At 67.8% G+C, this 55,062-nt stretch carries 57 protein-coding genes, 1 tRNA gene and 1 pseudogene (2 of these 59 running past the window's edge); 29 read left to right on the forward strand and 30 right to left on the reverse strand.

Going from position 1 to position 55,062, the window contains the following annotated elements; genetic code table 11:
- The 7 genes and pseudogenes from LTA6_RS05840 to LTA6_RS05870 form a co-directional block, all read right to left on the reverse strand.
- A protein-coding gene (locus LTA6_RS05840; RefSeq protein WP_341976611.1) for a hypothetical protein crosses the window boundary here: on the reverse strand, positions 1–430 show its start. Its footprint begins 509 nt before the window's first position; only the first 430 of its 939 coding nucleotides appear in the window; the start codon lies at positions 428–430; the stop codon falls past the left edge of the window.
- A gap of 217 nt (positions 431–647) precedes the next feature.
- Entirely contained in the window at positions 648–1,037 is a 390-nt protein-coding gene (mnhG, locus tag LTA6_RS05845) for a monovalent cation/H(+) antiporter subunit G (protein WP_341976612.1), read from the reverse strand.
- Entirely contained in the window at positions 1,034–1,303 is a 270-nt protein-coding gene (locus LTA6_RS05850; RefSeq protein ID WP_341976613.1) for a monovalent cation/H+ antiporter complex subunit F, read from the reverse strand. The genes mnhG and LTA6_RS05850 overlap by 4 nt, the downstream gene beginning before the upstream one ends.
- Positions 1,300–1,872, reverse strand: coding sequence for a Na+/H+ antiporter subunit E (locus tag LTA6_RS05855; protein WP_341976614.1), 573 nt, complete (start codon positions 1,870–1,872; stop codon positions 1,300–1,302). The genes LTA6_RS05850 and LTA6_RS05855 overlap by 4 nt, the downstream gene beginning before the upstream one ends.
- Positions 1,869–3,422, reverse strand: a complete 1,554-nt coding sequence (locus tag LTA6_RS05860) for a Na+/H+ antiporter subunit D (protein ID WP_341976615.1) — start codon at positions 3,420–3,422, stop codon at positions 1,869–1,871. Before LTA6_RS05860 ends, LTA6_RS05855 begins: the two co-directional genes overlap by 4 nt.
- Before the next feature lie 188 nt (positions 3,423–3,610).
- A pseudogene (locus tag LTA6_RS05865) lies at positions 3,611–4,108 on the reverse strand (Na(+)/H(+) antiporter subunit C); the annotation flags it as partial.
- A complete protein-coding gene (locus LTA6_RS05870; RefSeq protein ID WP_341976616.1) occupies positions 4,108–7,041 on the reverse strand; it encodes a Na+/H+ antiporter subunit A in 2,934 nt (977 codons plus the stop codon). The gene LTA6_RS05870 and the pseudogene LTA6_RS05865, both read right to left, overlap by 1 nt.
- 242 nt (positions 7,042–7,283) lie before the next feature.
- On the opposite strand from LTA6_RS05870, the gene LTA6_RS05875 reads away from it, so the two are divergent.
- Entirely contained in the window at positions 7,284–8,810 is a 1,527-nt protein-coding gene (locus LTA6_RS05875) for a hypothetical protein (RefSeq protein WP_407358909.1), read from the forward strand.
- A 91-nt stretch (positions 8,811–8,901) separates the two neighbouring features.
- On the opposite strand, the gene LTA6_RS05880 is transcribed toward LTA6_RS05875, so the two are convergent.
- The gene (locus LTA6_RS05880) at positions 8,902–9,936 is read right to left on the reverse strand and encodes a Gfo/Idh/MocA family oxidoreductase (protein WP_363550082.1); all 1,035 of its coding nucleotides are present in this window, start codon (positions 9,934–9,936) and stop codon (positions 8,902–8,904) included.
- A 144-nt stretch (positions 9,937–10,080) separates the two neighbouring features.
- Between LTA6_RS05880 and LTA6_RS05885 the strand changes: the two genes are divergently transcribed.
- The gene (locus LTA6_RS05885) at positions 10,081–10,683 is read left to right on the forward strand and encodes a TetR family transcriptional regulator (protein WP_407358910.1); all 603 of its coding nucleotides are present in this window, start codon (positions 10,081–10,083) and stop codon (positions 10,681–10,683) included.
- A 28-nt stretch (positions 10,684–10,711) separates the two neighbouring features.
- Here LTA6_RS05885 and LTA6_RS05890 read toward each other — a convergent pair whose 3' ends face one another.
- Positions 10,712–11,782, reverse strand: a complete 1,071-nt coding sequence (locus LTA6_RS05890; RefSeq protein ID WP_407358911.1) for a LacI family DNA-binding transcriptional regulator — start codon at positions 11,780–11,782, stop codon at positions 10,712–10,714.
- Between the two features lie 56 nt (positions 11,783–11,838).
- Here LTA6_RS05890 and LTA6_RS05895 point away from each other — a divergent pair, with 56 nt between their 5' ends.
- Complete coding sequence (locus tag LTA6_RS05895; protein ID WP_407358912.1) at positions 11,839–13,062, forward strand: MFS transporter; 1,224 nt, start codon at positions 11,839–11,841, stop codon at positions 13,060–13,062.
- Between the two features lie 15 nt (positions 13,063–13,077).
- Here the strand turns inward: LTA6_RS05895 and LTA6_RS05900 are convergent, their stop codons facing one another.
- Together LTA6_RS05900 and LTA6_RS05905 are read right to left on the reverse strand one after the other, a co-directional pair.
- Positions 13,078–13,740 carry a response regulator gene (locus LTA6_RS05900; RefSeq protein ID WP_407358913.1) on the reverse strand — a complete coding sequence of 221 codons (663 nt, stop codon included), beginning with the start codon at positions 13,738–13,740 and terminating at the stop codon, positions 13,078–13,080.
- Positions 13,737–14,936: a histidine kinase gene (locus LTA6_RS05905; RefSeq protein ID WP_341976623.1), complete on the reverse strand. Its 1,200-nt coding sequence runs from the start codon at positions 14,934–14,936 to the stop codon at positions 13,737–13,739. The genes LTA6_RS05900 and LTA6_RS05905 overlap by 4 nt, the downstream gene beginning before the upstream one ends.
- Before the next feature lie 109 nt (positions 14,937–15,045).
- On the opposite strand from LTA6_RS05905, the gene LTA6_RS05910 reads away from it, so the two are divergent.
- The 3 genes from LTA6_RS05910 to LTA6_RS05920 are packed head-to-tail and all read left to right on the forward strand — an operon-like array spanning position 15,046 to position 17,289.
- Complete coding sequence (locus tag LTA6_RS05910; RefSeq protein ID WP_341976624.1) at positions 15,046–15,879, forward strand: GAP family protein; 834 nt, start codon at positions 15,046–15,048, stop codon at positions 15,877–15,879.
- Between the two features lie 18 nt (positions 15,880–15,897).
- Positions 15,898–16,593: an endonuclease NucS gene (gene nucS / locus LTA6_RS05915; RefSeq protein WP_341976625.1), complete on the forward strand. Its 696-nt coding sequence runs from the start codon at positions 15,898–15,900 to the stop codon at positions 16,591–16,593.
- 30 nt (positions 16,594–16,623) lie between these two features.
- Positions 16,624–17,289: an HAD hydrolase-like protein gene (locus LTA6_RS05920; RefSeq protein ID WP_341976626.1), complete on the forward strand. Its 666-nt coding sequence runs from the start codon at positions 16,624–16,626 to the stop codon at positions 17,287–17,289.
- 110 nt (positions 17,290–17,399) lie between these two features.
- Here the strand turns inward: LTA6_RS05920 and LTA6_RS05925 are convergent, their stop codons facing one another.
- Both LTA6_RS05925 and LTA6_RS05930 read right to left on the reverse strand, forming a co-directional pair.
- The gene (locus LTA6_RS05925) at positions 17,400–17,606 is read right to left on the reverse strand and encodes a cold-shock protein (RefSeq protein ID WP_046014597.1); all 207 of its coding nucleotides are present in this window, start codon (positions 17,604–17,606) and stop codon (positions 17,400–17,402) included.
- Between the two features lie 616 nt (positions 17,607–18,222).
- Complete coding sequence (locus LTA6_RS05930; RefSeq protein ID WP_341976627.1) at positions 18,223–19,164, reverse strand: endonuclease/exonuclease/phosphatase family protein; 942 nt, start codon at positions 19,162–19,164, stop codon at positions 18,223–18,225.
- 81 nt (positions 19,165–19,245) lie between these two features.
- Here LTA6_RS05930 and LTA6_RS05935 point away from each other — a divergent pair, with 81 nt between their 5' ends.
- Positions 19,246–20,070, forward strand: coding sequence for a shikimate 5-dehydrogenase (locus LTA6_RS05935; RefSeq protein ID WP_341976628.1), 825 nt, complete (start codon positions 19,246–19,248; stop codon positions 20,068–20,070).
- Positions 20,071–20,072: 2 nt separating this feature from the next.
- On the opposite strand, the gene LTA6_RS05940 is transcribed toward LTA6_RS05935, so the two are convergent.
- Together LTA6_RS05940 and LTA6_RS05945 are read right to left on the reverse strand one after the other, a co-directional pair.
- A complete protein-coding gene (locus tag LTA6_RS05940; protein WP_341976629.1) occupies positions 20,073–20,498 on the reverse strand; it encodes a MerR family transcriptional regulator in 426 nt (141 codons plus the stop codon).
- Positions 20,450–20,890 (reverse strand): hypothetical protein, encoded by a 441-nt coding sequence (locus tag LTA6_RS05945; RefSeq protein ID WP_341976630.1) that lies wholly within the window; start codon positions 20,888–20,890, stop codon positions 20,450–20,452. Before LTA6_RS05945 ends, LTA6_RS05940 begins: the two co-directional genes overlap by 49 nt.
- A 128-nt stretch (positions 20,891–21,018) precedes the next feature.
- Between LTA6_RS05945 and LTA6_RS05950 the strand changes: the two genes are divergently transcribed.
- Together LTA6_RS05950 and LTA6_RS05955 are read left to right on the forward strand one after the other, a co-directional pair.
- Positions 21,019–22,857, forward strand: a complete 1,839-nt coding sequence (locus LTA6_RS05950; RefSeq protein ID WP_341976631.1) for a substrate-binding and VWA domain-containing protein — start codon at positions 21,019–21,021, stop codon at positions 22,855–22,857.
- Between the two features lies 1 nt (position 22,858).
- Positions 22,859–23,866: a hypothetical protein gene (locus LTA6_RS05955; RefSeq protein ID WP_341976632.1), complete on the forward strand. Its 1,008-nt coding sequence runs from the start codon at positions 22,859–22,861 to the stop codon at positions 23,864–23,866.
- Between the two features lie 6 nt (positions 23,867–23,872).
- Here the strand turns inward: LTA6_RS05955 and LTA6_RS05960 are convergent, their stop codons facing one another.
- Positions 23,873–24,835: a LacI family DNA-binding transcriptional regulator gene (locus LTA6_RS05960; RefSeq protein WP_341976633.1), complete on the reverse strand. Its 963-nt coding sequence runs from the start codon at positions 24,833–24,835 to the stop codon at positions 23,873–23,875.
- Between the two features lie 152 nt (positions 24,836–24,987).
- On the opposite strand from LTA6_RS05960, the gene LTA6_RS05965 reads away from it, so the two are divergent.
- The 6 genes from LTA6_RS05965 (at position 24,988) to LTA6_RS05990 (ending at position 31,853) form a co-directional block, all read left to right on the forward strand.
- The gene (locus LTA6_RS05965; RefSeq protein ID WP_341976634.1) at positions 24,988–26,502 is read left to right on the forward strand and encodes a mannitol dehydrogenase family protein; all 1,515 of its coding nucleotides are present in this window, start codon (positions 24,988–24,990) and stop codon (positions 26,500–26,502) included.
- Positions 26,499–27,503 (forward strand): L-idonate 5-dehydrogenase, encoded by a 1,005-nt coding sequence (locus LTA6_RS05970; RefSeq protein ID WP_341976635.1) that lies wholly within the window; start codon positions 26,499–26,501, stop codon positions 27,501–27,503. Before LTA6_RS05965 ends, LTA6_RS05970 begins: the two co-directional genes overlap by 4 nt.
- Before the next feature lie 56 nt (positions 27,504–27,559).
- On the forward strand, positions 27,560–28,960 hold the full coding sequence (locus LTA6_RS05975) for an MFS transporter (protein ID WP_407358914.1): 1,401 nt from the start codon (positions 27,560–27,562) through the stop codon (positions 28,958–28,960).
- A gap of 73 nt (positions 28,961–29,033) precedes the next feature.
- Entirely contained in the window at positions 29,034–30,260 is a 1,227-nt protein-coding gene (gene manD / locus LTA6_RS05980; RefSeq protein WP_407358915.1) for a D-mannonate dehydratase ManD, read from the forward strand.
- The gene (locus LTA6_RS05985; RefSeq protein ID WP_407358916.1) at positions 30,250–30,903 is read left to right on the forward strand and encodes a bifunctional 4-hydroxy-2-oxoglutarate aldolase/2-dehydro-3-deoxy-phosphogluconate aldolase; all 654 of its coding nucleotides are present in this window, start codon (positions 30,250–30,252) and stop codon (positions 30,901–30,903) included. Before manD ends, LTA6_RS05985 begins: the two co-directional genes overlap by 11 nt.
- Positions 30,900–31,853, forward strand: a complete 954-nt coding sequence (locus tag LTA6_RS05990) for a sugar kinase (RefSeq protein ID WP_407358917.1) — start codon at positions 30,900–30,902, stop codon at positions 31,851–31,853. The genes LTA6_RS05985 and LTA6_RS05990 overlap by 4 nt, the downstream gene beginning before the upstream one ends.
- Before the next feature lie 21 nt (positions 31,854–31,874).
- On the opposite strand, the gene arr is transcribed toward LTA6_RS05990, so the two are convergent.
- The 3 genes from arr to LTA6_RS06005 all read right to left on the reverse strand — a co-directional run bounded on the left by arr (position 31,875) and on the right by LTA6_RS06005 (position 33,248).
- The gene (gene arr / locus LTA6_RS05995) at positions 31,875–32,285 is read right to left on the reverse strand and encodes an NAD(+)--rifampin ADP-ribosyltransferase (protein WP_407358918.1); all 411 of its coding nucleotides are present in this window, start codon (positions 32,283–32,285) and stop codon (positions 31,875–31,877) included.
- A gap of 45 nt (positions 32,286–32,330) precedes the next feature.
- Positions 32,331–32,564, reverse strand: a complete 234-nt coding sequence (locus tag LTA6_RS06000) for a hypothetical protein (protein WP_407358919.1) — start codon at positions 32,562–32,564, stop codon at positions 32,331–32,333.
- 81 nt (positions 32,565–32,645) lie between these two features.
- Positions 32,646–33,248, reverse strand: coding sequence for a TetR/AcrR family transcriptional regulator (locus tag LTA6_RS06005; protein ID WP_407358920.1), 603 nt, complete (start codon positions 33,246–33,248; stop codon positions 32,646–32,648).
- 98 nt (positions 33,249–33,346) lie between these two features.
- Between LTA6_RS06005 and LTA6_RS06010 the strand changes: the two genes are divergently transcribed.
- A complete protein-coding gene (locus tag LTA6_RS06010) occupies positions 33,347–34,171 on the forward strand; it encodes an SDR family NAD(P)-dependent oxidoreductase (protein WP_407358921.1) in 825 nt (274 codons plus the stop codon).
- 33 nt (positions 34,172–34,204) lie between these two features.
- On the opposite strand, the gene LTA6_RS06015 is transcribed toward LTA6_RS06010, so the two are convergent.
- Both LTA6_RS06015 and LTA6_RS06020 read right to left on the reverse strand, forming a co-directional pair.
- Positions 34,205–34,708: a VanZ family protein gene (locus tag LTA6_RS06015; RefSeq protein WP_407358922.1), complete on the reverse strand. Its 504-nt coding sequence runs from the start codon at positions 34,706–34,708 to the stop codon at positions 34,205–34,207.
- Between the two features lie 175 nt (positions 34,709–34,883).
- Positions 34,884–34,966: transfer RNA gene (locus LTA6_RS06020), tRNA-Leu, on the reverse strand.
- A gap of 197 nt (positions 34,967–35,163) precedes the next feature.
- Here LTA6_RS06020 and LTA6_RS06025 point away from each other — a divergent pair.
- From LTA6_RS06025 to LTA6_RS06060, 8 genes are all read left to right on the forward strand, one after another.
- Complete coding sequence (locus tag LTA6_RS06025; protein WP_407358923.1) at positions 35,164–35,880, forward strand: FhaA domain-containing protein; 717 nt, start codon at positions 35,164–35,166, stop codon at positions 35,878–35,880.
- Positions 35,877–36,410 carry an FHA domain-containing protein gene (locus LTA6_RS06030; protein ID WP_407358924.1) on the forward strand — a complete coding sequence of 178 codons (534 nt, stop codon included), beginning with the start codon at positions 35,877–35,879 and terminating at the stop codon, positions 36,408–36,410. The genes LTA6_RS06025 and LTA6_RS06030 overlap by 4 nt, the downstream gene beginning before the upstream one ends.
- Positions 36,411–36,417: 7 nt before the next feature.
- Positions 36,418–37,716: a protein phosphatase 2C domain-containing protein gene (locus LTA6_RS06035; RefSeq protein ID WP_363550003.1), complete on the forward strand. Its 1,299-nt coding sequence runs from the start codon at positions 36,418–36,420 to the stop codon at positions 37,714–37,716.
- On the forward strand, positions 37,713–39,098 hold the full coding sequence (locus LTA6_RS06040; RefSeq protein WP_407358925.1) for an FtsW/RodA/SpoVE family cell cycle protein: 1,386 nt from the start codon (positions 37,713–37,715) through the stop codon (positions 39,096–39,098). The genes LTA6_RS06035 and LTA6_RS06040 overlap by 4 nt, the downstream gene beginning before the upstream one ends.
- Entirely contained in the window at positions 39,095–40,549 is a 1,455-nt protein-coding gene (locus LTA6_RS06045; protein WP_407358926.1) for a peptidoglycan D,D-transpeptidase FtsI family protein, read from the forward strand. Before LTA6_RS06040 ends, LTA6_RS06045 begins: the two co-directional genes overlap by 4 nt.
- Positions 40,546–42,270, forward strand: coding sequence for a serine/threonine-protein kinase (locus tag LTA6_RS06050; protein ID WP_341976650.1), 1,725 nt, complete (start codon positions 40,546–40,548; stop codon positions 42,268–42,270). The genes LTA6_RS06045 and LTA6_RS06050 overlap by 4 nt, the downstream gene beginning before the upstream one ends.
- Before the next feature lie 123 nt (positions 42,271–42,393).
- Positions 42,394–44,025, forward strand: coding sequence for a Stk1 family PASTA domain-containing Ser/Thr kinase (pknB, locus tag LTA6_RS06055; RefSeq protein WP_407359247.1), 1,632 nt, complete (start codon positions 42,394–42,396; stop codon positions 44,023–44,025).
- A complete protein-coding gene (locus LTA6_RS06060) occupies positions 44,022–44,351 on the forward strand; it encodes a DHCW motif cupin fold protein (protein WP_407358927.1) in 330 nt (109 codons plus the stop codon). Before pknB ends, LTA6_RS06060 begins: the two co-directional genes overlap by 4 nt.
- Before the next feature lie 28 nt (positions 44,352–44,379).
- Here the strand turns inward: LTA6_RS06060 and LTA6_RS06065 are convergent, their stop codons facing one another.
- From LTA6_RS06065 to LTA6_RS06080, 4 genes are read right to left on the reverse strand one after another with little or no spacing between them, the layout of a single operon-like run.
- Positions 44,380–45,237 (reverse strand): PhzF family phenazine biosynthesis protein, encoded by an 858-nt coding sequence (locus LTA6_RS06065; protein WP_407358928.1) that lies wholly within the window; start codon positions 45,235–45,237, stop codon positions 44,380–44,382.
- A 14-nt stretch (positions 45,238–45,251) separates the two neighbouring features.
- Complete coding sequence (locus tag LTA6_RS06070) at positions 45,252–45,887, reverse strand: anthranilate synthase component II (RefSeq protein WP_407358929.1); 636 nt, start codon at positions 45,885–45,887, stop codon at positions 45,252–45,254.
- Positions 45,884–46,039: a hypothetical protein gene (locus tag LTA6_RS06075; protein WP_341976654.1), complete on the reverse strand. Its 156-nt coding sequence runs from the start codon at positions 46,037–46,039 to the stop codon at positions 45,884–45,886. The genes LTA6_RS06070 and LTA6_RS06075 overlap by 4 nt, the downstream gene beginning before the upstream one ends.
- A gap of 34 nt (positions 46,040–46,073) precedes the next feature.
- On the reverse strand, positions 46,074–46,868 hold the full coding sequence (locus LTA6_RS06080) for a class E sortase (RefSeq protein ID WP_407358930.1): 795 nt from the start codon (positions 46,866–46,868) through the stop codon (positions 46,074–46,076).
- Positions 46,869–46,987: 119 nt separating this feature from the next.
- On the opposite strand from LTA6_RS06080, the gene LTA6_RS06085 reads away from it, so the two are divergent.
- Positions 46,988–47,227, forward strand: a complete 240-nt coding sequence (locus tag LTA6_RS06085; protein WP_341976656.1) for a cell division protein CrgA — start codon at positions 46,988–46,990, stop codon at positions 47,225–47,227.
- Positions 47,228–47,509: 282 nt separating this feature from the next.
- Here the strand turns inward: LTA6_RS06085 and LTA6_RS06090 are convergent, their stop codons facing one another.
- Together LTA6_RS06090 and LTA6_RS06095 are read right to left on the reverse strand one after the other, a co-directional pair.
- Complete coding sequence (locus LTA6_RS06090; RefSeq protein ID WP_407358931.1) at positions 47,510–48,397, reverse strand: rhomboid family intramembrane serine protease; 888 nt, start codon at positions 48,395–48,397, stop codon at positions 47,510–47,512.
- A gap of 18 nt (positions 48,398–48,415) precedes the next feature.
- On the reverse strand, positions 48,416–48,973 hold the full coding sequence (locus tag LTA6_RS06095; RefSeq protein ID WP_341976658.1) for a peptidylprolyl isomerase: 558 nt from the start codon (positions 48,971–48,973) through the stop codon (positions 48,416–48,418).
- Positions 48,974–49,140: 167 nt separating this feature from the next.
- Here LTA6_RS06095 and LTA6_RS06100 point away from each other — a divergent pair, with 167 nt between their 5' ends.
- Together LTA6_RS06100 and LTA6_RS06105 are read left to right on the forward strand one after the other, a co-directional pair.
- The gene (locus LTA6_RS06100) at positions 49,141–49,647 is read left to right on the forward strand and encodes a DNA helicase (RefSeq protein WP_341976659.1); all 507 of its coding nucleotides are present in this window, start codon (positions 49,141–49,143) and stop codon (positions 49,645–49,647) included.
- A gap of 62 nt (positions 49,648–49,709) precedes the next feature.
- Positions 49,710–50,171, forward strand: coding sequence for an aminoacyl-tRNA deacylase (locus LTA6_RS06105; RefSeq protein WP_407359248.1), 462 nt, complete (start codon positions 49,710–49,712; stop codon positions 50,169–50,171).
- Between the two features lie 9 nt (positions 50,172–50,180).
- Here LTA6_RS06105 and LTA6_RS06110 read toward each other — a convergent pair whose 3' ends face one another.
- Both LTA6_RS06110 and LTA6_RS06115 read right to left on the reverse strand, forming a co-directional pair.
- Entirely contained in the window at positions 50,181–50,618 is a 438-nt protein-coding gene (locus LTA6_RS06110; RefSeq protein ID WP_407358932.1) for an NUDIX hydrolase, read from the reverse strand.
- 27 nt (positions 50,619–50,645) lie between these two features.
- On the reverse strand, positions 50,646–52,241 hold the full coding sequence (locus tag LTA6_RS06115) for an amidohydrolase (RefSeq protein WP_407358933.1): 1,596 nt from the start codon (positions 52,239–52,241) through the stop codon (positions 50,646–50,648).
- Between the two features lie 143 nt (positions 52,242–52,384).
- Here LTA6_RS06115 and LTA6_RS06120 point away from each other — a divergent pair, with 143 nt between their 5' ends.
- Together LTA6_RS06120 and LTA6_RS06125 are read left to right on the forward strand one after the other, a co-directional pair.
- Positions 52,385–52,834 carry a hypothetical protein gene (locus LTA6_RS06120; RefSeq protein WP_407358934.1) on the forward strand — a complete coding sequence of 150 codons (450 nt, stop codon included), beginning with the start codon at positions 52,385–52,387 and terminating at the stop codon, positions 52,832–52,834.
- A gap of 27 nt (positions 52,835–52,861) precedes the next feature.
- On the forward strand, positions 52,862–53,980 hold the full coding sequence (locus LTA6_RS06125; protein WP_407358935.1) for a M24 family metallopeptidase: 1,119 nt from the start codon (positions 52,862–52,864) through the stop codon (positions 53,978–53,980).
- A 64-nt stretch (positions 53,981–54,044) separates the two neighbouring features.
- Here LTA6_RS06125 and LTA6_RS06130 read toward each other — a convergent pair whose 3' ends face one another.
- Positions 54,045–55,062 carry the final stretch of a hypothetical protein gene (locus LTA6_RS06130; RefSeq protein WP_407358936.1) on the reverse strand. The gene runs 1,292 nt beyond the window's last position, so only the last 1,018 of its 2,310 coding nucleotides appear in the window; the start codon falls outside the window, past its right edge; it ends in the stop codon at positions 54,045–54,047.

A 55,062-nucleotide genomic window follows, 5' to 3' on the forward strand; every position in this document is an offset into this window, starting at 1 on the left:
TCGCCAACGACGCTCTGGAGGTCTGGCAGCGCAGCGAATGTCGGATGGCGTCGTTCAGCGGCGTAACGTGCCGAGGTTCCGCAGACGAGGTGAGCCCCCAATGCAGCCTGCAGGTGCCTCCAGTGGGCGCCGTCAGTCGCGAGCTGTTGCGCGGGACGTGCACGTGCGCTTTCGTGACATCCAGGACGAATATCCCGAGAAGTTTGAGCAAAGAAAGGCAAGTGAGACGTCCGCCGATTCTCACTGCTTCGGCGATCTCGAGCGGCACTTCTGGGCGGGCGTAGCGATCCCGGCGGAGCCGCTTCAGCCGACCGCTGCGCACTGCGGTGGTGAGCTGCCGTGGCGAGAATCCGCGGGAGAGAAGATCGTCCCGGCTGAAGACCGTGGGGGCGAACAGCGTTCTGGCAATCTGCTTCGGCGTCAGTTCCATGCCGGACAGGATCTCGCCCACGACGCTGGCGCGGTGTGTGAATCCTCCCGATGTGGACAAGTATCCGGGCTGACACAGATGTGGAGGAAGAGTCGAGACGCACGCACCCGTTCACAACTCAGGAAGTTTGGTCCAACACACGTCGTTGCGGGTCTTCGCGCGCGCGAATGGCCACGTTCTTCCTGAATTGTGAACGCTGAGAGAGACCGACCCCTGCCTACCCCGCGGCGGGCGGGGTGCGCTTCGACTCGGCGAGCTCGTCGACCACGAGGTTTCGCTGCTCGATGGTGCCGTTGCGATAGGCCTGCCGACCGACCATATGGGCGGAGAGCGGGGCGGTGGCGAACTGCATGAGCACAATGGGGGCGACGAGCACGAGCCCGATCAGGATGCCGCCGATGCTGCGCTGCGACAGCGCGACCGCCGCGCAGATCAGCACGAGCCCGAGCACCTGCGGTTTGGTCGCGGCGTGCAGGCGCGACGGCACGTCGCGGAAATGCAGCAGACCCACAGCGGCAGACAGGCAGAGCAGTGCTCCGATGAGGATGAGGACGAGCACCGTCACGTCGACGATGGCGTCGGGGATCTCGAGACCGAAGACGTTCATGAGGTCGTGTTATCCCTTCTCGCCACGAACCGGGCGACCGCGATCGACCCGAAGACGCCGACGGCGGCGATGGTGAGGAGCACCGGGATGGAGCGCGTGTGGCCGTTGATCGCCATCTCGGCACCGAGCACGCACATCACTTCGGTGAGCAGCACGTCGGATGCCACGGCACGGTCGAGAATCGACGGGCCGCGCACGATCCGGATCACGGTGAGGATCGCCGCAAGCCCGAACACGACCATGATCGCCGTCAGCACGATGTTCATCGGACGCCTCCCGTTCGCTCGTCGGCTTTGAGTGCACGGTACTGCGCCGGGTCGCCGAGCGCCCGGACGATCCGCTGCTCCCAGCGCAGCACGCCGGCGCGCTGCTTCTCCACGTCATCGTGACTGCGGACACCGATCACATGCAGGTACAGGATGCGGCGATCGCGATCGGCCTCCACCACGAGCGACCCGGGGATCAGCGACGAGACGACCGCGACGTGCGCCATCATCAGGTCGTCGGCGTATCGCAGCGGGACGGCGATGATCGCGGCCCCCGGCTGACGGCGGAAGTCGAACACCTGCACCGTGACGCTGAGTGCGCCCTGCACGACGGCGAACAGGAACTGGACGACGAACAGTGCGGCGTACCAGAAGTTGATCCGCCCTGACAGCTCGACGGTCGGCAGCCGGAAGACTCGGGTGACGAAGATCGCGACGACCAGCCCGCTGACGAAGGAGAGCACGGTGAACTGCGCCCACAGGAGCATCCAGAGCACGACCAGCCAGGCCAGGAACGGAAGCTGCGCACGGATGCCGTGCAGAACGCTGCGACGGTTGTCCGGAGTCATGACCCCACCTCGTCTTCGAGCTGCACGAGGCTGATCGGTTCGAGAAGCGCGGCGCCGATCCGGTCGCAGAGCGCATAGAGAGGCCCGGCGAAGATCGACAGCGATACGGTGACGGCGACCATGCCGGCCGTCGCGACGGTCATGATCGCGGGGATGCGGCGCCGCTCCTGCTGCTCGTCGGCCGCCGGTGCATTGCCGAGGTGCGAGATGCGTCCCTCGGTCTCGGTGGAGTCCTCTTCCTCGCGCCAGAACGCCAGGTTCCACGCGCGCATCAGCGCGTACAGCGTCAGCAGGGAGGTGAGGATGCCGCCGAAGATGAGCACGATCATCAGGGGGGTGCCGACGGATGCCGCTGCCTCGAACAGCGCGAACTTGCCGATGAAACCGGAGAACGGCGGGAGGCCCCCGAGGTTGATGGCCGGAACGAAGTAGAGCAGGGCGATGACCGGTGCGACCTTCAGCAGGCCTTTCACCCGCAGGATCGAGGTACTGCCCGCCCGACGCTCGATGAGTCCGACGGCGAGGAACAGGGTCGTCTGCACCACGATGTGGTGGACGATGTAGTACACCGTCGCGCCGATGGCCGCGGGGGTCGCGATCGCCAGACCGAAGATCATGTAGCCGACGTGGCTGACGAGCGTGAACGAGAGGATCCTCTTCAGCTCGGCCTGCGCGACAGCGCCGAGCACCCCGACGATCATCGTCGCCAGAGCCACGATGAGCAGGACGGTATCGATGCTGTTCTCGGCGAACAGCTGGGTCTCGGTGCGGATCAGCGCATAGACGCCGACCTTCGTCAGCAATCCGGCGAAGACCGCGGTGACCGGGGCGGGAGCGGTCGGGTAGGAGTCCGGCAACCAGAACGACACCGGGAAGACGGCCGCCTTGATGCCGAACGCGATCACGAGGATGACGTGCAGCACGAGCTGGGTCTCCTGCGGCAGCTCGGCCATCCGTTCGGCGATCTGCGCCATGTTCACGGTGCCGAGCGCGCCGTAGATCATCGCGATCGCGGCGAGGAAGAGGATCGACGACACCAGGGAGACGACGATGTAGACGGCGCCGGCGCGGATGCGGGATTCGGTGCTGCCGAGAGTGATCAGCACGTACGAGGCGACGAGCAGGATCTCGAATCCGACGTAGAGATTGAAGAGGTCACCGGCGATGAAGGCGTCGAACACTCCGGCCGCGAGGATGAGGTACGACGGGTTGAAGATCGAGATCGGCGTCTCGTCTGCGCCGTCCGCGACGCCCTGGCCGATCGAGAACAGCAGCACCGCGAGCAGCACGATGCTGGAGACCAGAACCAGCAGGGCCGAGAGCCGGTCGACGTAGAGCACGATGCCGAACGGCACCGGCCAGCCGCCGACCGAGACGGCCAGTGCCGAGCCGCCGTCGACGGCGATCAGCAGGATCGTGGCGATCACCGAGACGGCGGCGAGGGTGGCCACCGTGACGATGACCTGCAGGCGTGCGTTCCGCCCGAACACGAGGGTGATCGCGGCGCCGAGCAGGGGAAGGGCGACGAGAAGAGGGACGAGCGCGCTCATGGGCGGTCCTCCTCTTCGTCGGTGGATGCCGGGGACTGGACGTCCGGGGTTGGATCGATGCGTTTCGTCTCGCTTCGCTCGCTCGACGACCGGGAAGAAGCGTCCGGCTCGCTCGACGACCGAGAGGGTGCCTCCGACTCGCTCGACGACCGAGAGGACGCGGGCTTCGACCGCTCGACCCGGTCCATGGGTCGGTCCATCGGCGCATCATCGTGGATGGCCGGATGGTCGCGCATGTGCAGGACGGTGATCGGCGATGTCTGCACTCCGACGAAGTCGGTCGTGGCATCCTCGTCGCTCTCGTCGCCCTCGTCCTCCATGACGTCCTCGTCGGCATCGGTACGGGCGCGAAGAGCGATGTCGACCTCGTCGTCCTCGACGGTGTCGGCCTGACCCAGCTGCCAGGAACGATAGATGAGCGCGAGCAGGAATGCCGAGACGGCGAACGTGATCACGATGGCGGTGAGAGTGAGCGCCTGGGGCAGCGGGTCGCTCACACGTCCGTCGGCGCCGTGGAACGGCGCTTCGCCCGGTACGCCCATCACGATCAGCAGCAGCAGATTCGTCGCGTTGCCCAGCAGCAGGAATCCGATCAGCACCCGGGTGAGGCTGCGTTCCAACATCGCGTAGACACCGCAGGCGAAGAGCACCGCCATGATCACGATCAGGGTGAGCGAGACATCCATCAGATGTTCACCCCCCGCGCACGCATGTCCTGCGCCTGCCGGTCGACCTCGGCGCCAAGGCTGCGGAGTACGTCGAGGACCAGTCCGATCACGACGAGATAGACGCCGATGTCGAAGATCGTCGAGGTGACGAACTCCATATGGCCCAGCACCGGGATCTCCCACTCCCAGAACGAACTCGTGAGCGGCGACAGGCCGAAGAAGAGCGGCACGACCGCGGCGCCGACGGCGAGAATGAGGCCGGCTCCGAGGAGGCGACCGGCGTCAGTGGGAGCAGCCGCACCCAACTCCCAGCGGCCACCCGCGATGTAGCGCATCACGAGCGCCATCCCGGCGACGAGCCCGCCGGCGAAGCCGCCGCCCGGCAGATTGTGGCCGGCGAAGAGCAGGAAGATCGACACCACGATGATGGTGTGGAAGAGGATGCGGACGATCACCTCGAGCAGGATCGACCGGTTCTCCGGCTTCATGTTCGGCCCGCCGACAAGCCACGCCCTGGGGCTGCTGCGGTTCTCCGACGTCTGGATGCGAATGCCCCTGGTCGTCTCGACCAGTGGCCGATGGCGTGCTCCTCGGCGACTGCTCTTGGGCAGCGTCTTGGTCGCCGCGAGCAGATCGGCCCGGTGCGTGACGAACACGAGAGAGGCAACACCGGTCGCCGCCAGCACGAGCACCGACAGCTCGCCCATGGTGTCCCAGCCGCGCAGGTCGACGAGCGCGACGTTGACCACGTTCTTGCCATGGCCGAGGTCGTAGGCGAGTTCGGGGAAGGCGAGCGAGATCGGGTCGGCGATGCGGGACTGGGTGGCGACGACCGCGACCAGCGCCATCGTCACTCCGACGCCGACGCCGAGGAGGGCGCGCGGGATGCGCCCGACGGACGCATTGTGCTCGCCCATCCGAGCGGGCAGCCGCCGCAGAACCAGGGCGAACGTCACCATGGTGACCGTCTCGACGAGGATCTGAGTGAGGGCGAGATCGGGGGCACCACTCGTCGCGAACAGCGCGACCATGCCGAGTCCGGTCACCGAGACGAGCACCACGCCGGTGTAGCGCTTCTGTGCGCGCACGGCGAAGACGCCGGCGACGGCCATGATCGGCGCGACGACCAGTTGCGCCGGAGTGTGCCACGCCGACAGCTGGAAGCGATCGACGTCGCTGGCGATGAGCGCTGTCGCCTCCGCCGCGACGAAGACCACGAAGATCGTTCCGACGTACACCGGCAGTGAACCGCGCTGCGTGAACGTGGTGCTGAGCACCGAGAGTCGATCCACCCCGCGCATGACGAGGTAGTAGGCGTCGGCGGCGGTGAAAGGCAGCACTCGAGCCTTGCGATCCCAGCCGCTGCGCCGCGTGAACACGAAGACGCCGATGCCGAGCAGGATGGAGAGGATCGAGATGCCCAGCGCCGGTTCGAACCCGTGCCAGAGCGCGAGATGACCCGGGTCGGATTCCCGGGAGAGCGGGGCTTCGGCGGTGATCGCGTAGCCACGGAGGGCGACGTCGAGCACGGGGGCGCCGATCCCCGCGGCGATCGTCGCTGCGGCCAGCACGATCGGGGCGGAGAGGAAGCCGACCGGCGGATCGGGCCAGGCTGTCTCCGGCACCCGGTCGCCGCGCTCGTCGCGCTTGGTCCAGAAAGCGCCCCACAGGAACCTGGCGCCATATGCCGCAGTGAGCATGGATCCGAGAACGACGCCGATGATGGCGACCAGGCCCCACGGTTCGCCGGCGACAGCGGCATCGAGCAGGGCGGTGAGCGTGGACTCCTTGGCCACGAAACCCACGGTCGGGGCGATTCCGACCATCGAGGCGATGGAGATGAATGCCGCCGTCGCCATGACCGGTGCCTGCCGCCCGACTCCGGAGAGTTCGTCGATGTCGCGCGTCGACAGCTGACGGTCGATGACTCCGACGATGAGGAACAACGCCGACTTGAACAACGCGTGCCCGATCACGAGTGCGAGGCCGGCGAGGGCCGTGGCCTTGCTGCCGTAGCCGACCACGATCGCCAGCAGACCGAGCTGACTGACGGTCCCGAAGGCGAGGATGCGTTTGAGGTCGGTCTCGCGGAGCGCCTGGATGCCGCCGAGCAGCATCGTCAGCACGCCGAGGGAGATGACGATCGGTCGCCAGGGACCGGTGAAGGCGAAGATCGGCGCGAATCGGGCGATGAGGTAGATGCCGGCCTTGACCATCGCGGCCGCGTGCAGATACGCGCTCACCGGGGTGGGCGCTGCCATGGCCCCCGGCAGCCAGAAGTGGAACGGGAACAGCGCCGACTTGCTGATCGCTCCGATGAGAAGCATCACGATCGCGGCATCCACCACCGGGCCGGTCGGCGCGAGCGCGAGGATCTCGGTGATGCTCGTCGTTCCGGCATCCACCACCAGCAGAACCACGCCGACGAACATGATGAGCCCGCCGAGCGTCGTCACCAGCAGCGCCTGTAGGGCGGCACGACGGCTGGCTGCACGTCGCCGATAGTGGCCGATGAGCAGGTAGGAGAGGATGCTCGTGACCTCCCAGAACATCACGAGCATGACCAGGTCGTCGGTGAGCACGAGACCGTACATCGCCCCGGCGAAGCCGAGGAGCACGCCGGCGAACTGACCGAGGCCGGTGGCGTCGTCGTGGAAGTACCAGCGGCAGTAGAGCAGTACGAGGGCGCCGACGCCGGTGACGATCAGGGTGAGCACCCAACCCAGAACGTCCATGTGCATCGAGAGCTCGAGTCCCAGCTGGGGGATCCACGGCACTGTCTCGAACGGCGTGGCCTGCGGATCGAGCACCTGCGGGGTGACCACGAGGGCCTGAACGAAGGCTGCGGCAGGCACGAGTGCGGCGATCGCGAACGCGCGGGCGCCGAGCCAGCGGACGAGAACGGGCATGAGCAGCGATCCGAGGAGGAACGCGGCGAGGAGCATCAGCATCGTGCGACTCCTCGGGGCTCGTCGGCCATACGGCACAGGCGGGCGGATCTGCTTCCAGTTTACGGGGCGCATGTTGCCTCTGGGTTTCGGAGCACTCACCGGAGCGTGCTACGGGCACGGCACAGTTGCAGGGCGGATGCACGGATGCAGGACCACACACGTCTGATTCACCCGGCATCCGTGGTGCGGTCATGCAGGTGGACTGAAACGAACCGGTTGCCGTCCCGTGCGAGAGTTGACGCATGCGCGGGGGATGGATGCGGGAAGCGGCCGGCTGGCTCGGCGCGGTCGCGGTCTCCCTGCTCGTGTCGGCGCAGGTGGCGGCATCCGCCCGTTCGGAGCTGCTGTTCCGCGACGGGGACTCGCTCGTGGTGGCGATGATCGCGCGCGCTCTCGTGGACGGGCAGCCTCTCGACTGGGCGATGTCGAGCGTGTTGTTCCTGCCGGAGACCGCCGTCTTCGCGGCGCTCTCGGTCGTGCTGCCCTTCGACGTGAACGGGGTGCTGGCGGCGAACGGCGTTCTCAACCTCGTCGCTCTCTACGGTGCGCTGCGGCTCGTCGCCGGCCGTCGGCGAGAGGGCGCAGCACCGGCGGCTTGGTCGTTGCTCGCGCTCCTCGTCTTCGGCGTCGTCGCCATGACGGAGGCGTCCGCGTCGCGGGATGCGCTCGAGCTCGCCTCGCTGCAGCTCACGACGACCTATTACTCTGCGACCGTGGTCGCGGTGGTGGCGACGGTCGGCATGCTGCGCCGCGCCCTCGACCGTGAGCGCCTGCACCCGTGGCTGCTGTTCGCGCTGTTCGCGACTGCTGTCGTCTCGACGATCTCGAATCCGCTCTACGCGGTCTGGGCGACGGTGCCGCTCACCCTGGTGCTCGCGATCTTCGCGCTCCGACGACCTGGTCGCGGTCTCATTCTGGTGCTCTCGGCGACATTGATCGTCGGAACGGCCGTGGGCTTCCTCGGCCGTATTCCATTCTCAGCATGGATCGCGAACACCGGTGCTTCGTACGCACAGCCCGCGGAGTGGATGCAGTCGCTGGGATACTACACAGGCCTCGTCGGTGAGCGGCTGACCACACCCGGAGGGTGGCTCGCGGCCCTGGTGCTCCTGGCGCTGATCGCCCTGGCGGCGGGGCTGAGCGCCCGCTCCGTCGCGGAACCCTTCGGCGAGCGCGGTGCACATCTCGTCGCCTTGATCGCCTGGGTGACACCGGTTCTGGTGATCGTGGGCGCGATCGCGCTCGGCACGCACGCGGCCCGGTACCTGCAGCCGCTCGCCTTCGCGCCGGTACTGGCTCTGGTCGCGGCCCCGCGTGCCCTTCGCATCCCGTTCGCGCGCCCTCTGCTCATGCCGCAGGCCGTTCTCGGTTCCGCCGTCGTGCTCCTCCTGATCGGCGGGATGCTCGGGATCCCCCGACTCGCCTCGGCCGCCGCGCGTCCGGACGCGGATCTCGTCTGCGTGACGGACTGGGTGAACGAGGCGGATCGCCCCGGTGCCGGACAGTTCTGGACCGTGCGACTGCCGAAACTGCATCTGGAAGATCCCACGCAGCTCGTGCAGGTCGATCATCGGCTGAACGGGTACGCCTGGTTGGTGAATCGCACCGACTTCGCCGTCTCCGGGGTCTCGTTCCTCATCGAGGACTCGCGCACCGTGCAGTGGGAACTGCCGGTGGCCGCGATCCCCGGCGAGGTCGTGCAGTGCGGGCGCTATTCGATCCTCGACTTCGGTGAGACGAGCCTTCCTCTCGGGACCCCGCACAGCTAGGTTCCGCCCGATCAGGCAACACCTTCCTCGCGCTCGGGACCGAGTGCGGTTCCGCGCGCGAGGAAGGCAGGTAGTGCGAGGAAGGCAGGTATCAGCCGGCCGCGTCGAGTTGCCGGCGCGCTTCGTCGAGCGTCTCGAGGATCGAGATCGTCTCGTCGAGGGTGTGCACCGGCGATTCGGTTCGCCCCTCACCCACGAAGCGGGCGAGTGCCGACGCCTCCCACGACAACCCGGCCATCGATGTCACTCCGGTCGGATCGTTCCACACGAGGGATCCTTGCTCATCGTTGCCCACGACCCGGAAACTCGTCGGCATGTAGAAGGATCCGTCCATCTCGATCCTCGCCTCGGTTCCTGCGATCACCGCGGTTGACGGAGTGCGTACCAGCAGAGTGGTCGTGAGAGTCGACTGCACCATTCCTCCGTGTCCGAGGACGAGTGTCGAGTACGCGTCGACTCCGGTGTCCAGGAGTCCACCGATCGCTGTGACCGAGGTGGGCGCTCCCAGCACCATCGAATCCAGTTGGACCGGGTATATGCCCAGATCGAGGAGTGCTCCGCCGCCGAGATCGCGCCGATGAAGCCGATGCCGCGGGTAGTCGGGAATCGCCTGACCGTGATCGGCGGCCACCCCGCGGATCTCCCCGAGGACGCCGTCATCGAGGAGCGCGCGAACCACAGCGGCCTGCGGGAGGTACCGGCTCCACAGTGCCTCCATCAGCAGAACACCGGCGCTGCGTGCAGCTGCGACGAGAATTCGAGCCTCATCGGGGGTGGTCGCGATCGGCTTCTCGATCAGGGTGTGCTTGCCCGCGGCGATCGCCAGCTGTCCCAGGGCGAGATGCTCGCTCTGCGGGGCGGCGATGTACACGACGTCGACATCGGGATCATCGACGAGTTGCTCGTATGAATCGTAGGAGCGCGCTATCCCGTGCTTGCTGGCGAAAGCGCTGGCACGCTCGGCCGAACGGGATGCCACTGCGACGAATCGCTGGTCGGTGTGCGCATGGGCGGCAGACACGAACAGATCCGCAATCCATCCCGGAGCCAGAAGGCCCCAGCGCAGGCCCGGCGTGTCTACGCCCGGGCTGAACAGGCGGGGCTCGGGGAATGTCGTCGGAAACATCAGAGAGACTCCTTCATCAATGCCGTGACGGCGGGTGAATTCGATGGGGCGGGCGTCGGACGGCGGCCGACGCCCGTGACGCCACATCGACTATACCCAAAACCAGTGCAGGTGCATTGTTTTTATTTCGGATACGCTGTTTCCATGGCGGAGCAGTCCCAGCCCGCACGGCGCGGCCCCTACGCGAAGACCACTCCGCGCAAGGCGGAGATCGTCGCCGCCGCCACCGCGACATTCGCTGCCCACGGGTATCAGAGCGGATCTCTCCGACAGATCGCCAAGCAGCTCGAGCTGAGTCTGGGCGCAGTGATGCACCACTTTCCGACCAAGGTGTCCCTCCTGGCCGCCGTCCTCGAGCAGGAGGACGCGTCCGACCCCGACGTGGCCAAGCGGTCGCGAGCGGACGGTTTCATCCCGACGATTCTCGAGATGGTCGCGCGCAACAAGCGCCGACAGGAGTTGGTCCGGATGTTCTCGATCGTCAGCTCGGAGGCCACCAACTCCGATCATGAGGCGCACGCGTGGCTGGTGCGCCGGTACACGCGCGTCACCGCGATGTACGCCGATCTCATCGACTACGACCGCGAGCTCGGACGCCTCGCGGACGGTCGCGATTCCGAGGTGCTCGCCGCTGTCGTGATCGGCGGATGGGAAGGCATTCAGGTTCGATGGCTGGCCGACAGCAGCGATCCCGTCGAGATGATGCGCGTGTTCCTGGTTGACCTGCTGCACCCCCTCTCCCCCTGACGGGACGAGGGAAACGCCGCGGCACGCGTCAACGAACGGCGGAAGGCGGCGCTGTGGTGGTGCCTGCGCGGAAGCGGCAGGTGAGATTCTGCGTGACCGCAGGCTCGCCGCGCAGCATCCGTGCCACCTGCTCCCCCGCGGCCCGCCCCTTCTCGACGGCCGGCTGCACGCTCGTGGTGAGCGTGTGCGCCCCGAGCCCGTCGACGCTGATGCCGTCGAAACCGGCGACGCTGACATCGCCGGGCACGCTCAGCCCGAGTTCCTCGGCGGCGCGGATGACACCGGCGGCGAGCAGGTCGCTCTGTGCGATCACCGCGGTCGGGCGGCGCAGCGGATCGGCAAGAAGCATGCGGCCGACGAGAAGCCCCTCGTCGATGAAGCTCCCGGCTGCTGAGAAGGCCGGAGCGTTCGGGAACACCTCGCGCGTGCCGAGGAGTCGGTGGATCGTGACGTCGACGGTGGCAGTGGCCAGCCGTTCGGCCGTGACCTGTCCGCGCTCGCGGGCGCTGTCGAGGGGCAGGGTGACCAGGGCGACATTCTCGTGACCGAGCTCGCGCACGTGCCGGGCGACATCGGCGGCCGCGGTGGTGTTGTCCAGGGTGATGCGCGGGATGCCCTCACCGGCATCCCCCTCGATGACGACCACCGGCAACCCACGGCTGCGGACGACCTCCAGCGAATCCCGAGTGCGGCCGGAGCATCCGATCAGCACGACGGCGTCGACGGGGGCGCTCGACAGCGCCGAGCTGCCGCCCTCACCCGGCTCGTCGCGCATCAGCAGGATGCCCGCGCTGAGTTCGGCGAGGCCGTCGGTGAGGCCGTCCATCATCGCCGTGGTGACCGGATCGAGAAAGGCCGTGCGCAGGTGCCCCTCGAGGACGACGCCGACGATTCCGCTGCGCCCGCGCCGCAGTGAGGCCGCGCGGGGATCGGGGCCGGCATAGCCGAGTTCCGCGGCAGCGGCGAGCACGCGCTCCTTCGTGGATGGGGCGACCTTGGCCTTGCCGCTGAAGACGACCGATGCCGTCGAAGTCGCCACTCCCGCTTTACGCGCGACATCGGCGATCGTTGCGCGGCGCGGGCTCTCCAAGCTGCTCATACTCCGAGGATACCCCCGGTTTCGCTGAGGTCGAATCGATTCGATAAGCTTCCGGGATGGATACCGTTCTCACTCGTTCGCAGTTCGTGCGCTGGCGCGCCGCCATCTTCGCCATCTTCCTCGCCAGCGGACTGTCGATCGCGACGTGGGCGTCGCGGGTACCCAGCATCAAGATGGATCTCGGGCTCGACAACGCGCAGGTCGGCATGATCCTCCTCGGCATGGGCATCGCGTCGATCATCGGCATCTCGACGAGCCCCGCCGTGATGGCGCGCACCGGCGCGCGGCGCGGAATGCTCATGGCGATGCTCACCTTCGCCGCGGGCATCGCCCTCATCGGCCTGGGCGCGACGGTCTTCACCTCGGTCCCCATCGTCCTCCTCGGCATGGCACTGTTCGGATTCGGCAACGGCTGCGTCGACGTGATGATGAACGTCGAGGCCACGGCGATCGAGCAGCAGATGGGCAAGACGATCCTGCCGGTGTTCCACGCCTTCTTCAGCTTCGGCACGGTTCTCGGCGCCGGGGCTGGCGCTCTCGCCGCCGGATCGGGCGTCGATGTCGCGACCCACGCGTCGATCATGGCTGCGGCCATCGCCGTCATTGCCGTCGTCTGCTTCTTCCAGGTCCCGGCGCGCGAAGCCGCTCTCGATCCCGAGGGTCACGAAAAGCCGGCGTGGCGCCAGCGGATGCACGTCGCTCTCGAGGCGTGGCGCGAGCCGCGCACCTACCTGCTCGGCATGGTCATGCTCGGCATGTCGTTCGCCGAGGGCGGTGCCAACGACTGGATCGCGCTCGGCGCCGAACAGGGCCACGGCTTCGACGAGGGCACCGGCGCGATCGCGCTGGCGGTGTTCTCGGTCGGTATGACGGTGCTGCGCCTGTTCGGCGGACCGCTCGTCGATCGCTTCGGCCGCGTCGCTGTGCTGCGCGTGCTCGCGGTGGCAGCGGCGTCCGGCATCCTGCTGTTCATCCTCGGCTCCTCCCTGCCGATCGTCCTCGTCGGCGCAGCGCTCTGGGGTGTCGGGGCCTCGCTCGGCTTCCCCCTCGGCATGTCGGCGGCAGCGGATGACCCGGCGAAGGCGGCCGCGCGGGTGAGCGCGGCCGCGACCATCGGCTATGTCGCCTTCCTCGGCGGCCCTCCGGTGCTCGGCGTGATCAGCGAGCACATCGGCCTGCTGAACACCCTGTTCATCCTGGTCGCGCTCGTCGTGGCATCCGGATTGTTCTCCGGAGCCGCACGCCCGCTCCGCGACGACGAGAAGACCTCAGCGAACTGATCGGCGGGACGCTCGTCAGCGATCGCGCTGACGAGCCAGGGCCGCCGCATGCGAGCGACTCCTGGCACCGAGCTTGGCGAGCACGTTCGACACGTGCGTCTTGACCGTCGGCACCGAGATGCCCAGGCGATGCGAGAGCTGGGCGTTCGACCAGCCCCGCAGGATCCCGTCGAGAACCTCCTGCTCCCTGGCCGTGAGGTCGGCGCGGGTCACGCCTTCGCCCGTCGCGTCGACGTCGGTCGCGGAGGGCGGGTTCGATATGGCGGCGAGCGCACGCCGGGTCACCCGCGAGTCGAGCACTCCCTCACCTGCGGCGACGGTCCGCACCGCCTGAACGAGGGTCTGGGCATCCGCCGTCTTGAGCAGGAATCCCGCGGCGCCGGCCCGGATCGCGCCGAACACGAGCTCGTCCTCATCGAAGCTGGTGAGCACGAGCACCTCGCCGAGGCCGCGCTCGACGATCTCCCTGGTTGCAGAGACACCATCGCGCCCCGGCATCCGCAGGTCCATCAGCACGACGTCCGGGCGCAGCGCGGCGGCATTGCGCACGGCGACATCGCCGTCGGCCGCTTCGCCGACCACGGTCAGTCCGTGCGCTTCGAGCATGATGCGCAACGCCTCCCGGATGGCGCCGTGGTCGTCGGCGAGAAGCACGCGCGGCGATGCGGCGGATGTCATGCCCTCACCTCGATGGGGAGCACGGCGCGCACCGACCAGCCGCTGTCCGTGGGTCCGGCACTGAACGTTCCTCCGAGCGCCCGGACCCGCTCGGTGAGCAGGCTCAGACCCCAGCCGCTGCCCGAGTAGTCGTGCTGCGACACCGGCGCCCCTCCTCGCGATGCCACCTCGACCCGCATGGTTTCTCCGCCGTTCGCGACCACCCGCACCTCCACGTCTGCGCCCGACGCATGTCGCACGCAGTTCGCCAAGGCCTCCCGCACGACGCGGACGATCGCCTGTTCGGCCGCGGCCCCGACCGCTCCGTCGCCCTCACGCGCGAGCCGGATGCTCAAGCCGGCACGCCGAGACGCTTCGACGATTCCCTCGAGGTCGTCGAGCCGCAGCATGGGTCGCAGCTCGTCACCGCCCTGCCGGAGCACGGCGATCATCGAGCGGAGCTCGGCGTGGGCGGCGAGCCCGGCATCGCGGACCGCACGGAGAGCAGACCGATCGGCGGCTTCGTCCGGTGGAGTCGAGAGCGCCGCCTCCGAACGGATCGCCATCGCCATCACGTGCCCGGCGACGGCGTCGTGCAGCTCGCGAGCCATCTGCTCGCGTTCGCGTCGCACGGCTTCGGCGCGGTCGCGATCGGCGGCGAGCACCGCATCCTCCGCACGCTGTCGGTGCAGCTCGGTGAGTTCATTCGCCTGCGACACCGCGACCGCCCACCAATAGTCGGTTCCGAGCAACGCACCCATCTGCACCGCCAGCAGGAAGGCGATGGCCGGCGTCGCGACCGTGAAGAGAAGCGCGGCGGCGAAGGTCAGCACCACGGAGACGGCGAGCGCGATCAGCAGCATGCTCCGGGCGCGGGGAGTCGCGAGGAACACTGCCGTCCAGAGCACGTCGAGCAGCACGACCAGCGGGCCGAGCCCGCCGACCGTCATCACGTCGATGAGGAACAGGGCGGATGCGGCGAGCAGTGTGAGCATCGGCGCCCGCCGCTTCACCAGGATCAGCGCCGTGCCGGGAAGGGCCGTCGCCAGCGTCCACCACGAAGACACGTTTTCCGGCATCACCGAGAACACGTCCCACACGCCGTCGAATCCGAACGCCGCGGCAAGAACGCAGAACACCGCGATGCCGGTGGCGGTGAGGCCGTCGCCGTGCCGTCGGCACCACGCGCCCAGACGTGCAGCCGTGTGGTCGTCCATGTCTTCATGCAACCACGCGGATCCCACCGCTGCATCCGACGAAGGGATGAGAGCGGGATCGCGACCTTCGCCCGATCCGGTTCGGAGCGCTGCGCCACACAGTGGAGGAATGGAACTCTTCGCCGGGGCGCCGCTCGCCCTCTCCCTCGTCGTGCTCGCGCTGCTCGACGGACTGAGCGTGGGCACGCTGCTGATCCCCGTCTTCCTCCTGCTGAGCCCCGGGCGGGTCCGAGGAGGGCGGATCGTGCTCTACCTGGCGACGATCGCCGGGTTCTATCTCGTCATCGGCTTGCTGTTCCTCTGGGGACTCGTGAACGTCGTCGATGTCGCGAACGAGTTCCTCAGCTCCCCCACCGGTCTCATCTGCCGGCTCGTCGTCGGCGTCGGTCTGGTGATCGCCGCGTTCGCGGTGCCTTCGTCGAAGCCGAAGGAGCGGGTGGATGCTGCGCCCATGGCACAGCACGGACTCGTGGAGGCATCCGCCGAGTCCCCGACCTCCGCGCGTTCCGCGTCGGCAGCCACGGATACCCCTCCCCGCCCCGGTCGGATCGTTCGGTGGCGGGATCGGATGCTCGATCCGAAGACGTCGCGGGGAATGGTGATGGGCGTCGCGATCGCTGCGGGCGTCGTCGAGGTCGCGACGATGCTCCCCTACATCCTGGCGATGACGATGCTCGCCGACGCCGGCGTCGAGGTGAGCGTGCGGATCCTGGCTCTGGCCGGCTACTGCCTGCTGATGATCCTGCCCGCGCTCGTACTGCTCGTGCTGCGGATCGTCGCCGCTCCCCTCGTGGCCCGCCCGCTGCAGCGATTCGCCGCCTGGATGGAACGCACCGGCGCCGAGAACACGGCCTGGATCATCGGGATCATCGGCTTCCTCGTCGCGCGCACGGCGGCGAGCGAACTCGGCATCTTCGATGCACTGGCGAAGCTCGGCGGCTGAGACGGTTAGGCTCGACGGGTGCGTCTTGTCATCGCCCGCTGCTCCGTCGACTACACAGGTCGACTCAACGCCCATCTGCCGCTCGCCACGCGCCTGCTCGTGCACAAGGGCGACGGGAGTCTGCTCGTGCACTCCGACGGCGGCAGCTACAAGCCGCTGAACTGGATGAGCCCGCCCTGCTCCCTCTCGACCGAGGAACCAGGTGAGGAAGAGGCCATCGCCGGAGTGACCGAGGTGTGGCGCGTCACCCACAAGAAGACCGGCGACGCGCTGCGCGTGCAGATCTACGAGGTCATCCATGACTCCTCGCACGAACTGGGCATCGACCCCGGCCTGCAGAAGGACGGCGTCGAAGCCGACCTGCAGCGGCTCCTCGCCGAACAGGTCGACCTCATCAGCGAGGGCGCGACGCTGGTGCGCCGCGAGTTCCCGACGGCGATCGGTCCGGTCGATCTCATGGTGCGGGATGCCGACGGCATGGCGATCGCCGTTGAGGTGAAGCGCCGCGGCGACATCGACGGGGTCGAACAGCTCACGCGTTACCTCGAACTGCTCGGGCGTGACCCTCACCTCTCTCCCGTGCAGGGCGTGTTCGCCGCGCAGGAGATCAAGCCGCAGGCGCGCGTGCTCGCCGAGGACCGCGGCATCCGCTGCCTGGTCCTCGACTATGACGACATGAAGGGCATCGAGTCCGGAGTACCCCGGCTGTTCTGAGGCTCTGCCTCGCCGCCATAGGCTGGATCCATGCCTCACTCCCCCTATTCCTGCGTGCTGTGGGATGTCGACGGCACGATCGTCGACGCCTCCGTCGGCATCCTCCGTCGGCTGAATATCGCCCTCACCCACTTCGGCCACCCGGCACCGACGCGGGAGGATCTCGTGCACTGGATCGGTCCGCCGATGTTCCAGTCCTTCCAGGACCAGGTGGGAATGACGCCGGCCGAGGCGGCCGAGGGTGTCAAGTTCTACCGCACGCTCGGCAAGGCCGACGGCTACACGACTGACGTCGCCACCTACCCTGGCGTGACCGATCTCATCCACGACCTGCTCGCGGCGGGCGTGCCGCAGGCGACGGCGAGCTCGAAGCCCGAACTGCAGGTCGATGCGCTGGTCGACCACTTCGGGTTGCGGCCGGCGTTCCTGGCGACCGTCGGCTCGACACCCGACGAGGCGACGCTCGCGTCGAAGACCGATATCGTCGCCGAGGCGCTGCGCCGGCTTCGCGAGCGCGGGGCAGACACCTCGCGGCCCGTGTTGATCGGCGATCGGCACCACGACGCCGAGGGCGGCAATGCGAACGGCGTGCCGGTGATCTTCGTCGAGTGGGGGTTCAGCGATCTGCACGAGGGCGATGAGGCGGCGTTCCGCGCGGCCACCGTCGAGGAGCTTCGCGCGCTGCTGTTGACCTGATCCCGATCACCTGTTCGAGGCCGTGACACACCACTGATCCCCGAAAAGCACAGAACTCCCTGCCGGAAGACGCAAGCGTCTCCGGTCAGGGAGTTCTGTATTGCCCGCCCTTAGAGGGGGCGGATGTTCTCTGCCTGCAGGCCCTTGGGGCCCTGCGCGACATCGAACTCGACTCGCTGGTTCTCATCGAGAGACCGGTAGCCGGATGATTCGATGGCGGAGTAGTGCGCGAAAACGTCAGCGCCGCCGTCGTCGGGGGAGATGAAGCCGAAGCCCTTCTCCGAGTTGAACCACTTGACCGTGCCTTGGGTGCTCATGTACTGCCTGTTCTGCTGATGAAGAAGCCGACGCAGGTATGCCCCGACATCGCTAACGGTAGTGGAGCGAGGGCCGAGGGCAATAGCCGCTGCCAGAAGGTGATCCAAATGTTGCAAGAGCGGTGTGGCTCCGGCGCGGAGCCGCGTGGAGGATCGGGCGTTTCTCGCCCGGAAAATTGTGTGGCCCTCACCGCGGGGGGAGCGATGAGGGCCGAAGACGACCGGAGGGTGCGTCAGAATCAGCATATCGCACGTTCTGGAGATTTGTCCCCCATATGGGGGACAAAATCGAAAATTCGTGGGAGGATGAACTGGAGCGGCCCCCTCGAATAGTCCATTGGGGATTGAACTACTCGAGTGGGCCCGATCGCATGCACGGATCGTCGGCCATCTGGGGAAGGCCACCCGCCATCTGGGGAACGACGGAGACGATCGAGTCCCCTCGTGCATGCGCCTTCACCATAGGTGCGAAGGATGATCAGGTCCTCGGGGGTTGACAACGCGCAGCGATCGCCAACCCCCAGGGACATGGTCAGCACGACCGCAGGTTTCGGGGATGACGGACGCACAGCACGGGTGATTCACCCGGCGCCCGATGCCCCCGAGACCGCGGTGGTCACCGTCGCGACAGCGTCGTGAGCGTGGCGAGATGGTCGCTTTCGCCGGCGCGCATCGTCGTGGCCGACCCGACGTCGAAGCCGCGCTGGAACACGTGGTCGATCTTGACGAGCGGAAGCGCAGCCGGCCAGCTGAAGCCGGTGGTCCCGATGTTCGGTCGCACGAGATCCAGTTCGGCGCCCAGGAACCGGAGCGCGGGATCAGTGGTCGCCGCGTTGAAGTCTCCCAGAGCGATGACCTGGGGAGACGGATCGTCGCGCACGGTCGCGGCCAGTGCGGCGAGCATGTCATCCCGGGCCGTCTGCGCTCCCGGCCGCAGCGACGCGGCATGGATGAGGTACACGCTCGTGTCCCCGCCAGGGGTCTGCACCGTCACGTGAAGCGCGCGCTTCCATCCGAGCCCGAGGTCCAGCGGCTCCTCCGCCACCAGGGGGTTCATGCTCCAGATGCCGACAGTGCCGACGCCATAGGAGTAGGGATACTTCGCCGCGAAGACGCGATTCGCCGCTTCCCGGCTGGAGTCGTCCAGCTCGGTGAGCGTGATGAGATCCGGGTGGTGGGACAGGATGTCCGTCGCCGATCCCTCGCCGCCGCCGGACTGCGCGCGCACGTTCTGACTCGCGATCGTCAGGGGGGTCGCCGTCGGTGCCCCAGGGAGGGCCGGAAGAGCGGGCGCTATCGCGACGAGCCAGAGGATCACCGCTGCCGAAGCAGGAATGGCCGCGCGACGAAAGATGACGAAGACGGCGAGTGCGACGGCGATCGAGACCACGCCGAGCAGCGGCAGGATGACCGACACCGCCGTGCCGATCGGCCCGGGGATCCATCCGCAGGCGATGATGACGGCGATGACGACGTTGACCCCGACCAGCCTGCGCGCGGTGCGACGACGAGCGGCCTGGCCTGTTCGCCGCATCGTGGTCTTTTCGTCGTTTCGCATGCACCACCATCATGTCCGTATCCTCCTGTGACGTCTCTGGACGGGGCGACTCGCGGTGCCTCAGATCGGTAATCTGGGGAGATGCCGATGCTGAACAAGGACATGACGCTGTGCATCTCGCTGTCAGCTCGGCCGAGCAACAACGGGACGCGCTTCCATAACTTCCTCTACGAAGCGCTCGACCTCAACTGGATCTACAAGGCCTTCGCGCCCACCGACCTCGGTCAGGCCATCGCCGGTGTGCGGGGTCTCGGCATCCGGGGCTGCGCCGTCTCGATGCCGTACAAGGAAGACGTGATCGCCCTCGTCGACCGGATGGATCCCTCCGCGACGGCGATCGAGTCCGTGAACACGATCGTGAACGACGACGGCGTACTCACGGCCTACAACACCGACTACTCGGCGATCGCGCAGCTGATCGAACGAAACCGACTCGACTCCACAGCATCGGTGCTGCTTCGCGGTTCCGGCGGCATGGCGAAGGCGACCGCCGCCGCGTTCCGCGACGCGGGCTTCACGAACGTGACGATCATCGCGCGGAACGAGGGCGCTGGGCGCGCGCTGGCAGATCTGTACGGCTTCGGATGGATGCCGGATGCCGGCGACTCCACCGCCGACATCGTGGTGAACATCACCCCCATCGGCATGGCCGGCGGCCCGGACGAGCACGCCCTGTCGTTCACCGAAGAGGCGATCGCCGCCGCATCCGTGGTGTTCGACGTGGTCGCACTGCCGGCCGAGACCCCGCTGGTCATCGCGGGGCGCGCAGCGGGGAAGACGGTGATCAGCGGCGCCGAGGTCGCCACCCTGCAGGCGCTCGAGCAGTTCGTGCTGTACACCGGCATCCGCCCCAGTACCGAGCAGGTGCGCGCGGCCGAGGAGTTCATGCGGGCGTCCTCGGTCTGACCTCAGGTGATCGCCGCGATCACCGGGCATCGCGGGTGCGTGGGCCCGGTCTCGATCAGCAGGGCAAGAGCGTCTCGCACGCGCTGCAGGTCGACGATCTTCTGATCGAGTTCGACGAGCTTCTCGGCGACCTGGTCGCCGACGTCGCCGAAGGTGATGAGCTCAGGGCTATCGGAGAGGCGGAGCACATCACCCACCTCGCGCAGGGTGAACCCGAGGCGCTGGGCACGGCGGATGAACCGCACGCGCTGCACCGCGTCGGCCGTGTACGAGCGGTAGCCCGCGGCGGATCGTTCGTCGGGCTCGACGAGCCCCTGCCGCTCGTAGAAGCGGACGGTGCTCACCGCCACGCCGGCGGAGCCGGCGAGGCGTCCGATGCTCAGCGCCGGCGCAGGCGCAGCAATCCGCTCAGCTGCAGAACCAGCCACAGGACCTCCCCGATCAGGAACACGACGACGGTCGTGCTCTGCCCATTCAACAGCGCCCAGATCATCCACAGCGAGAATGCCGCCCTGCCGGCGGTGTCGATCGCGATGAACCGCGGCTCAGGGCGGAGCACTCGAGCCAGAGCCCACATCGTCACGGCCGTGCCGAACATGCTCACGAACATGAGCCCAGCGGCGTCGAAGGCCGGGAGCTGAGCGCCCGGGAGGTCGAACGCATCATGGATCCAGCGTGTGGCGTCGAAGAGGAGCGAGGCCGTGAAGGGTGTGGCGAATCCGACGGTCACGATGAGGTCGTAGATCGCTCCGGCGCGGCCCCAGCGCGGTCGGTCGAAGTCGGCGGTCAGGGGGCGTGTGATGGTGCTGGATTGGGTCATGTCGCCATCGTCGACCCTGAACCATGGTGCAGGGTCAAATCCGCGTCGTCGCCGGGCTCGACCTCGGGTAGATCGCAGTCCCCTCACGATCGTGAGCTCACAGCTCGATACCTGGGTACCCTAGGCCCATGACCGCGCCTCGCTCCGCTCGACCGTCCATCGCCCGGCGGATGTCCGGGGTGATCGCCCTGGCGACCGTGGTCGCTCTCTCGCTCGCCGCCTGCACCGGTGGCGATGACCCCGGCGTCACCGAGGGCGGCCAGGGCTTCCCCGACGACGGATGCACACACATCACCGTCGCGACCTCCTCGGAGAAGGTCAACATGCTCGACGAGCTGGCGAAGGCCTTCAAGGACTCGCCGGAGCACAAGGGCCTCGACACCTGCGCGACGGTGCGCCCGACCAACGTGTCGTCCGGCAACGCCACGCGCTTCCTGACCTCCGGCGAGGACTGGCCGAGCGACGACCAGACGCTGTGGCCCACGCTGTGGTCTCCGGCATCCACCGTCTGGACCGATCGCGTCGCCGCCGCGGCATCCCAGAACCTCGTGGGAGACCCGAAGTCGTTCACCCGCACCCCGATCGTCTTCGGGATGCCGGAGCCGATGGCCGAGGCGCTGGGCTGGCCCGGCAAGCCGATCAGCATCACCGACCTCTCCCGCCTGTGCCAGGATCCCGCCGGCTGGGGCGCGGTGGGCAAGGACATCTGGGGCGCCTTCAAGATCTCGAAGACCAACCCCAACACCTCCACCACCGGGCTCTCGACGATCTTGATGCAGTCCTATGAGGCATCGGGCAAGGCCGAGGGACTCACCGCTGCCGACGTCGATGCCTCCGCCGACTTCTCCCGCGTGTTCGAGGAGTGCGTGATCCACTACGGAGACACCACCGGCAACGTGCTCACGACGCTGTACGACGAGACGCAGAACGGCGCGAACGGGTCTGCGTACGTGTCGGCCGTCGCCCTGGAGGAGACGTCGCTGATCAACTACAACACCGGAAACCCCGACTCGCACACGGTGCAGCCGGGCGAGACGCTCACGCCGCCGAAGACGAAGCTGGTCGCGGTGTACCCGGCGGGCGGTTCGTTGTGGTCGGACAACCCGATCACGGTGCTCGGCGCGGACTGGGTGACGGCCGAGCAGCGCACGGCGGGCGAGGCCTTCGCCGCGTTCGTGCAGACCGCGGCGGCGCAGAAGGTGCTGCCGGAGTACGGCTTCCGCCCGCTCGACGAGTCGGTTCCGCTCGGTGACCTGTTCACCGCCGAGTACGGCATCGACCCCGCGCAGCCCGCAGTGACGCTGCCGAAGCCGGATGTCGACGTGATCTCGTCGGCGATCGATCAGTGGACCCAGGTGCGCAAGCCTTCGTCTGTGCTGGAACTGATCGACATCTCGGGGTCGATGGATGACCCGATCGGCGACGGCCGCTCCCGTCTGGATGGCGCGATCCAGGGTGCGCAGAAGACCCTCGACCACTTCCGCCCCACCGATGAGATCGGCGTGTGGGCGTTCACCACGGGCATCACCTCCGACGAGGGCGACGGCATCCAGGTGCTGCGCGACGTCTCGGCGCTCGGCTCCGACGGCGAGAAGCTCGACTCGTCCCTCGAGGACCTGCACTATGCGCAGCGCAACGGCACACCCCTCTACGATTCGGTGCTCCTGGCGTATGAGGACATGCGCGAGCGCGCGGAGCCGGGGCGCATCAACGCGATCGTGGTGCTCTCGGATGGTGAGGACACCGATTCCTCGATCTCACTCGATTCGCTGATCGCGAAGATCGGCAAGAGCACGAAGGAGGGCGGCGACGACGCTCCGGTGCGCATCTTCACGATCGTGTACGGCGAGGGCGCGGACCCCACCGCGCTGCAGCGGATCGCGGATGCCACGGGCGGACAGCTCTTCGATGCGTCGGATGCCGCGCGGATCGACCTCGTGTTCGCCTCCGTGATCAACAACTTCTGAGATGGCAATGTTCATCGCCACGCCTTCGTCGGGATGGGTCGACGACGCCATCGCCGGAATCCAGGCCGGTGACGTGTACGTCGATCCTGCCGTTTCGGGGGCTTCCGATCTGCAGTCCGCGCTGACGGAGGTGATCCCGGGCGACGGCTCGATAGCCGTCGTGGTGCTGCCAGCGGCTGCCGCGATCGAGAACCAGCAATACGACACCTACATCCTCGATCAGCTCACGAAGGCTGCAGATCAGCAGACGGTGATCCTGGCGATCGGTGACGATCTGATGGCAGATTCCGTCGCGATCGACGGGGTCGACGCGCTGCGGATCGCCAACGAGAATCAGACGTCGGCCGCAAGCACCCAGGCGGCGCTCGTCGAAACCGTGCAGGAGATCTCGGCCGAGACACCGACCTCACCCGGTGGCGGCGGAGGCGGAGGCGTCGACCTGTTGCTGCCGGTGGTGATCGGCGGAGTCGTGCTCGTCGCCGCCGCCGGCACCGCGATCGCGCTGATCGCTCGCCGCCGTCGCAAGCCCGCCGTCTCGACAGACCCGGTGCCGGCCGGCATCCGTCTTCGGATGAACCGCCTGCGCGAATTGCGCGCCGACTACGCGGCTCTTCCCGGCAACCCGGTCGCCACCGAGACCGCAGCGGGCATCGACGCCCTCGCCTCGCACGTCGAGCAGCTCTTCGCTCGACTCGACGCCAAGGCGGGCGAGGATCAGACCACCATCGCCGAGGCGGAGTACTCCGACAAACTCGCCAGGCTCGTCGCCGCGCTCGACCGCGACTACCTGCTCGACCTTTTGACGCGCCCTGACCTGTGGGATGACCCCGACGAGCGGGTCGGCGAGGTCCGCGAGGCCCTCTCCGCCGTCTCGACGCAGATCGTCGACAACATCAAGCAGGTGAACGCCCGCAAGGGACTGCTGTTCCAGGTCTCGCTCGACTCGTTGATCGGCCGGTCGGAGCTGCGCGACTGGGAGCGTCAGTTCAAGAAGAACTCGGGGGAATGACCGAGGTCAGACCGCCGGTGCCGCGGTCGAAGCGCGAACGATCAGTTGCGAACCCAGCGTCGCGATGTCGCCGATGACAGCGCCCGACATCGCCTGAAGGAGCAGATCGACCCCGAGTGCGCCGCTGCGCTCGATCGGCATCCGGACGGTCGTGAGCGCTGGGGTCACCGCGCCGGCGAGATCGATGTCGTCGATGCCGACGATGCTGACGTCGGCGGGGCAGCGTCGCCCGAGTTCCAGCATCCCGGCCTCGAGTCCGAGCGCGACGAGGTCGTTGTAGGCGACGACGGCCGTGGCGCCGCTCGCCACGGCCGGAGCAGCGGCAGCGCGCCCGCCCTGGATGGATGCGGCGTGGTGGCTCAGCTGCGTGAGACGGATGCCGTGACGCTCACAGGCCCGGGCAATCGTGTCTGCCCGCCGCACATCGGCCCACGAACCGCGGGGCCCTGCGGCGTACGCGATGTGGGTGTGCCCGAGGGCTGCGAGGTGTTCGATCGCCTGGCCGGGGCCGTGCTCGGTGTCCATCAGCACGCACGGCGCACCGTCGATCTGACGGTTGATCACCACATAGGGAGTGTCACCGACCAGTTCGAGGAGCTCGTCGTCCGGGAGGCGCGGGGAGCACAGCAGCATCCCGTCTAGCTTGCGTGCCTGCTCGATCTGCTCGCGCTCTCGGCGAAGATCTTCATCGGCGTCGAACAGCACGATGCGGTGACGGCCATGCCAGGCCTGCCCCTGAATCGCCTTGAGGAGAGTCGCATACACCGGGTTCGCGACGTCCGGCACGACGACTCCGAACGTGCGGGTGACGGTGGCGGATTGCGGCGTGGCGTAGCCGAGCTCCCCTGCGGCCTCGAGCACGCGCCCGAGAGTGTTCGGCGCGAGACGATCCGGTTCTCCGAAGGCCCGGGAAGCGGTCGCGATCGACACACCTGCACGCCGCGCCACGTCTGTCAGCGTCGCTGCCATGTGCACCTCCCACCCTCGCAGCAATCCTACGATCCTTCCCCTCGATGTAAAACGGGTTGACAATGTTTGTACAACTGATACACACTTGTTTGCATGACGATCATCGCCGATCACCCTGAGTGGTACCCGGCCCACAGCGAAGGAGCTGCCGCGTGAGCAACGAAGCGCAGTCTCTGCACCGCTCCGCCTCCACGACAGTCGCTCCGCTGGTCGCCCCCGCCGAGGCCGGCATCCTGCACCTCGGGCTCGGGAGCTTCCACCGTGCGCACCAGGCGGTCTACACGGCCGCCGCCCTGCAGTCCGCCGGCGGCGACTGGGGCATCATCGGCGTCGCCTCGCGCTCCCGCTCGATCGTCGACGCCCTGCACGCCCAGGACTTCCTCTACTCGGTCGCGACGATCGCTCCCGGCAGCACATCCCTCACCATCCCCGGCGTGCACACTGACGCCTTCGTGGGCGCTGAGCAGCCCGAGCGCGTCGTCGCCCAGATCGCCGACCCCCGCATCCGCATCGTGACCCTCACCGTCACCGAGAACGGCTACAGCTACTCCCCTGCCACGCAGCACCTGGACCTCGACGACGACACGGTGCGCGCCGACCTGCGCGGCGGTGCCGCGCGCTCGACGATCGGGCAGCTCGCCCGCGGACTCCAGGCCCGCGCGGCCGCCGGCGGCGCGCCGATCTCGATCCTCAGCTGCGACAACCTCGCTGCCAACGGTGCCCACACCGAAGGACTCGTCCGCGAGTTCCTCCACGAGCTCCCCGGATCCGAGGGCCTCGACGCCCTCGCGTTCCTCGATCGCGCCGTCTCGTTCCCGTCGAGCATGGTCGACCGCATCGTGCCGTCGACGACCGCCGAACTGCGCGTGCGCGTCAGCGCCCTGCTCGGCGCCCGCGACGAGGTTCCAGTGCCCGCCGAGCCGTTCACCATGTGGGCGATCGAAGATCGTTTCGCCGGCGGTCGCCCCGCCTGGGAAGCGGGCGGCGCGGTCTTCACCGACGAGGTCGGACGCTATGAGCAGATGAAGGTGCGGCTGCTCAACGGCACGCACTCCCTCATCGCCTACCTCGGCGCCCTGAGCGGAGTCGGCACGATCCCCGAGGCGATCGGGCTCGACGGCATCGAGAGCGCCGCCCGCGCGGTTCTGCGTGACGAGTACGAACCGTCCATCGCCGTGCCCACCGGTGTCGACATCCGCGCGTACGAGAGCGAGCTGTTCGAGCGCTGGGCCAACAGCGCCCTCGGTCACCGCACCAGCCAGGTCGGCACCGACGGCTCGGTCAAGCTCCGCCAGCGCATCCCGGAGCCGGCACTTCTCAGCCTCCGCGGCGGCGAGATGCCGCACCTGATCGCCCTGACCGTCGCCGGGTACCTCTCCTGCATCGCTCCACTTCCGGGCTTCGACCCCGGCCCGCACGCCGCGGCGATGACCGATGGCGCACGGGAGCGTCTCGCCGGATACGCAGCGTCGGCGCGCAACGGCCGCGAGCTGGCGCAGCGCGTCATCGGCGAACTCCACCTGTTCGGCGAGGATCTCGGGGCACAGGATGCCTTCATCGCCCGCGTCGGCGAGCTGATCGACACCATCCAGAGGCGGGGCGTCGATCACGCGATCGCCGATGCCGTCTCGGCATCCCGAACCACCACGAAGGAGATGCAGCCATGAAGGCACTCGCCATCCACGGCAAGGAAGACATCCGCTGGGAGGATCGCGATGCTCCGACCCCCGGCGACGGAGAGGTCCGCCTCCGCGTGCACTACGTGGGCATCTGCGGGTCAGACCTGCACTACTACTTCCACGGCGCCAACGGCGAGTACACGATCCGCGAGCCGCTGACCCCCGGCCACGAACTCTCCGGTGTCGTCGACCTCGACCCGTCCGGCCGCCTGGCCCCGGGTACGCCCGTCACCGTGCACCCCGCGCGCTACGGCCCCGTCGTGCCGGGCCTCGAAGATCGCCCGCACCTGCGCCCCGGTGGCGACTACTTCGGCAGCGCGGCGGCGAACCCGCACCGTCAGGGCGGAGCATCCGAGCTGCTGATCGTCGAGGACCACATGGTCCGCGTGCTCCCCGCCTCGCTGCCCCTCGAGCGCGCGGCCCTGGCCGAGCCGCTGGCCGTCGCGATCCACGCCGTCAACCTCGCCGGTGACGTCGCCGGCCGTCGCGTGCTCGTGATCGGCGCCGGCCCGATCGGTCTGCTCGTCGTGGCTGCGGCAGTCAACGCCGGGGCCGCCGTCGTCGGCGCGAGCGACGTGCGCGCCGAACCGCTCGAGCGTGCGCAGTCCCTCGGCGCGACCGAACTGTCGCTCGTCGGCCGCGACACGATCGAGAACGAGTCATACGACATCGTCTTCGAGTGCTCCGGCGTCGGGGTCGCCCTCACGCAGGCCGTGCGCGCTGCGCGCCGGGCCGGAACCATCGTGCAGGTCGGGATGCTCCCCAACACCGACATCGGAGTGAATCTCGCTCCGATGCTCGCGAAGGAGCTGACCATCCGCGGCGCGTTCCGCTTCTCCACCGAGATCGACGACGCGGTCGCGCTGCTGGCCGAGTCCGACGCCCTCGACTCCGTCATCTCCCACGTTCTCCCGGCATCCGACGCCGTCCAGGCGTTCGAGCTCGCTCGCGACTCGTCCGCTTCGGCCAAGGTCCTGCTTTCCCTCTAGCGACACCTCGCTGCCCCGCGCCCCCCCCGCGCACATCACTACAAAGGAGTATTCCGATGAGCAGTTCCTTCGTCCCCGGTGTGGAGGCCCCCGCGGCGCCGCCCACCGCCAAGCGCTCGATGGGCGACCTCGTTCGCGCCGCCGTCTCCGGCTGGCTCGGCACCGCCCTGGAGTTCATGGACTTCCAGCTGTACTCGCTCGCTGCAGCCCTCGTGTTCAGCCAGCTGTTCTTCGCGGGTGAAGACCCCGGCATGGCGGTCGTGCTCGCGATGGCCACGTACGGCGTCGGCTACGTCGCCCGCCCGATCGGCGCATTCGTGTTCGCTCGCATCGGTGATCGCGTCGGCCGCCGCAAGGTGCTTTTCTACACGATCCTCCTCATGGGCGCGGCGACCACCCTGATCGGCTTCCTGCCCACGTACGAGCAGGTCGGCATCCTCGCTCCGATCCTCCTCGTGATCCTGCGTCTCGCTCAGGGCTTCGGCGCCGGTGCCGAGATCTCGGGCGCCGGAGTCATGCTGTCGGAGTACGCGCCGAGCAACCGCCGCGGCGTCATCGCCTCGCTGGTCGCCCTCGGCACCAACTGCGGCACGCTGTTCGCCTCGGCGATCTGGGCGATCCTGCTCGCCGTCATGCTCGAGAGCGATGTCATCGCCTGGGGCTGGCGCATCCCGTTCATCGGCAGCGCCGTCATCATGCTCTTCGCGCTGTGGGTGCGGTTCAACCTCAAGGAGAGCCCGGTCTTCGAGGAGCGCAGCGACGTCGTCGACGGCAAGGCGCTCTCGCGCGACGAGGTCGTCAAGCTCGCCACCGAGACCAACGACATCCGCACGCTGGAGTCGCTCGAACGCAAGCCGCTCAAGGCGATCATCGTCTCGTTCTTCCTGCGCTTCGGCCAGGCCGGCAACTCGGGCATGGTGCAGACGTACCTCATCTCGTTCATCACGATCACCCTCGCGATGTCGAAGGAGGTCGGCCCCGAGGTCGTCATCGTCTCGTCGCTGATCGGCTTCCTCACGATCCCGCTCATGGGCCTTCTCGGCGACAAGTTCGGCCGTCGCCGGATGTACATCATCATGACGTCGCTGTCTCTCGTACTGATCGTGCCCACGCTCCTCATGATCAACACCGCCGAGCTCGTCTGGGTCTTCGTCGGCTACGCGCTGATCCACAACATCTCGGTCCTCGGTCTCGCGTCGATGGAGAACATCTCGATCCCCGAGATCTTCGGCGCCCGCAACCGCTACACGCTCACCGCCATGGTGCGCGAGATCGCGGCCATCATCGCCACCGGCGTCGGCCCGATCGTCGTCGCGGCATGGGTCTCGGCGACCACGGGCAGCATCGTCCCGGTCATGGTCCTGATGGGGGTCTTCACGGCATCCGCTCTTGTGGCCGCCATCTGGGCTCCCGAGTGGACGGGGCGCGATCTCACCGATCCGCGCGCCGCCATGTGACCCACCGCCCCATCTGAGAACCCGGGGTGCGGCCGCCCGAACGGCCGCACCCCCACACCACGAGGAAAACGACATGACCATCGAGCTCGTCGACGTCAACATCACCAGCCCAGGACGCAACTTCGTCACGCTCAAGATCACGACCTCCGACGGGACCGTCGGCTGGGGTGACGCCACACTCAACGGTCGCGAGCTCGCCGTCGCCTCCTACCTCTCCGACCATGTCGCCTCGATGCTCATCGGCCGCGATGAGGACCGGATCGAGGACACCTGGCAGTACCTCTACCGCGGGCCGTACTGGCGTCGCGGCCCGGTCACGATGGCGGCGATCGCCGCGGTCGACATGGCCCTGTGGGACATCAAGGCCAAGAAGGCCGGAATGCCGCTGTACCAGCTGCTGGGCGGGGCCAGCCGCGAGGGCGTCCGCGTCTACGCGCACGCCTCCGGAACCGACTACGCGGCCCTGAAGAACGCGATCACCGGCTACGAGGAGCTCGGCTTCACCGCGGTGCGCGTGCAGACCGGTGTTCCCGGCCTCGGCCAGATCTACGGTGTCTCGGCCGCCGGCCCCGGCGTGCGCTACGACTATGAGCCCGCGAAGCGCTCCGGCGACCGCCCGAGCGAGGAGACGTGGGACACCCGCAATTACCTGACCCACATGCCGGGGGTCTTCGCCAGCATCCGCGAGGACTTCGGCACCGACCTGCGCATCCTGCACGACGGACACCACCGGATGTCGCCGATCGAGGCCGCACGCTTCGCGAAGGACATCGAGCCGTACGACCTGTTCTGGCTCGAGGACTGCACCCCGGGCGAGGATCAGACCGCCCTGCGCCTCGTGCGCCAGCACTCGACGACGCCCCTCGCGATCGGCGAGGTCTTCAACTCGGTCTTCGACTACCAGACCCTCATCACCGAGCGCCTGATCGACTACGTGCGCTCCGCTGTCACCCACACCGGTGGCATCACGGCGATGAAGAAGCTGCTCGACTTCGCAGCGATCTACGGCATCAAGTCCGGCATCCACGGTCCGACCGACATCTCGCCGGTCGGCATGGCCGCGGCGCTGCATCTCGATCTCGCGATCCACAACTTCGGCATCCAGGAGTACATGCCGCACAACGAGAAGACGCTCGAGGTGTTCCAGACCTCGTTCACCTTCGACAAGGGCTTCCTGCACCCCGGTGACCAGCCCGGTCTCGGCGTGGAGCTCGACGAAGAAGCCGCGGCCGGACACGAGTACACGAAGGCCTACCTGCCGGTGAACCGTCTGCTCGACGGGACCGTGCATGACTGGTGAGCGCGGTCGGGTCGCGCTGCCCGATCGCACGGTCACCTCCCGCCTGATCGTCGTGGCGCGCGCACAGCGGGCGACGGACTACGACGCCGTCCTCGATGTGCTCGTCGACGCCGGCATCCGCAGCGTCGAGCTCACGCTCACGACGCCTGGCACATTCGGGCATCTCCCCCGGCTGCTCGAACGATTCGGCGACGCGATCGATCTCGGCGTCGGTACCGTCACGAACTCGGACGACCTGGCGCGCGCGATCGACGCCGGGGCCGATTACATCGTGACGCCGATCACTTCGACCGCGTTCGTCACGCAAGCGAAGGATGCCGGGGTGCCGATCGTGCCGGGCGGGCTGACGCCGACCGAACTGTTCGCCTCGTGGTCCGCCGGGGCGTCTGCGGTCAAAATCTTCCCGGCCGGACAGGTCGGACCCTCTTATCTCAAGGATCTGCGCGGGCCCTTCCCCGACCTCGTCGCCGTGCCTTCCGGAGGCGTCGGCCTTGCCGGCGCCGAGGCCTGGCTTCGCTCCGGCGCGGTCGCGGTGAGCGTCGGCGGCCCGCTGCTCGGCGATGCCTTCAACGGCGGCGATCTGCAGGCTCTGCGCGAGCGTGCCGCCGCGTTCGTCGAGGTCTGCGCTCGGAGCGCGGAGTGATCTCTGCGTCCGTCGTCACCCTCGGCGAGACCATGGCGCTCGTGCGCACGACCGAGATCGGCTCGCTGCGTCACGCGAACTCCCTGGCCTTCGGCATCGGTGGTGCAGAGAGCAACGTCGCGATCGGTCTCGCCCGCCTCGGCGTCGCCACGTCGTGGCTCGGCCGCGTCGGAGACGACTCCCCCGGCGAACGGGTGGCACGGGAGATCCGCGGCGAAGGCGTCGACGTACGAATGATCGTCGATCCGGATGCCGCGACCGGCCTGATGGTGAAGGAGCGCCCCTCGGCCGCATCCACCGCCGTGCACTATTACCGTGCGGGGTCGGCGGGGTCGCGACTGCATCCGGATGATCTTCCGGAGGGGTGGATCGAAGAGGCGTCGCTGCTGCACGTCACCGGCATCACTCCCCTGCTCTCCGACACGGCGCTGGCGACGTTGCACACGGCGATCGACCGCGCGCGAGCCGCCGGCGCGATCGTGAGCTTCGACATCAACTACCGTTCGTCCCTGGCGAGCGCCGACGTCGCCGGACCCCTCCTGCGCGAGCTCGCCGAGCGGGCCGACATCGTCTTCGGCGGCGCCGAGGAGTTCGCGATCCTGTACCCGGGGTCGTCAGCGGCAGATGCCGCTGCAAGGTTGCGGGATGCCGGATGCGCGACGACCGTGCTCAAGCAGGGCGCGGACGGCGCGACGGCGTTCTCGGGTGAGGCCGTCGTCGTGTCACCAGGATCCACGATCGACGTCGTCGACACCGTGGGTGCGGGCGATGCGTTCGTCGCCGGCTACCTGAGCGCGCTGCTCGACGGCCTCGATCTCGATGCGACGCTGCGGCGCGCGAACGCGTGCGGCGCGATGGCCTGCCTGGTGCCCGGTGACTGGGAGGCCGCGCCGACGCTGCGCGAGCTCGAACGATTCCTCGACGGGGTCGGCGACCCCGTCCGGCGCTGATGACGTCGGGGCGGCCCGGCGTCAGTTGATGATCTCGGCGCGATCGTCGGCGTGCAGGGCGGCGAGTCGCTCTCTCCACGCGGCGAGTGCGTCGGGAGTGAGCCGCGTCCAGTCCGTGACCTCGCGCACGACGCGTAACGGCGCGCTGCTGCGGTACGACCGCGTCGGATTTCCGGGGAACTTCTTGTCGGTCACGTTCGGGTCGTTCTCGAACTCGCCGGTCGGCTCGACCTGGTAGACTCGCGGTTCACGGTCGCCGGGTGCGAGTTCGGCCGCGAGCCCCGCTCCATCGGGCAGAGCCGTGAAGTAGATGTGGTTCATCACGATCTCGGGCCGGTAGTTCGACCGGAAGCCGGCCGTCAACAGATCGCCGCGGCCGAGATCCGCCTTCGTGCCGTGAAAGAACGGACCGTCATCCCGTGCATCGCTCACCGGAACAGCCTATGACGATGACGGGCTGAGCCGAAGGGCTGTCCGTCACCGGGTTTCGTCTCTGAGGTCTCGCGGCTCGTCGTCGCTGGTACCCTCCGGTTCGTCGCCCGGAGCGAGATCGCCCTGTCCGTCCTCGCCCAGCTCGGCGTCGAGCGGATCGTCGTCCTGCGTCTCTGGCTGCTGATCGGTCGGGAACGAGTCATCCGTGACGTCGTCGACCGGGGGAATACCCGGCATCTCCGGCGGCAGGCTGTTCGCGAATGCGTCGATGTTCGACATGGTGCGCTCCTTGGGTCGTGATCGAGCGTCCATCGTGCGTCCGATCCGCGGCGAGCGCAGGACGGTTGACAAGGGGGCGATTCATCCCCGTTGCAGACCTCGCCAGAAGATATCGCCCGCGGTGTCGACGAGCACGTCGACCGGCACCCCGTCCAGCAGACCCCCGGATGCGAGCGAGGCGATGCCGTGGAACGCCGAGAACGCGGCGAGCGCGATCCGGTGCGGATCCCCTGGCCCGATCGCTCCCACCTCCTGGGCTGCGACGACCACCCGAATGGTGAGTTCCATCGACGCCTGGCCCGCGGCGAGGAGCTCCGCGCGAGCGTCAGGAGCGTGCTTCATCCCGAACATCAAGGAGAGAAGAGTGGGCTGGGCCAACGCGAAGGCGACATACGCGCGGGCGAGGTCGTCGAACCTGCTGCGAGCTGCGGTCGGGTTCGTCTCATCATTGCGAGTGGCCTCTTCGAGTGCCGCCGCCAGACGGTGGAAGCCGTCTTCGGCGAGCGCGTCGAGCAGCGCCTGCTTGTCGCGGAAGTGCCGGCTCGGCGCGGCATGGCTGACGCCGGCTTCGCGGGCCAGCTGACGCAACGACAGCGCGTCGACACCGTCGTTCTCGATGCTGGATGCAGCGGCCTCAAGAAGGGTCCGGCGCAGATCGCCGTGATGGTAGGGCTGCGGGGGCACCCGACGAGTCTATCTCGATGTTGTCATTGACAACAAGAGTGGATGCCGACACAATGATGTCACTGTCTACATTGCTGAATCGACCGAAGGACTGCACCATGACGCTTGACCTCCGCGGGGGAACCGCACTCATCACCGGCGCGAGCTCAGGGCTCGGCGTCGAGTTCGCTCGACGGTTCGCCGCCCGCGGGTCTGATCTGGTGCTCGTCGCCCGTCGGGTCGACCGCCTCGAGAAGCTCGCCGCCGAACTGCGGGCCGCCGCGCGCGTGAGGGTCGAGGTCGTTCCCGCCGACCTCGGCGTCACCGGTGCCGCCAGCGCCCTGCACGAAGAGCTCGACCGCCGCGGCATCCGCGTCACCTCGCTGGTCAACAACGCGGGGTTCGGCACCCACGGCGCGTTCGATGAGGCCGATCCGGAGCGGATGCTGAGCGAGATCCAGCTGAACGTGGCGACGCTCGTCGAACTGTCGCGTGCATTCATGCCGCAGCTGCTCGAAGGGCACGGGGCGCTCGTCACGGTCGCGAGCACCGCGGCGTACCAGCCGACACCCGGCATGGCCGTGTACGGCGCGACCAAGGCGTTCGTGCTGAGCTTCACCGAGGCGCTGTGGGCCGAGGCGCGAGGAACCGGGCTGCGCGTGCTCGCGGTGAGTCCTGGATCGACGAAGACGGAGTTCTTCGACGTCGTCGGCACCGACGATGCCTCCGTCGGCCGTCAGCAGACTGCGAGTCAGGTCATCGATGCGACATTCCACGAGCTCGACCGCGCGAACGGCGGGCCCAGCGTCATCTCCGGCCGCGTCAACCACCTCACGGCCCTGGGCACGCGGTTGCTCTCGCGTCGCGCGCTGACGCAGACGAGTGCCCGCGTCCTGGGCGAGATCCGGATGTCGAAAAGGTCGCGGCGCGCGGACGCCAAGTAGCCTCGTCGGCGCTGCGCGACGGGGAGCGTCAGTTCAGGAAGAGCTCGGGGGAACGGGGCGCGACTCGTAACTGTTGCGCGCGGCGATGACGATCAGACTGCCAAGCGCCATGCCCACGGTGTTCGCGATGAGGTCGCTCACGTCGGTGACGCGACCGGGCAGGAAGAGCTGAGTCGCCTCGACAGCGACCGACATGGCGAAGCCGATCATGGCGAGCACGAGCCAGCTGGCGTGCCGGAACCAGAGGGCGGCCAGCATCCCGAAGGGCACGAACATCAGCAGGTTGGCGGCGACCTCGAAGTCGAGACTCGGGACGCTCAATGACAGAGAGAGGAAGGGGGAGATGGGCAGGACCGGAAAGGGCACGTTGCCGACGACGCGCTCGATGATCTCCCGGAAGGACCCGACCGCACCCTGCGGGCCGAGGGTGATTGTCGCGACGAGCGCTGTGTAGGCGATGGTCGCGGCCACGAGCGGCACGCGCGAGCGGGGCGGGGCGGTTTCCTGCTCGGTTCTTTCGATCGTGAGAATGCTCATCGTCTCTCCTGGGCTGGTTGAGGTGATTCCTTCCATCTGACCGGGACGCATGTTGCCCTGGCGTCTGCGTTTTTCCATACGTTCCGCATATGTCGATGCCCGCCTTGGCGGCCTTCCCGCACACAGAAAGAGCCCCTGACCGGGAAACCCAGGTCAGGGGCTCTTCTTCTCGCTGTGCGCGAGGGGGGACTTGAACCCCCACGTCCATAAGGACACTGGCACCTGAAGCCAGCGCGTCTACCATTCCGCCACTCGCGCGAGTGTCTCGCTCCGAAGAACTCAACTTCACGACAATATCACGCGATTCCGCGCTCGCCCAACGCGCGCGGACCCCTGACGCGGCGGCGAGACGCACCGTGAATGCTGTTCTCACGGTGTTCACGCCGTCACGAGAGGCGTTCACCCAGGACACCTGGCTACGATGTCCCTACCGGTCGGCATGCCAGAGGAGCCCAGTGGGACTACTTGACAGCTTTGAGAAGGGTCTCGAGCGCGCTGTGAACAGCGCGTTCGCGAAGACCTTCCGCAGCGGCATCCAGCCAGTGGAGATCGCTTCGGCCCTTCGGCGAGAGGCCGACACCAAGGCAGCGGTCGTCAGCCGCGACCGCATCATCGCGCCGAACAACTATGTGGTGCGCCTGAGCAGCGACGACGCCGAACGGATGCGGGGACTCGGCCGCGCCCTGACCGACGAACTGCACGCGCTGCTGAGCACGCACGCCACCTCCCAGGGATACAGTTTCGCCGGCGCTCTCTCGATCAATCTCGAATCCGATGAGAAGGTCGCGACCGGCACCGTCCGCGTGACCTCCGGCACCGTCGAGGGCCGGGTCAGCTGGCAGGCGGTCATCGACGTCGACGGACGCCGCCACTCCCTCAACAAGGCGCGCACCGTGATCGGCCGCGGCACCGACGCGGAGATCACCATCGCCGACGCCGGATCCAGCCGCAAGCACGCCGAAGTCCTCTGGGACGGCGAGCGCGCCATGATGCGCGACCTCGGATCCACCAACGGCACGAAGGTGAACGGACAGAAGGTGCGCGAGGCCGCACTCCCCACCGACACCACCATCACCATCGGCCGCACCGACCTCGTCTTCCGCATCGTCCCGATCGCGTCGCCCTCCCGCCCGATGGATGACTCGACCCGCGCGTTCGGGGTGATGCCGTGAGTACTCCGAGTGAACTGGTCCTCCTCCTGCTGCGCGTGGGTTTCCTCGTGCTCCTCTGGTTCTTCGTGTTCGGCGTCGTCTATTCGCTGCGGGCCGATCTGTTCGGCGTGCGTGTGCGCAAGCTGCCCGCCGACGGCGCCGCGGCTGCACCATCCGCCGCGGCGGCACCCATCTCGAAGCCCGCCGCGACGAAACCGGCATCCGCGAAGCCCAGCACGGGGCCTGCGACCATCGCGACCGCCAAGAGGCTCGTGATCACCTCCGGACCCAAGGCGGGTCTCGAACTCCCCCTCGGTACCGAGGCCATGACGATCGGCCGCTCGAGCGAGTCGGCCCTCGTCATCCGCGACGACTACACCTCGAGCCATCATGCGCGTCTGATGCTGCGCGGCGACGCCTGGGTCATCCAGGACCTCGACTCCACCAACGGCACCTTCTTCGCCGGCAACCGGGTCACCGGTTCGCCCGTCGCGCTCACCCTCGGCACGCCCGTCAAGGTGGGCGCCACGACTTTCGAGCTGCGAGCCTGACGCCGGCATGGTCTTCGAGGGCTCGAGCGCCGCGATCTCCCATACCGGGAAGATCCGCTCCAACAACCAGGACTCCGGTTACGCCGGCGCGAACCTGTTCGTCGTCGCCGACGGCATGGGCGGCCACGCCGGCGGCGATGTCGCCTCGAGCATCGCGATCCACCGCATGGAGCCCCTCGACCAGGGCTACGCGACCACCGACGATGCCCAGGCCTCCCTGCAGGCCGCCGCGACCACCGCTGCCGGGGACCTCATCCGCGCCGCCAGGGAGCGCCCGGAGCTCGCCGGGCTCGGCACCACCCTCAGCGCGATCATCATGGTCGACGAGTACGCGGTCATCGGCCACATCGGCGACTCCCGCATCTATCTCTACCGCGACGACGCGCTGACGCAGATCACCGCCGACCACACCTTCGTGCAGCGCCTCGTCGACTCGGGACGCATCACGCCGGAGGAGGCCAGGTACCACCCGCGCCGCTCGGTGCTGATGCGGGTGCTCAGCGACATGGACTCCGACCCCGAGCTCGACATGTTCGTCATGCCGACGCTGCCGGGCGACCGCTGGCTGCTCTGCTCGGACGGCCTCTCCGGGGTCGTCGACGAGGCCCACATGCTCAAGGCGATGCGCCTCGGGATGGCACCGGGTCGCACGGCCGACAACCTGCTGAAGCAGGCACTCGACGGCGGCGCCCCGGATAACGTCACGATCGTGCTGGTCGACGTCGGCGGGCACCACCCCCTGTCGTCCGGCACACCGACGATCGTCGGCTCGGCGGCGAACCCCTCCGGCCTCATCGCGCCGTCCGCACGGCCGGCGCGCACGAACTGGCTGCATCCGGTGCGCCAGGCCGCCAACGAGCCGAGCCACTTCGAGCCCGCGGCCGAGTACCTCGAGGAGCTCATCGAGGAAGATCGGCGTCGCGCGCGGCGCCGTCGCGTCGGGTGGATCGCCGGACTCCTCGTCGTGCTGGTGATGCTCGGCGTCGCGGCCTTCGCCGCGTACAGCTGGACGCAGACCCGCTACTTCATCGGCGCCGATGACGACAGTGTCGTCATCTTCCAGGGCGTGCAGCAGAACCTCGGCCCGATCGTGCTCTCCACGCCGCTCGACGACACCGACATCCTGCTCGCAGACCTTCCCGAGTATCAGCGCGCCCGGGTGGAGAGCACGATCACGGCGCGCTCGCTCGCCGACGCGATGGCGATCGTCGACCGGCTCCGGGCCGGCGCCGAGGCCAACGTCATCGAAGAGACCCCGCTGCCGACGCCGATGCCGACGACGAGCCCGACCGCAGGCACCCCATGAGCGTCGACGTCACGGCCGACACCAGCGTCATCAAGGCCCTCAAGCGGATTCGGATGCCGCAGACGCAGCGCAACCGGGAGTTCTGGCTGCTGCTGTTCGCCTGCGCCCTCAGCGGTGCCGCGCTCACCCTCGTGCAGCTGGGTGCTCTCGGCCTGATCGACCCGATGATCCTCTTCATAGGCGGCGGGCTCGCGGTGCTGGCGTTCGCGCTGCACGTGGTCCTTCGGCTCGTGGCCCGCGACGCCGATCCGTTCGTGCTGCCGATCGCGACTCTGCTCACCGGCCTCGGTATCGCGATGATCTACCGGATCGACCTGGCGAAGGACCTCACCGGCTGGGACGCGTACTCCGCGAAGCAGCTCGCGTGGACGGCCATCTCGCTCATCGGCGCCATCGTGTTGGTGATCCTGCTCCGCAATTACCGCATCCTCTTCAACTACACCTACATCTTCGGCCTGTCCGGCATCGTGCTGCTGCTCCTGCCGTTCGTCCCCGGACTGCGCATCCCGGACGCGAATGCCGCCGTCTGGGTGTCGCTCGGCGGCATGTTCGCGTTCCAGCCCGGCGAGCTGGCGAAGATCTGCCTGGCGATCTTCTTCGCCGGCTACCTCGTACGCACCCGGGAGAGTCTCACCTCTGTCGGCACGCGCTTCCTCGGAATCACCTGGCCGCGCATGCGCGAACTGGGCCCGGTGATCGTGGTGTGGCTGATCTCGCTGGGGATCATCGTCTTCCAGCGCGACCTCGGCACCGGAACGCTGATCTTCGGCATGTTCGTCGCGATGCTCTACATCGCGACCGGCAAGACCAGCTGGGTGCTCATCGGCCTGACGCTCGTCCTCGCCGGCGTCGCCCTCGCGACACAGATCCTCTCGTACGTGCGCGGCCGTTTCATCAACTGGCTGTTCCTGTTCGATCCCACCCAGGTCGACCCGGACGGAGCCGGCTACCAGCCGATGCAGGGCCTGTTCGGGCTCGCGCAGGGCGGACTCATCGGCACCGGCTGGGGCCAGGGACGGCCCCAGGAAACGCCCCTCGCCCACAGCGACTACATCATCACCAGCCTCGGCGAGGAGCTCGGGCTGATCGGCCTGTTCGCGATCCTCGTGCTGTACATGGTGTTCGTGAGCCGCGGGATGCGGATCGGCCTCGCCGGTCAGGATGACTTCGGCAAGCTGCTCGCGACCGGCCTGTCGTTCACCATCGCCTTGCAGGTCTTCATCATGGTCGGCGGCGTGACGCGCGTCATCCCCCTCACCGGCCTCACCACTCCGTTCCTCGCCGCCGGCGGGTCATCGCTGATCGCGAACTGGCTCATCGTCGCGATTCTGCTGCGGATCTCCGACGCCGTCCGCTCTCAGCCCCGGGTGGTGATCGGATGACGAAAGAAATCCGCCGTCTCAGCATCGTGATGCTGTTCATGTTCCTGTCGCTGTTCGCAGCAACGAGCTGGATCCAGGTCGTCGACGCCGAGACCCTCGCACAGAACAGCCACAACCGCCGCACGCAGCTCGACAGCTACGAGATTCAGCGCGGATCGATCATCGTCGACGGCGTCAACATCGCCACCTCGGTGCCCAGCGACGACAAGTACCAGTTCCAGCGGGTGTACACGGATGCCGCGATGTGGGCCCCGGTGACCGGTTACTACAACCCCGCTCTCGGCTCGGCGACGGGTATCGAGCGCGCGATGAACGCGGATCTCTCCGGTACCGGATCGAACGCGTTCTTCGCCGAGATCGAGCGCCTCCTCTCCGGCCAACCGCAGACCGGTTTCAGCGTCGAACTTTCGTTGAACACGGCGGCCCAGCGTGCGGCCTATGAGGCGCTGCAGGGGCTGCAGGGCGCGGTCATCGCGATCGAACCCAAGACGGGTCGCATCCTCGCCATGGCCTCGACTCCCGGCTTCGACACGAACCAGCTGGCCACGCACGACGCGACGGCCGCGAACACGATCTACGAATCCCTGGACGATGACCCGGCGAACCCGCTGTACAACCGCGCGATCGCCGGCGGGCTCAACCCCCCAGGATCGACCTTCAAGATCCTCCTCGCGGCCGCGGCATACGCGAGCGGCGACTGGACTCCGGAGTCGACGCTTCCGAACCCGGCGCGCTACCAGCTGCCCGGATCGTCGAACACCGTGTCGAACGCCTGGGGCGGCGCCTGCGGCGCCGGCGAGACCGTCACCATCGCCGAGGCGCTCCGGCTGAGCTGCAACATCCCGATGGCGGAACTCGCCGTCGAACTCGGCGACAAGAAGATCTTCGAGATGGCCGAGAAGTTCGGGTTCAACCGCAGCTTCGAGACGCCGCTCTCCTCGACGCCGTCCAGCTACCCGCGCACCCTCGACGACGCACAGACGGCCCTCACCGGATTCGGGCAGGGACAGGTCACTGCGACTCCGCTGCAGATCGCGATGGTCGCCGCAGGTATTGCGAATGACGGCGTCGTGATGAACCCGCACATGGTGGATGCCGTGATCGGCAACGACCTGTCGGTGCTGCGCGCCTTCGAGAACACCGAGTTCGGCCGCGCGATCGATGCTGACATCGCCGATGAGGTGACGGCAGCGATGGTCGCGGGCGTCTCAACCGGAGCGGCGCAGGGTGCAAGAATAGACGGGATCGACGTAGCCGGGAAGACCGGAACGGCCGAGAACGGCAACAAGCCGCACACGTTGTGGTTCACCGGTTTCGCACCGGCGGACGACCCCGCGGTCGCAGTAGCGGTCGTCGTCGAAGACGGCGGCGGACAGGGACAATCAGGATCCGGCGACTCCATCGCCGCTCCGATTGCTAAGAAGGTCATAGAGGCGGTGCTGGGCAGATGAGGCCGACGCAAGGTGTGTCGTTCGGTGGTCGCTACGAGCTGCAATCGCGGATCGCGATCGGCGGCATGGGCGAGGTATGGGAGGCGACGGATCACGTCATCGGACGTACCGTCGCGATCAAGATCCTCAAGGACGAGTACATGGGGGACCCCGGGTTCCTCGAGCGATTCCGCGCTGAGGCGCGGCACGCGGCACTCGTCAACCACGAGGGCATCGCCAGCGTCTTCGACTACGGCGAGGAGAACGGCAGCGCCTACCTGGTGATGGAACTCGTGCCCGGTGAGGCACTCTCCACGATCCTCGAGCGCGACGGGGCGATGAGCGCCGACAAGACGCTCGACATCGTCGCCCAGACGGCATCCGCACTGCAGGCGGCGCACGCCGCCGGTCTCGTGCACCGCGACATCAAGCCGGGCAACCTGCTGATCACACCCGACGGCCGTGTGAAGATCACCGACTTCGGCATCGCGCGCATCGCCGACCAGGTTCCACTGACCGCGACCGGTCAGGTGATGGGCACGGTGCAGTACCTGTCGCCCGAGCAGGCATCCGGCCACCCCGCTTCGCCCGCCACCGACACCTACTCGCTCGGCATCGTCGCGTACGAATGCCTGGCCGGCAGACGCCCCTTCACCGGCGAGTCGCAGGTCGCCATCGCGATGGCCCAGATCAACGAGCAGGCTCCGCCGCTGCCGCCGACGGTGCCGATCCCGGTGCAGAACCTCGTGATGGCGATGATCGCGAAGAAGCCCAGCGATCGACCGTCGTCGTCTGCCACCGTCGCCCGCGCCGCTCAGGCGCTGCGTCGCGGTGACCTGAACTCCGCGGCGATCGCCGTTCCCGCCATCGCCGGCGGCGCCGCCGGTGACGACGACGCCACCCGCATGTTGACCGGCGTCGCGGGCGCAGATTCCACCCGCCTCCTTCCGACCACGGCATCCCTGCCCGTCGAGGGTGCCGAGGCCGAGAAGGAGAAGAAGAAGCGCAGCCCGTGGACGTGGCCGCTCATTGCTCTGATCGTCCTTCTTCTCGTCGTGCTCGGCGGAACAGTCTGGATGCTGATGAATCCCGCGAAGGACGGCGCAGACCCGACGACGCCTCCGCCGACGTCCGCAAGCTCCACGCCGACGCCGAAACCCACGCAGACCCAAGCACCAGAGGTGCCTCCGGTCAACGTCGACGGGCTCAACCTCGTCGGGATGACCTGTGATGAGGCCCTGGCGGCGGCGACGGCCGCCGGACTCGTACCGACCTGCCAGGACGGCGGCACGCCCGCACCGTCCGACGATCTCGTCGGCACCGTCGAGGCCGTGAGCCCTCGCGGCTCGGTCAAGACCGGCACGCCGATCACCCTCACGCTCTACATCGGCGCCGTGCAGGTGGGCGGACCGACTTCGGCCCCCACCCTCAGCGGCCCGGCGATGGCAGGCCAGAAGATCACCCTGAACTGGACAAACTTCGAGTGCCCCTCCGGCCTGCCGGTGCGCAGCGCCTACGAGGTCACCCTGACGAACGCCACGTTCGACGGGACCGCGACAACGCAGAGCTTCGCCGCCAGTGTCCGCAACGCGCAGATCACGATCAACCCGGACACCGCCGGCCAGAACGTGACCGCGACGTACCGCGCCTTCTGCGGCGAGAGTCGTCCGTCCGACAACTCTCCGCAGATGGAGGAGCCGATCCTTCCCGGCCTTCCGGACGGCGAGGAATCAGGCAATTAACGTAGTCCGCGCCGTAGTCTGAGAACAGCTTCACCAGTCGTACCAGGGGGTCAATCCGTGTCCATAGAGCAACGCGTTCTCGCGGGTCGATACCGCGTCGACGAGCTCATCGGGTACGGCGGCATGGCGAAGGTCTATCGCGGTCAGGATCTGACGCTCGGCCGCGAGGTGGCGATCAAGATCCTCGACCCCGATCTCGCCCGTGACACGGCCTTCCGCACCCGGTTCCGCCTCGAGGCGCAGGCGGCGTCGCGGATGTCGCATCCCTCGATCGTGCGCGTCTACGACGCCGGCGACTCGACGACGACCTCGGGGGCAGCCGGGTCCGAGGACCCCCCGTACATCGTGATGGAGTTGGTCAAGGGCACGCTGCTGAAGGACATCATCGCGGGGGGACCGGTACCGGTCGCCGATGCCGTGCGCTACGTCGACGGCATCCTCGAAGCACTGGACTACTCGCATCGCGCCGGAGTCATCCACCGCGACATCAAGCCGGGCAACGTGATGGTGACCGACAAGGGCCAGGTCAAGGTCATGGACTTCGGCATCGCCCGCGCGGTGTCCGACTCCTCGTCGACCGTCGCCGAGACCACGCAGATCATCGGGACCGCTGCGTACTTCTCGCCGGAGCAGGCGAAGGGCGAGCCGGTCGACGCCCGCGCCGACCTGTACTCCACCGGCGTCGTGCTCTACGAACTGCTCACCGGACGGCAACCGTTCCGTGGCGAATCACCGGTCGCCGTCGCTTACCAGCACGTCAGCGAGACGCCGGTGCCGCCGACCGAGGTCAACGACGAGTCTCCGGGCGCCCTCGACCCGATCGTGCTGCGAGCACTCGCGAAAGACCCGTACCAGCGCTTCCCGGATGCCTCGAACTTCCGTGCCGCTCTCGACGCCGCCACCACGGGACATGCGCCGAGCCGCAAACAGCTCGGCGCGCTGACCAGCGAACTGTACGGCCCGAGTCCGCGCCACGCGCAGGAGACGGCACGTTCCCTCCGGCAGCTCAGCACGGACACGACGATGGCCCGCACCCAGTCGGGGCCGCCGGTGGCGTGGATCTGGGCCGGGGTCGCACTGCTCGCGGTGCTGCTCGTCTCCGTGCTCTTCTGGGTTCTCACCATCAGCATGCGCCCGCCGGAGGTGCCGAGTTCGGCGGTCACCGTTCCCGATCTCGTGAACGTCTCCGCCGAGCGTGCGCAGGAAGACCTGGGCAAACTCGACCTCACCGCCAAACTCGTGCTCGAGTCGAGTACCGACATCGTCGAAGGCAACGTGATCCGCACGGATCCCGAACCGGGCGTCACGGTGGCCGAGGGCGATTCGATCACCGTCTATGTCTCGACGGGAGTCAAGACATCCGTCGTGCCATCGCTGGAGGGCTTGTCCCGGGCGGCCGCCGAGGCGGCGCTCACCGCCGCCGGTCTCGAGATCGGCTCCGTGATCCAGCGCAACGACAAGAGCCTCGCGGCCGACACCGTGATCGAGGCGAGCGAGGCGGCAGATTCCGAGGTCGCCCCTGGTACCGCAGTGAATCTCGTCGTCGCCAGCGGAAAGGTCACGCTCGATGACGTCACGGGCTGGACGCTGACCTCTGCAACGACTGCTCTCGAAGATCTCGGCCTGGTCGCGACGCACGTACCGCTCACGGACTGCGCGGCGACGAACCCGAACACCGTGGCCTCGATGTCGGTGGCTCCGGGCGACGTGGCCGTCGGATCGCCGATCGAGCTGCGCTACTGCACGGGCAAATGAACATCTCCGACGTGCCATTCGGCACCATCGACTGGGCGTCGATCGAGCCCACCGTCCACCCGGGAACCAGCGGAGAGGCGCACTGGCGCACGCAGGAGTTCGGGGGAATCCGTGTCCGGATGGTCGACTACACCCCCGGCTACGTCGCTGATCATTGGTGCACCAAGGGACACGTGCTGCTGTGCCTCGAGGGAACCCTCGAGACCGAACTCGACGACGGCCGCAAGCTGACCCTGTCGCCGGGGATCTCGTACCAGGTCGCCGACATGGCAGAAGCGCACCGTTCCTCCACTGCCACGGGTGCGAAACTCTTCATCGTCGACTAGGCAGTCCGGGAAGCGGCCTCGCCGACGACTAGTGCTCCGACGCGTTCGTGATCTCGACGGCGGTCCCGGAAACCGTGATCCCGCCCGACTCGGGAATCTCGACGGTGAGGAGACTGGGCCGTCCGACGTGCTCGCCCTGGTGGATGACGAAGGACGCGGGTGGAGACACCAAGCCGTGCGCGCGCACGTAGGCGCCGATCGCGGCGGCGGCTGACCCGGTCGCCGGGTCTTCGGTGATCCGCCCGACAGGGAAGATGTTCCTGGCGGTGATGCCACCATCGACCGTGCCATGAATGATCACGATCGTCGCCGGCCAGCCATTGCGATCCATCAGCGATCGCGCCGCAACCGGGTCGAAGGCAAACGAGTCGAACACCGTCCGATCGGAGAGCGCGAGCAGCGGATGAATGTTGCCGGCGAACACGAGGGCAGGCGGCATCACCTGGCTCACGTCACCCGCGCTCACACCGATCAGGTCCGTCAGCTGCGCGAGCGTCTCGTCGCCCATCGGCTCGACAACGGGTTCGACGCTCGTGAACGAGGCGCTCACTGCTCCGTCTGAGCGCGCGGTGCGGATGACGATCGGTCCCACAGGGGTGCGGAACGTGAGTTCCCCCACCTGCACGTGATCGTGCTCGATCAGGGCCACCGCGGTGGCTATCGTCGCGTGCCCGCAGAACGGGACTTCAGCGATGGGCGAGAAGTACCGAATCGACGGGTTCGATTCACCAACTCCCGTGACGAAGGCCGTCTCTGCGTAGTCCACTTCGGCCGCGATACGTTGCATGGCAGCGTCATCGAGCCCTTCGGCGTGCAGGACGACACCCGCCGGGTTCCCCCCTGCCGGGTCCGAGGTGAACGCCGCCGACCTGATAACAGTGACCATCAGCCCACGCTAACTCACTCCGCGGAGAGGGGGTGCAGAGAGGCCGACCGCCGCACGGCATTCCGATCGCCGCAGAGCTCGAGCCAGTTCGCGAGCAGCCGGTAGCCGCCTTCGGTGAGCACGCTCTCGGGGTGGAACTGCACTCCGAGAATCGGCAGGTCGGCGTGTGCGATCGCCATGACGGTTCCGCTATCGGTTCGCGCGGTCACGACGAGCTCCGGCGGCAGGTCGGATTCCGCCAGGGCGAGGGAGTGGTAGCGCCCGACCTCGAATCGCGAGGGGATGCCGGTGAACAGCGTCGAGCCGTCATGGACGACCGTCGACACCATGCCGTGCATCAGCTCGGGCGCCTCCGTCACCGCGGCGCCGAACGCCTCGCCGATCGCCTGATGGCCGAGGCAGACGCCGAGCAGCGGCATCCGCATCCGCGCAGCGACGCGCACCGCCTCGAGCGAGGCTCCGGCGTCGGACGGAGTCCCCGGTCCGGGGGAGAGCATGACCGCGTCATACTGCGGGAGCAACTGATCGAGACCGTCGGCATCGATCGCATCCGCTTCGATCATCGCGACGTCAGCACCCAGCTCACGCAGGTAACCGACCAGGGTGTGCACGAAGCTGTCGTGGTTGTCGACCACGAGCACGCTGGTCATTCGAGGTCGACCTCGCCGGGGGTCACGAACGGACTCACCCAGGGGAAGACGTAGAAGAACAGCCCGTACAGGACCGCGGCGATCACGACGAGCAGGATGAGCAACCGCAACCACCATGGACCGGGCAGCAGGCGCCAGAGTGCGGCGTACATCAGTCGTCTCCTTCGTCCGTGTCCATACTCACCCTCACACCGACGGCGCGGCCGGTGCCGGCGGCGGATCGGTCAGTGCTTTGGGCGGTCCCTCGGCCCGGGGCTGGAAGCTCTCGAAGACACCGTAGGCGACGATCCGCTCGGCGAGCGAGTAGAGCGGTGAACAGGCGGTGAGGGTGATGTACCGCTCCCCGGTCTGCGCGCCCGGCATCTGCGGAACGTCGAGCAGCACATCGACAGCGCTCGGCTGCACATACTCCAGCGTGCGGAATCGGTAGGTGTACCAGCCGTCGGGCGTCTCGACGACGATCGCGTCGTTCAACTGCAGCTTGTCGATCTGATTGAACGGCTTGCCCCAGGTGGTGCGGTGGCCCGCCATCGAGAAGTTCCCGACCTCGCCGGGCATCTTCGAGTCCTTGTAGACGCCGATGCCGAGGTCGTCGAGGGTGCGCGCGCGCGAGGTTCCGCCGTAGATCCCGAAGTTGTAGTCGGCCCCGAACCGCGGAATGATCATCTGCCCGAACCACTCGGCGTCCGCAGGCGCCGCCGGGATCACCGGCTCGTAGAAGGTGGTGCCGTCTTCGGCCTTGACGAGCGGCGGCGGGGGCGGAGCCGGATCCTCGGCCAGCTGCTGCGAGATGGCCGCGCCTTCGTCGTTCTTCTGCGCCGCGATGATGATGTCGCCGATCCACATCTGCCAGGCGACGAACAGCATCACCAGCACGCCGGCCGTGAGCAGCAGCTCGCCGAGAACACTCGTGAACGTCGCACGGCGGCGGGCCGCACTGCGACGCGTTCGTCGTGTCCCGGACACGGCGGATGCAGTCATGGCGCGATCCTATCCCGCGGCGATGAACAGAACCCCGAGAGGGCACAGGGACGCAGTGACGCTCGAATCGGCTGCAGGGCTCTTCGGTGGATACGCGGACACATGGGTAGAATGTCGGCATGGCACGAGACCGCAATTCCGAAGAACCCGTTGTCGAGCGCGCCGAGGGCGATGCCGCTCCCAACGCGGTGTGGTTCAAGCCGGTGATGATCGGCTTCATGCTGCTCGGACTCGCCTGGATCCTCGTCTTCTACATCTCCGGTACGACGCTGCCGATCCCCGGCATCGGCAACTGGAACCTCGGCATCGGCCTCGGCATCGCCCTGATCGGCTTCCTGATGACGACGCGCTGGCGCTGAACCCCGGCTACTTCTGAAAAGGCTCCTCGCTTCGGTGAGGGGCCTTTTCTTTGTCTGACGTGTGTCCTGTGGGCGGACTCCGGGATGTTCTCTTCGTTCGCAGAGCGGGGACCCTCCCGCTTCGCGGGCCCCTCCCGATGCTCACTCCGAGAACATCCCTGCGCCCGTGGTCGTGCGTCGGAGGTACGCCGCTAGATAGTTATCCACAGGCTTGTGCACAGGGTGGGGAGAATTACACGGTTGTTATTCACAGGTGTTAACAACCCTGTTAAGAACCTCTGATCAGGAGAGAAGGATCAGCGGTGGGATGACGGCGACGATCACGAGCAGCGCGACAGTGACCGCAGCGAGCAGGACGATCTGCCAGGTGCGCTGCTCGCGTCGGCGTGTTCTGGTCAAGATGAAGGCCACGAGAGCGCCGACGATCGCGCCACCGAGGTGGGCCTGCCAGGAGATGCCCCCGTTGAAGAATCCGAAGGCGAAGTTGATGCCGAGGACGACCAGGATGCCGGTGACGTTCGCGCCGACGTGGCGTCCGATGATCAGCAGCGCCGCCATGAGGCCGAAGATCGCGCCGGATGCGCCGACCGTCGGAGTTTCGAAATCCAGCAAAGCCACGGCGACCGAGCCCCCCAGGCCACTGATCAGATACATCGCGAGGAAACGCGCGCGGCCGAGCATCGGCTCGAGCGTTTGCCCCAGCATCCACAGCGCCAGCATGTTCAAGGCGAGGTGGATGAAGCCGCCGTGCACGAGCAGTGGGGTCAGCAGGCGCCAGGGCTCGAAGATGCCACCGTTGTACTGGGGATAGAGAGTGGGCGCGTAGAACAAGAGCGCACTCGTGATCTGGTCACCGACACCGGGAATCATTTGGAGCAGGCTGATGAAGGAGGTCACCGCGAGCAGGGCGTAGGTGACGACGGGTTTGCCGCTGCGCACGGCGGTGATCGTGCCGCCGCCTCCCCAGCGACGCTGTGCGCGCTTCTGGGCGGGGGTGCGATTCTTGCGCTCCGCCGTCATGCACTCCGGGCAGATGACGCCGACCGGCGCCTGCGTCTGGCACTCGGGGCAGACGGTGCGCATGCAGCGCTGGCAGAGCACGAAGCTCTGCCGATCCGGATGCCGGTAGCAGAAGTTGTCACGATTGCCCGTGAACTCGGAGCTCGTCATCCGGATCGGCAGCGCGGGTCAGGCCGCGACGATGTCGACCGACTGCAGCACGACCGGCTCGATCGGGCGGTCGCCGGCAGCGGTGGGCACAGCGGCGATCGCGTCGACGACAGCCTTCGAGGCGTCATCGGCGACGGCACCGAAGATGGTGTGCTTGCCCATCAGCCACGGGGTCGGGTCGGTGGTGATGAAGAACTGCGAGCCGTTGGTGCCCTCGAGGTCGCCGGTGGCGGGGTTGCGGCGCAGGCCGGCGTTCGCCATCGCGAGGATGTAGGGCGCGTCGAAGTTGAGCTCAGCGTTGATCTCGTCGTTGAAGTTGTAGCCGGGGCCGCCGACGCCCTGACCGAGCGGGTCGCCGCCCTGGATCATGAAGTTCGGGATGATGCGGTGGAAGACGACGTCCTTGTAGAGAGGACCCTCACCGGGCTTGCCGGTGGCGGGGTGCGTCCAGTCCTGGGTGCCGTCGGCGAGGCCGACGAAGTTCTTCACGGTCTTCGGGGCCTGGTCGCCGAAGAGGTTGATGACGATGTCACCGTGGTTGGTGTGCAGGGTCGCGACGTGGGAAGCATGAGGCATGTCCCTATTCTCGCAGAGCTTGCGGTGAGTTCGCCCGGTCCAGGGCGATCGGGGCGCAGAAGGTAGCGCGCCGCATCCGATCTGGCAAGGGCCGGGTGATTCCCTCCCCACTTCCAGACTCGTCTGGCAAGATGGGGAACCCGTACTCCAATGGACAGGAGAGCATCGTGAGCCTCAGCCGCAAGCGCAAGAAGGAACTGCGACGTCTGCAGCACGACGCCACCGAGCTGTGGGAGTCGCAGCAGGTGCTCGTCGGACACGCAGCCGACGTCGCCCGTGAGGCGAGCCGACAGCTCGCCGGCCTCGGCCGCGAGCAGGTGCTCCCCGTCGTGCAGGACACCTACAACCGCCGCGTCGCACCGGTCGTCGACCGTAGCGTGAAGATCGGTCGTCACGTCGTCGACGACAAGGTCGTCCCGATCGTCGGCGGCGTCGTCGGAAGTGCCCTCACGGCATGGGACTTCGCGAACGCCAAGCGTCACGGCGTCGCAGTTCCTGCGCCTCGTGGAGCCTTCGGCAAGAAGCAGAAGTCTGGGCCTGGCCTCGGCTCCGTCGTGGCGATCATCCTCGGTGCAGCCGCAGCTGTCGGCGTGCTCTACGCCGCATGGCAGGCGCTGCGCGCCGACGACGAGCTCTGGGTGGCGGACGACCCGCTGTCCGCGCCTGACGCGTGAGCACAGCCGACCTGGTCGGCGAAGAGTCGGTTCCTGCTGACAGCGGTGTTCGTCATGCCCGGGTGCAGGATGCTGCCACCGCGCATGGCCTCACCATCGAGATCCGCGAACGCCCGAAGGCGAACAGCCTTGCGGAGGCGGCCGAGCTCCTCGGCATCCTGCCATCGGGAATCGTGAAGACCCTCGTCGTCAAGCGCGCCGACGACACGTATCTGTTCGCGCTGATCCCGGGCGGCCGGTCCATCTCGTGGCCCAAGCTGCGCGCCTTGGTCGGCGTCAACAAGCTGCGGCTGCCAGAACCGGAACTCGCCCTCGCCGCAACCGGCTATGAGCGCGGCACGATCGTGCCGATCGGCAGCAGCACGGAGTGGCCGATCTTCGCCGACGAGTCGATCGTGGGGCGACGGATCGCGATGGGGGCGGGATCGCACGGCTACAGCCTGTTCGTCGAGGCCGACGATCTCATCGCCGCCTACGGTGCGACGGTCGCCGACATCTCGGTGCCCGAGACCCCACGCGATTGACGCGGTCGACTACAGGATCTTCGCCATCCGCAGAGCGATGTCGACGAGCTTGACGCGCTGAAGCTCGGCGACCGCCGGCAGCGTGAACCAGTCGGCCATGTCCGTCGATCCGTCGGTCTCGAAACGAAGCTTTCCGCCCGTGACCCGCGCCCGATAGACGATGCGCAGGGTGTGCAGGGGAGCATCGGCCCGCTCCTGCCCTGGGCGGCTCACCCGTTGCGTCGCGGGGATGACGCGGGAGTGGATGCCGAGCAACTCGCCGACCTGAACGCTGTAACCGGTCTCCTCACGGAGCTCACGACGGACCGCTTCCTCGGGGTCTTCGCCGGGTTCCAGTCCTCCGCCCGGCATGGTCCACGCGACGCGGCGTCCCTCGATCCAGCGCGCCAGCAGGATCCGGTCATCGTCATCGGTGACGACCGCGTATGCCGCGACCCGCATATCCATGGCTCTCACCATAGTCGTCCGATGGAATCAGACGACGCGGCTGCCCGCCAGATAGGTGGCCCGCACCACGGTCATCGCGAGATCCTCCGGTGGCACTGCGACCGGGTCGCGGTCGATGACGATGAAGTCGGCGAAGAGCCCCGGCGCGAGCGCGCCGACCTCGTGCTCGCTGAACAGCTGCCACGCCGCGTTCGTGGTGTGTGCGCGGAGGGCCTGATCGCGCGTCACCGGGGTTCCCCCGGGCATCCGGTAGCCGTTGCGGGTCGTACGGGTCTCGGCGACCGCCATGTTGCGGAATGGCTCGTTGGGGGTGACCCAGCCGTCATTGTGGAAGGTCGCCCGGTGACCGGCGGCGAAGGCAGCTCCGGCGTCGGCCCATGCGCCGCCGTGCTCCGCGCCGAAGAGATCATCGACGAGCACCTCTCCCCAGTAGGTGATGTGGTCGACGAAGAGGCTGACGGTGACGCCGAGAGACGCCGCGCGCCGGAACTGCGCGGCGGTCATCGCCCCGCAATGCTCGAGGCGGAAGCGGTGATCGCTGAGTCCGTGCCGGGTGATGATCTGCTCGTACACGTCGAGGGTCGCTTCGATGGCACGGTCGCCGTGCGCATGGCAGGCCAGTTGCCAGGCGCCGGCCGCGTACGGCTCCGCGATCGCGAGCAACTGGTCGGCTGTGTAGTTCGCGCGACCGACATGGTGCGGCTCGAGCCCCAGGCCACGGGTGGCCTCGGTGTCGAGGTAGGGGAAAGAGGTGGCGATGTTCCCGATCCAGGGCGAACCGTCGGACCACGTCTTCACTCCGACCTGACGGATCACGGAGTCGCCCTGGCCCTGCGGGGCTGCTGTGCCGCCAGGATGGGACATCTCGTACCAGCGCAGCCGCACCGGGAGCGCACGGTTCGCGCGCAGGGCCTCGACGAGAGGGTTGAGATCGGGATTCCAGGAGAGGTCGGACACGGTCGTGATCCCACGCGCAGCCAGATCTCGCAGATGCGCGCTGAACAGGCGGGGGAGATGCTGCTGCGCACTCGCGAGCATCGGCGCGACGACCTTCTCGACGGCTGCTTCCTCCAATGCGACGCCGGTGAGGTGGTCGTCGGAGTCGCGCCCGAATGAGGCGCCGGCGGGGTCCGGAGTACGACCGTCCACACCGGCAGCGCGGGCGGCCGCGCTGTTGAAGTAGGCGGAGTGGCCGGAGTTGTGGATGATGACAAGAGGCACGGATCCTGCGAGTTCATCGAGGAAGCGGATATCGGGGTCTGGGAGACCCCGCTGCAGCAGGGCATCCCACCCGTTCGCGAACACCGCCTCGCTGCCGGCATCCGCCACCGCCGCCCTGAGAGCGGCGAGCACGCCTTCTGCATCGGGGATCGTGACGGGGCGGATGTCGACGACGAGATCAGAGAGCAGAATCGACGAGTACGCCGGGTGGCCGTGCGGTTCGATGAGTCCTGGCATGATCCAACCGTCGAGCGCGACGATCTCGGCATCCGGGAATCGAGCGGTCATCTCCTCGGCGGTGCCGATGGCCACCACTCTTCCGATCTCGACAGCCATCGCCTCCGCCTCGGCATCGGTCACGGGTGAGAGGGGACGGATGCGGCCGGTGAAGACTGTCGTCATGGCGACAGTCTCTCGGATGCTCCGCCCGGCGCGCCAGGACGGCACCGGCCGGTGCCCGAAGCGATCAGAAATCGAGAAGCATCGATGTGCACACGCGCGTAGCCTCGGATCCATCAGGCATCACCGAACGAGAGGATCCGCTGATGACCGAGGAAACGAAGAACTTCACCGACGAAGAGCGTGAAGCCATGCAGGCCGCCGCCAAGGAATCCAAGGCGCGGCGCTCACGGGCGAAGAAGTCTCCGGAGGAACAGCGGGCGGAGGGTGAAGCGGATCTCAAGGAGGCGATCGCCAAACTACCGGACACCGCGGACCAGAAGCTCGCGTTGAAGCTGCACGATCTGGTGTCGGAGGTCGCCCCGGAGCTCGTCCCGCGCACGTACTACGGCATGCCCGCGTGGGGCAAGGACGGCAAGGTCCTGTGCTTCTTCCAGCCGGCGAGCAAGTTCAAGGTGCGCTACGGCACCTTCGGCTTCGAACCGATCTCGAACCTCGACGACGGCACCGTCTGGCCCACCGCTTACGCCGTCACCGATCTCACCAACGCAGACCTGGAGTTCTTCGCGGAGCGCATCCGTCTCGCCGTGAGCTGATGCACTGTGCGGAGTAGCGTGGGGCGGGTGAGCACCCTGCCCTTCGCAACCTCCGTGTACGCCGCCCGTCTCGACCGCGCCGCTGCCCTTGCCGCCGCGGCGGGCTTCGATGGGATCATCATCGGTCCAGGACCCGATCTGCAGTATCTGGCCGGCGTCGAAGGCGACACGATCGAGCGCCTGACGGCGCTGATCGTCCGCCCCGGCCGATCAGCCACCGTGGTGGTTCCGCATATGGAGCTCGCGAAGGTGCGCGACACCGCGATCGGTGAACTCGGGCTCACCATCGCCGACTGGGTCGATGGTGAGAATCCGTACGACCTGGTCGCCGCGGCTCTGGGATCGGCATCGCGCGTGGGCATCTCGGACGCGCTCCCGGCCCTGCACGTGATCCCGATCGGGGAACGCCTCGGGGTGCGCCTGGAACTCGCCACGCCGGTGCTGCGCGAGGGGCGGATGATCAAGGATGCCGCCGAGATCGCCGAACTGCGCCGGGCCGGCGCCGCCATCGACGCCGTGCATCGCCGAGTACCGGAATGGCTGCGCGCCGGCCGGACCGAACGCGAAGTGGCTGCAGACATCGCCGAGGCCATCGTCGCCGAGGGGCACCGCACGGTCGAGTTCGTCATCGTCGGATCAGGACCGAACGGAGCCGACCCGCACCACGAAGTGTCGGATCGCATCATCGAGGACGGCGACATCGTCGTGGTCGACATCGGGGGAGCGGTTCCCAGCGGTTACAACTCCGACAGCACGCGGACATACGTGGTCGGAACACCGACGCCCGAGGCATCCGATCGCATCGCTGTGCTCGTGCGTGCACAGCAGGCTGCGGTAGACGCAGCCCGCCCCGGAGCGACGGCTTCGGAGGTGGATGCTGCCGCACGACAGGTGCTCTCCGACGCCGGTCTCGGCGACGCCTTCGTGCACCGCACCGGTCATGGGATCGGCGTCTCGGTGCACGAAGAGCCGTACATCGCTCCAGGCAACGACCTCGTGCTGCGGGAGGGGATGGCGTTCAGCATCGAGCCCGGAATCTACTTCGCAGGTGAGTGGGGTGCGCGCATCGAGGACATCGTCGTCGTGACCGCCGACGGCAGCGAGCGACTGAACGTCGTCGAGCATGGGCTGATCCCCGTTCCCTGACACGCACGAACTGCTCTCACCTCATCGGAGTGAGAGCAGTTCGTACGTCGCCGTGCGGGGAGGGTCAGGCGACGCCGCGGCGGCGGATCAGAATGAGTCCGCCGGCGGCCATCAGTGCGAGCGCGACACCCGCGACGCCCGCCCAGAGCCCCGCATCCGCTCCGGTCGTGGCAAGCCCACCGCCGTCAGAGTTTCCTGGCTGCGTCGGGTTACCGGGGGTGCCGGGGTTACGGGGTTCCGCGGCCGCCTTCACGGTGAGAGTCACTTCGCTGCTGCGGTCGCCTTGCACGAGAGCGACCGGGTGGGCTCCCGGTGCGGCGTTCGCAACCCGCAGCGTGTACGACACGTGGCCCGCCGCGTTCGCGGTGACGACGCCGACCTCTTGTCCGTCGAAGAACACGGACACATCCTGACCGGGCGTGAACCCGGTTCCGGTGAGCAGCACACCGGTCGTCGCGAGGGCGTCCGGCGCGATCGAGGACAGGCTCAGCACCAGCTGCGGGTCACCGGGGAGCGGGTCTTCGGTGACGGTCAGAACCGCCTCACCGAGGACGTCGCCGGGCGCAAAGCCAGGACCCTGCACGAGCCGCACGGTGTGTGCGCCCGGAACAGCGTCGGCGATCGTGAACGAGGCAGACCCCGTTCCGGTGGCGGAGGCCGTGAACGCGGCCACCTCGACTCCGTCGAACAGCACGCGCACTGGAACGTCCGCGGGGAGGCCCTCAGCCGTGACGTCGACGCCGTCGGACTCGAGAGCACCGGTGGCGATCGTGGTCGGCGAGAGGGTCACCTCGGCCGGATCGATCGGGTCTGCGGACACGACGACCGTGTCAGATGCCTCCCACTGTCCGCTGCGCAGCAGCACTGTCGACGTTCCGACACCGACGCCGGCGCGGGTGATCGTCGTTGCGACCGATCCGTCGGCGCTGCTCGTCACCGTCGACACGACGGTGCCGTCGAACAGCACCTCGATCTCGGCATTCTCGGGGAACCCCGATCCCTCGACCTGTACACCGGCGTCAGCGAGCGCCGACTGCGTGAGCGTCTCGGGGAGCACGACCACCGTCGGGTCGTACACGATC

The organism is Microbacterium sp. LTA6, from assembly GCF_045690355.1.
GTDB lineage: Bacteria > Actinomycetota > Actinomycetes > Actinomycetales > Microbacteriaceae > Microbacterium.

Excerpts from the sequence above, each read along its gene's own strand:
- mnhG (WP_341976612.1), bottom strand. The coding sequence starts at position 1,037 with ATGAACGTCTTCGGTCTCGAGATCCCCGACGCCATCGTCGACGTGACG.
- LTA6_RS05850 (WP_341976613.1), bottom strand. The coding sequence starts at position 1,303 with ATGAACATCGTGCTGACGGCGATCATGGTCGTGTTCGGGCTTGCGGCG.
- LTA6_RS05855 (WP_341976614.1), bottom strand. The coding sequence starts at position 1,872 with ATGACTCCGGACAACCGTCGCAGCGTTCTGCACGGCATCCGTGCGCAG.
- LTA6_RS05860 (WP_341976615.1), bottom strand. The coding sequence starts at position 3,422 with ATGAGCGCGCTCGTCCCTCTTCTCGTCGCCCTTCCCCTGCTCGGCGCC.
- LTA6_RS05870 (WP_341976616.1), bottom strand. The coding sequence starts at position 7,041 with ATGCTGATGCTCCTCGCCGCGTTCCTCCTCGGATCGCTGCTCATGCCC.
- LTA6_RS05875 (WP_407358909.1), top strand. The coding sequence starts at position 7,284 with ATGCGCGGGGGATGGATGCGGGAAGCGGCCGGCTGGCTCGGCGCGGTC.
- LTA6_RS05880 (WP_363550082.1), bottom strand. The coding sequence starts at position 9,936 with ATGTTTCCGACGACATTCCCCGAGCCCCGCCTGTTCAGCCCGGGCGTA.
- LTA6_RS05885 (WP_407358910.1), top strand. The coding sequence starts at position 10,081 with ATGGCGGAGCAGTCCCAGCCCGCACGGCGCGGCCCCTACGCGAAGACC.
- LTA6_RS05890 (WP_407358911.1), bottom strand. The coding sequence starts at position 11,782 with ATGAGCAGCTTGGAGAGCCCGCGCCGCGCAACGATCGCCGATGTCGCG.
- LTA6_RS05895 (WP_407358912.1), top strand. The coding sequence starts at position 11,839 with ATGGATACCGTTCTCACTCGTTCGCAGTTCGTGCGCTGGCGCGCCGCC.
- LTA6_RS05900 (WP_407358913.1), bottom strand. The coding sequence starts at position 13,740 with ATGACATCCGCCGCATCGCCGCGCGTGCTTCTCGCCGACGACCACGGC.
- LTA6_RS05905 (WP_341976623.1), bottom strand. The coding sequence starts at position 14,936 with ATGGACGACCACACGGCTGCACGTCTGGGCGCGTGGTGCCGACGGCAC.
- LTA6_RS05910 (WP_341976624.1), top strand. The coding sequence starts at position 15,046 with ATGGAACTCTTCGCCGGGGCGCCGCTCGCCCTCTCCCTCGTCGTGCTC.
- LTA6_RS05920 (WP_341976626.1), top strand. The coding sequence starts at position 16,624 with ATGCCTCACTCCCCCTATTCCTGCGTGCTGTGGGATGTCGACGGCACG.
- LTA6_RS05925 (WP_046014597.1), bottom strand. The coding sequence starts at position 17,606 with ATGAGCACCCAAGGCACGGTCAAGTGGTTCAACTCGGAGAAGGGCTTC.
- LTA6_RS05930 (WP_341976627.1), bottom strand. The coding sequence starts at position 19,164 with ATGCGAAACGACGAAAAGACCACGATGCGGCGAACAGGCCAGGCCGCT.
- LTA6_RS05935 (WP_341976628.1), top strand. The coding sequence starts at position 19,246 with ATGCCGATGCTGAACAAGGACATGACGCTGTGCATCTCGCTGTCAGCT.
- LTA6_RS05945 (WP_341976630.1), bottom strand. The coding sequence starts at position 20,890 with ATGACCCAATCCAGCACCATCACACGCCCCCTGACCGCCGACTTCGAC.
- LTA6_RS05950 (WP_341976631.1), top strand. The coding sequence starts at position 21,019 with ATGACCGCGCCTCGCTCCGCTCGACCGTCCATCGCCCGGCGGATGTCC.
- LTA6_RS05955 (WP_341976632.1), top strand. The coding sequence starts at position 22,859 with ATGGCAATGTTCATCGCCACGCCTTCGTCGGGATGGGTCGACGACGCC.
- LTA6_RS05960 (WP_341976633.1), bottom strand. The coding sequence starts at position 24,835 with ATGGCAGCGACGCTGACAGACGTGGCGCGGCGTGCAGGTGTGTCGATC.
- LTA6_RS05970 (WP_341976635.1), top strand. The coding sequence starts at position 26,499 with ATGAAGGCACTCGCCATCCACGGCAAGGAAGACATCCGCTGGGAGGAT.
- LTA6_RS05975 (WP_407358914.1), top strand. The coding sequence starts at position 27,560 with ATGAGCAGTTCCTTCGTCCCCGGTGTGGAGGCCCCCGCGGCGCCGCCC.
- manD (WP_407358915.1), top strand. The coding sequence starts at position 29,034 with ATGACCATCGAGCTCGTCGACGTCAACATCACCAGCCCAGGACGCAAC.
- LTA6_RS05985 (WP_407358916.1), top strand. The coding sequence starts at position 30,250 with ATGACTGGTGAGCGCGGTCGGGTCGCGCTGCCCGATCGCACGGTCACC.
- LTA6_RS06000 (WP_407358919.1), bottom strand. The coding sequence starts at position 32,564 with ATGTCGAACATCGACGCATTCGCGAACAGCCTGCCGCCGGAGATGCCG.
- LTA6_RS06010 (WP_407358921.1), top strand. The coding sequence starts at position 33,347 with ATGACGCTTGACCTCCGCGGGGGAACCGCACTCATCACCGGCGCGAGC.
- LTA6_RS06015 (WP_407358922.1), bottom strand. The coding sequence starts at position 34,708 with ATGAGCATTCTCACGATCGAAAGAACCGAGCAGGAAACCGCCCCGCCC.
- LTA6_RS06035 (WP_363550003.1), top strand. The coding sequence starts at position 36,418 with ATGGTCTTCGAGGGCTCGAGCGCCGCGATCTCCCATACCGGGAAGATC.
- LTA6_RS06040 (WP_407358925.1), top strand. The coding sequence starts at position 37,713 with ATGAGCGTCGACGTCACGGCCGACACCAGCGTCATCAAGGCCCTCAAG.
- LTA6_RS06045 (WP_407358926.1), top strand. The coding sequence starts at position 39,095 with ATGACGAAAGAAATCCGCCGTCTCAGCATCGTGATGCTGTTCATGTTC.
- LTA6_RS06050 (WP_341976650.1), top strand. The coding sequence starts at position 40,546 with ATGAGGCCGACGCAAGGTGTGTCGTTCGGTGGTCGCTACGAGCTGCAA.
- pknB (WP_407359247.1), top strand. The coding sequence starts at position 42,394 with ATGGCGAAGGTCTATCGCGGTCAGGATCTGACGCTCGGCCGCGAGGTG.
- LTA6_RS06060 (WP_407358927.1), top strand. The coding sequence starts at position 44,022 with ATGAACATCTCCGACGTGCCATTCGGCACCATCGACTGGGCGTCGATC.
- LTA6_RS06065 (WP_407358928.1), bottom strand. The coding sequence starts at position 45,237 with ATGGTCACTGTTATCAGGTCGGCGGCGTTCACCTCGGACCCGGCAGGG.
- LTA6_RS06070 (WP_407358929.1), bottom strand. The coding sequence starts at position 45,887 with ATGACCAGCGTGCTCGTGGTCGACAACCACGACAGCTTCGTGCACACC.
- LTA6_RS06075 (WP_341976654.1), bottom strand. The coding sequence starts at position 46,039 with ATGTACGCCGCACTCTGGCGCCTGCTGCCCGGTCCATGGTGGTTGCGG.
- LTA6_RS06080 (WP_407358930.1), bottom strand. The coding sequence starts at position 46,868 with ATGACTGCATCCGCCGTGTCCGGGACACGACGAACGCGTCGCAGTGCG.
- LTA6_RS06085 (WP_341976656.1), top strand. The coding sequence starts at position 46,988 with ATGGCACGAGACCGCAATTCCGAAGAACCCGTTGTCGAGCGCGCCGAG.
- LTA6_RS06090 (WP_407358931.1), bottom strand. The coding sequence starts at position 48,397 with ATGACGAGCTCCGAGTTCACGGGCAATCGTGACAACTTCTGCTACCGG.
- LTA6_RS06095 (WP_341976658.1), bottom strand. The coding sequence starts at position 48,973 with ATGCCTCATGCTTCCCACGTCGCGACCCTGCACACCAACCACGGTGAC.
- LTA6_RS06110 (WP_407358932.1), bottom strand. The coding sequence starts at position 50,618 with ATGGATATGCGGGTCGCGGCATACGCGGTCGTCACCGATGACGATGAC.
- LTA6_RS06115 (WP_407358933.1), bottom strand. The coding sequence starts at position 52,241 with ATGACGACAGTCTTCACCGGCCGCATCCGTCCCCTCTCACCCGTGACC.
- LTA6_RS06120 (WP_407358934.1), top strand. The coding sequence starts at position 52,385 with ATGACCGAGGAAACGAAGAACTTCACCGACGAAGAGCGTGAAGCCATG.